Annotated in this window: 52 protein-coding genes (2 of these 52 running past the window's edge); all 52 read right to left on the bottom strand. The window is 53.3% G+C overall.

Features of this window, described 5'->3' with window-relative positions:
• Positions 1-1,075 carry the 5' portion of an EF-P 5-aminopentanol modification-associated protein YfmH gene (gene yfmH, locus AC0YNU_RS08735; RefSeq protein ID WP_475755311.1) on the bottom strand. It extends 212 nt beyond the left edge of the window, so 1,075 of the gene's 1,287 nt are visible here — the first part of the coding sequence; it begins with the start codon at positions 1,073-1,075; its stop codon lies beyond the left edge, outside the window.
• 4 nt (positions 1,076-1,079) lie between these two features.
• A complete protein-coding gene (gene yfmF, locus AC0YNU_RS08740; RefSeq protein ID WP_475755313.1) occupies positions 1,080-2,360 on the bottom strand; it encodes an EF-P 5-aminopentanol modification-associated protein YfmF in 1,281 nt (426 codons plus the stop codon).
• Positions 2,361-2,490: 130 nt separating this feature from the next.
• Positions 2,491-3,285, bottom strand: coding sequence for a spore cortex-lytic enzyme (sleB, locus tag AC0YNU_RS08745; RefSeq protein ID WP_475755315.1), 795 nt, complete (start codon positions 3,283-3,285; stop codon positions 2,491-2,493).
• 97 nt (positions 3,286-3,382) lie between these two features.
• Positions 3,383-5,812, bottom strand: a complete 2,430-nt coding sequence (locus AC0YNU_RS08750) for an FtsK/SpoIIIE family DNA translocase (RefSeq protein WP_475755317.1) — start codon at positions 5,810-5,812, stop codon at positions 3,383-3,385.
• Positions 5,813-6,095: 283 nt separating this feature from the next.
• Positions 6,096-6,320 carry a YlzJ-like family protein gene (locus AC0YNU_RS08755; RefSeq protein WP_475755319.1) on the bottom strand — a complete coding sequence of 75 codons (225 nt, stop codon included), beginning with the start codon at positions 6,318-6,320 and terminating at the stop codon, positions 6,096-6,098.
• On the bottom strand, positions 6,317-7,087 hold the full coding sequence (locus AC0YNU_RS08760; RefSeq protein WP_475755321.1) for a ClpP family protease: 771 nt from the start codon (positions 7,085-7,087) through the stop codon (positions 6,317-6,319). The genes AC0YNU_RS08755 and AC0YNU_RS08760 overlap by 4 nt, the downstream gene beginning before the upstream one ends.
• Positions 7,088-7,288: 201 nt before the next feature.
• Positions 7,289-8,968: a ribonuclease J gene (locus AC0YNU_RS08765; protein ID WP_475755323.1), complete on the bottom strand. Its 1,680-nt coding sequence runs from the start codon at positions 8,966-8,968 to the stop codon at positions 7,289-7,291.
• Between the two features lie 456 nt (positions 8,969-9,424).
• Positions 9,425-10,291: a 4-hydroxy-tetrahydrodipicolinate synthase gene (gene dapA, locus AC0YNU_RS08770; protein ID WP_475755325.1), complete on the bottom strand. Its 867-nt coding sequence runs from the start codon at positions 10,289-10,291 to the stop codon at positions 9,425-9,427.
• A gap of 152 nt (positions 10,292-10,443) precedes the next feature.
• A complete protein-coding gene (gene dapG / locus AC0YNU_RS08775; protein ID WP_475755327.1) occupies positions 10,444-11,658 on the bottom strand; it encodes an aspartate kinase in 1,215 nt (404 codons plus the stop codon).
• Between the two features lie 72 nt (positions 11,659-11,730).
• A complete protein-coding gene (locus AC0YNU_RS08780) occupies positions 11,731-12,771 on the bottom strand; it encodes an aspartate-semialdehyde dehydrogenase (RefSeq protein WP_475755329.1) in 1,041 nt (346 codons plus the stop codon).
• A 72-nt stretch (positions 12,772-12,843) separates the two neighbouring features.
• A complete protein-coding gene (locus AC0YNU_RS08785; RefSeq protein WP_475755331.1) occupies positions 12,844-13,431 on the bottom strand; it encodes a dipicolinate synthase subunit B in 588 nt (195 codons plus the stop codon).
• Positions 13,428-14,327 carry a dipicolinate synthase subunit DpsA gene (gene dpsA, locus AC0YNU_RS08790; RefSeq protein ID WP_475755333.1) on the bottom strand — a complete coding sequence of 300 codons (900 nt, stop codon included), beginning with the start codon at positions 14,325-14,327 and terminating at the stop codon, positions 13,428-13,430. Before dpsA ends, AC0YNU_RS08785 begins: the two co-directional genes overlap by 4 nt.
• Positions 14,328-14,614: 287 nt before the next feature.
• Positions 14,615-15,034 carry a dUTP diphosphatase gene (dut, locus tag AC0YNU_RS08795; protein ID WP_475756230.1) on the bottom strand — a complete coding sequence of 140 codons (420 nt, stop codon included), beginning with the start codon at positions 15,032-15,034 and terminating at the stop codon, positions 14,615-14,617.
• 4 nt (positions 15,035-15,038) lie between these two features.
• Entirely contained in the window at positions 15,039-16,304 is a 1,266-nt protein-coding gene (locus AC0YNU_RS08800) for a M16 family metallopeptidase (protein ID WP_475755335.1), read from the bottom strand.
• A 54-nt stretch (positions 16,305-16,358) separates the two neighbouring features.
• Positions 16,359-17,357 carry a polysaccharide deacetylase family protein gene (locus AC0YNU_RS08805; RefSeq protein ID WP_475755337.1) on the bottom strand — a complete coding sequence of 333 codons (999 nt, stop codon included), beginning with the start codon at positions 17,355-17,357 and terminating at the stop codon, positions 16,359-16,361.
• Positions 17,358-17,478: 121 nt separating this feature from the next.
• Entirely contained in the window at positions 17,479-19,584 is a 2,106-nt protein-coding gene (gene pnp, locus AC0YNU_RS08810; RefSeq protein WP_475755339.1) for a polyribonucleotide nucleotidyltransferase, read from the bottom strand.
• A gap of 216 nt (positions 19,585-19,800) precedes the next feature.
• Entirely contained in the window at positions 19,801-20,070 is a 270-nt protein-coding gene (rpsO, locus tag AC0YNU_RS08815) for a 30S ribosomal protein S15 (protein WP_161696834.1), read from the bottom strand.
• A 163-nt stretch (positions 20,071-20,233) separates the two neighbouring features.
• Positions 20,234-21,190: a bifunctional riboflavin kinase/FAD synthetase gene (locus AC0YNU_RS08820; RefSeq protein WP_475755342.1), complete on the bottom strand. Its 957-nt coding sequence runs from the start codon at positions 21,188-21,190 to the stop codon at positions 20,234-20,236.
• Positions 21,191-21,322: 132 nt separating this feature from the next.
• Complete coding sequence (gene truB / locus AC0YNU_RS08825) at positions 21,323-22,246, bottom strand: tRNA pseudouridine(55) synthase TruB (RefSeq protein WP_475755344.1); 924 nt, start codon at positions 22,244-22,246, stop codon at positions 21,323-21,325.
• Entirely contained in the window at positions 22,243-23,250 is a 1,008-nt protein-coding gene (locus AC0YNU_RS08830; RefSeq protein ID WP_475755346.1) for a DHH family phosphoesterase, read from the bottom strand. Before AC0YNU_RS08830 ends, truB begins: the two co-directional genes overlap by 4 nt.
• A complete protein-coding gene (rbfA, locus tag AC0YNU_RS08835; RefSeq protein WP_475755348.1) occupies positions 23,247-23,609 on the bottom strand; it encodes a 30S ribosome-binding factor RbfA in 363 nt (120 codons plus the stop codon). The genes AC0YNU_RS08830 and rbfA overlap by 4 nt, the downstream gene beginning before the upstream one ends.
• A gap of 7 nt (positions 23,610-23,616) precedes the next feature.
• Positions 23,617-26,610, bottom strand: coding sequence for a translation initiation factor IF-2 (gene infB / locus AC0YNU_RS08840; RefSeq protein WP_475755350.1), 2,994 nt, complete (start codon positions 26,608-26,610; stop codon positions 23,617-23,619).
• Positions 26,603-26,932, bottom strand: coding sequence for a L7Ae/L30e/S12e/Gadd45 family ribosomal protein (locus AC0YNU_RS08845; protein WP_161696824.1), 330 nt, complete (start codon positions 26,930-26,932; stop codon positions 26,603-26,605). The genes infB and AC0YNU_RS08845 overlap by 8 nt, the downstream gene beginning before the upstream one ends.
• The gene (gene rnpM, locus AC0YNU_RS08850) at positions 26,919-27,236 is read right to left on the bottom strand and encodes an RNase P modulator RnpM (protein ID WP_475756231.1); all 318 of its coding nucleotides are present in this window, start codon (positions 27,234-27,236) and stop codon (positions 26,919-26,921) included. The genes AC0YNU_RS08845 and rnpM overlap by 14 nt, the downstream gene beginning before the upstream one ends.
• Before the next feature lie 31 nt (positions 27,237-27,267).
• Positions 27,268-28,365 carry a transcription termination factor NusA gene (gene nusA, locus AC0YNU_RS08855; protein ID WP_475755353.1) on the bottom strand — a complete coding sequence of 366 codons (1,098 nt, stop codon included), beginning with the start codon at positions 28,363-28,365 and terminating at the stop codon, positions 27,268-27,270.
• Between the two features lie 67 nt (positions 28,366-28,432).
• Positions 28,433-28,894, bottom strand: a complete 462-nt coding sequence (gene rimP, locus AC0YNU_RS08860; RefSeq protein WP_475755355.1) for a ribosome maturation factor RimP — start codon at positions 28,892-28,894, stop codon at positions 28,433-28,435.
• A gap of 669 nt (positions 28,895-29,563) precedes the next feature.
• Complete coding sequence (locus AC0YNU_RS08865; RefSeq protein ID WP_475755357.1) at positions 29,564-33,871, bottom strand: PolC-type DNA polymerase III; 4,308 nt, start codon at positions 33,869-33,871, stop codon at positions 29,564-29,566.
• 18 nt (positions 33,872-33,889) lie between these two features.
• On the bottom strand, positions 33,890-35,338 hold the full coding sequence (proS, locus tag AC0YNU_RS08870) for a proline--tRNA ligase (protein ID WP_475755359.1): 1,449 nt from the start codon (positions 35,336-35,338) through the stop codon (positions 33,890-33,892).
• Between the two features lie 6 nt (positions 35,339-35,344).
• Positions 35,345-36,622 carry an RIP metalloprotease RseP gene (gene rseP, locus AC0YNU_RS08875; RefSeq protein WP_475755361.1) on the bottom strand — a complete coding sequence of 426 codons (1,278 nt, stop codon included), beginning with the start codon at positions 36,620-36,622 and terminating at the stop codon, positions 35,345-35,347.
• A gap of 75 nt (positions 36,623-36,697) precedes the next feature.
• A complete protein-coding gene (locus AC0YNU_RS08880; RefSeq protein ID WP_475755363.1) occupies positions 36,698-37,837 on the bottom strand; it encodes a 1-deoxy-D-xylulose-5-phosphate reductoisomerase in 1,140 nt (379 codons plus the stop codon).
• 21 nt (positions 37,838-37,858) lie between these two features.
• Positions 37,859-38,653 (bottom strand): phosphatidate cytidylyltransferase, encoded by a 795-nt coding sequence (locus AC0YNU_RS08885; protein ID WP_475755365.1) that lies wholly within the window; start codon positions 38,651-38,653, stop codon positions 37,859-37,861.
• 27 nt (positions 38,654-38,680) lie between these two features.
• A complete protein-coding gene (locus AC0YNU_RS08890) occupies positions 38,681-39,445 on the bottom strand; it encodes an isoprenyl transferase (RefSeq protein WP_475755367.1) in 765 nt (254 codons plus the stop codon).
• Positions 39,446-39,515: 70 nt separating this feature from the next.
• Positions 39,516-40,070 (bottom strand): ribosome recycling factor, encoded by a 555-nt coding sequence (gene frr / locus AC0YNU_RS08895; protein ID WP_475755369.1) that lies wholly within the window; start codon positions 40,068-40,070, stop codon positions 39,516-39,518.
• Complete coding sequence (pyrH, locus tag AC0YNU_RS08900; RefSeq protein WP_475755371.1) at positions 40,070-40,801, bottom strand: UMP kinase; 732 nt, start codon at positions 40,799-40,801, stop codon at positions 40,070-40,072. The genes frr and pyrH overlap by 1 nt, the downstream gene beginning before the upstream one ends.
• A gap of 143 nt (positions 40,802-40,944) precedes the next feature.
• Entirely contained in the window at positions 40,945-41,595 is a 651-nt protein-coding gene (gene tsf, locus AC0YNU_RS08905) for a translation elongation factor Ts (protein ID WP_475755373.1), read from the bottom strand.
• Between the two features lie 111 nt (positions 41,596-41,706).
• The gene (gene rpsB, locus AC0YNU_RS08910; RefSeq protein ID WP_475755377.1) at positions 41,707-42,405 is read right to left on the bottom strand and encodes a 30S ribosomal protein S2; all 699 of its coding nucleotides are present in this window, start codon (positions 42,403-42,405) and stop codon (positions 41,707-41,709) included.
• 198 nt (positions 42,406-42,603) lie between these two features.
• Positions 42,604-43,278, bottom strand: a complete 675-nt coding sequence (locus tag AC0YNU_RS08915; protein ID WP_475755379.1) for a hypothetical protein — start codon at positions 43,276-43,278, stop codon at positions 42,604-42,606.
• On the bottom strand, positions 43,271-43,873 hold the full coding sequence (locus tag AC0YNU_RS08920; RefSeq protein ID WP_475755381.1) for a hypothetical protein: 603 nt from the start codon (positions 43,871-43,873) through the stop codon (positions 43,271-43,273). Before AC0YNU_RS08920 ends, AC0YNU_RS08915 begins: the two co-directional genes overlap by 8 nt.
• Positions 43,874-43,907: 34 nt before the next feature.
• Positions 43,908-44,240 carry a hypothetical protein gene (locus AC0YNU_RS08925; protein ID WP_475755383.1) on the bottom strand — a complete coding sequence of 111 codons (333 nt, stop codon included), beginning with the start codon at positions 44,238-44,240 and terminating at the stop codon, positions 43,908-43,910.
• A gap of 52 nt (positions 44,241-44,292) precedes the next feature.
• On the bottom strand, positions 44,293-45,681 hold the full coding sequence (locus AC0YNU_RS08930; RefSeq protein ID WP_475756233.1) for a DUF342 domain-containing protein: 1,389 nt from the start codon (positions 45,679-45,681) through the stop codon (positions 44,293-44,295).
• A 38-nt stretch (positions 45,682-45,719) separates the two neighbouring features.
• The gene (locus AC0YNU_RS08935) at positions 45,720-46,505 is read right to left on the bottom strand and encodes a FliA/WhiG family RNA polymerase sigma factor (RefSeq protein WP_475755385.1); all 786 of its coding nucleotides are present in this window, start codon (positions 46,503-46,505) and stop codon (positions 45,720-45,722) included.
• Between the two features lie 4 nt (positions 46,506-46,509).
• The gene (locus AC0YNU_RS08940; protein WP_475755387.1) at positions 46,510-46,941 is read right to left on the bottom strand and encodes a hypothetical protein; all 432 of its coding nucleotides are present in this window, start codon (positions 46,939-46,941) and stop codon (positions 46,510-46,512) included.
• Position 46,942: 1 nt separating this feature from the next.
• Entirely contained in the window at positions 46,943-47,437 is a 495-nt protein-coding gene (locus tag AC0YNU_RS08945; protein ID WP_475755389.1) for a chemotaxis protein CheD, read from the bottom strand.
• Positions 47,434-48,051 carry a chemotaxis protein CheC gene (locus tag AC0YNU_RS08950; protein WP_475755391.1) on the bottom strand — a complete coding sequence of 206 codons (618 nt, stop codon included), beginning with the start codon at positions 48,049-48,051 and terminating at the stop codon, positions 47,434-47,436. Before AC0YNU_RS08950 ends, AC0YNU_RS08945 begins: the two co-directional genes overlap by 4 nt.
• A 5-nt stretch (positions 48,052-48,056) precedes the next feature.
• Complete coding sequence (locus AC0YNU_RS08955) at positions 48,057-48,518, bottom strand: chemotaxis protein CheW (protein WP_475755393.1); 462 nt, start codon at positions 48,516-48,518, stop codon at positions 48,057-48,059.
• Positions 48,519-48,532: 14 nt separating this feature from the next.
• Entirely contained in the window at positions 48,533-50,617 is a 2,085-nt protein-coding gene (locus AC0YNU_RS08960) for a chemotaxis protein CheW (protein ID WP_475755395.1), read from the bottom strand.
• A 46-nt stretch (positions 50,618-50,663) separates the two neighbouring features.
• Positions 50,664-51,986: a protein-glutamate methylesterase/protein-glutamine glutaminase gene (locus AC0YNU_RS08965; protein ID WP_475755397.1), complete on the bottom strand. Its 1,323-nt coding sequence runs from the start codon at positions 51,984-51,986 to the stop codon at positions 50,664-50,666.
• A gap of 27 nt (positions 51,987-52,013) precedes the next feature.
• On the bottom strand, positions 52,014-52,883 hold the full coding sequence (locus AC0YNU_RS08970; RefSeq protein WP_475755399.1) for a MinD/ParA family protein: 870 nt from the start codon (positions 52,881-52,883) through the stop codon (positions 52,014-52,016).
• Complete coding sequence (flhF, locus tag AC0YNU_RS08975) at positions 52,876-54,276, bottom strand: flagellar biosynthesis protein FlhF (RefSeq protein ID WP_475755401.1); 1,401 nt, start codon at positions 54,274-54,276, stop codon at positions 52,876-52,878. The genes AC0YNU_RS08970 and flhF overlap by 8 nt, the downstream gene beginning before the upstream one ends.
• Positions 54,273-56,306, bottom strand: coding sequence for a flagellar biosynthesis protein FlhA (gene flhA / locus AC0YNU_RS08980; protein WP_475755403.1), 2,034 nt, complete (start codon positions 56,304-56,306; stop codon positions 54,273-54,275). Before flhA ends, flhF begins: the two co-directional genes overlap by 4 nt.
• A gap of 29 nt (positions 56,307-56,335) precedes the next feature.
• Entirely contained in the window at positions 56,336-57,427 is a 1,092-nt protein-coding gene (gene flhB / locus AC0YNU_RS08985; RefSeq protein ID WP_475755405.1) for a flagellar biosynthesis protein FlhB, read from the bottom strand.
• Positions 57,428-57,543: 116 nt separating this feature from the next.
• On the bottom strand, positions 57,544-57,671 hold the 3' end of the coding sequence (gene fliR, locus AC0YNU_RS08990; protein WP_475755407.1) for a flagellar biosynthetic protein FliR. The gene runs 661 nt beyond the window's last position; the window shows 128 of its 789 coding nt (coding positions 662-789); the start codon falls outside the window, past its right edge; its stop codon occupies positions 57,544-57,546.

A 57,671-nucleotide genomic window follows, 5' to 3' on the forward strand; every position in this document is an offset into this window, starting at 1 on the left:
TCGTCCGTTCGAAAGCTTCTTGATCCAGCCCTTTCGCTTGAGCGGATTCAATGGCTTCGCGCAGCCTGCGGAGCAATTCATCCGGATCGCGCGTTTCGCCGCCGATAACGGAGAACGCATAGTCCTCGCTGCTGTTGAACTCATGTCCGAATGAATCGGTAATCAAAGTATCATCGTACAGCGCGTGATAAATCGGCGAGCTGGAACCGAGAAGCGCCTCCAACATCAATTTCATGGTCAATTCCGTACGCAGCATTTCTTCCGGATCGTCCGAGCCGCCGCCCTCTTTGAAACCGATCATGCATTTGGGCATCGAGACAGGCAAAGCCGTTTTCTTGATCGGTTCTTTTACGGTGGCCGGTTCCGGTTCGAAGAAACGCTCAATGGCGCCTTGCGCCTCGAATGACTTGCGCGCCTGGTTATCGCGTACAAGCTTCATGACGGCCTCCGGCTCGACTCCGCCGACAACGAACAGGAACATGTTGGACGGGTGATAGAACGTTTCATAACAACGGTAAAGCGTTTCTTTATCGATTTGCCGGATCGATTCCACAGTGCCCGCAATATCGATATGGATCGGATGCTTGTGATAGAGCGCATCGATCAGCCCGAAATAAACGCGCCAATCCGCGTTATCCCGATACATGTTAATTTCCTGCTCGATGATACCCTTCTCTTTCTCTACGTTTTCGTCCGTAAAGTAAGGATTCTGGACAAAATCGATCAAGGTCTCCAAGTTAGCATCGATCTGCTCGGTAGCAGAGAACAGATACACCGTACGGTCAAAACTCGTGAACGCATTAGCAGACGCGCCTTGCGAAGCAAAGGTTGCAAATATATCGCCGGTCGGCTCTTCGAACATTTTATGTTCCAGGAAATGCGCGATACCGTCCGGTACCGAGATCGGCTCCTGATTGCCAACGGCAAAACGATTGTCGACGGATCCGTATTTGGTCGAGAACGTGGCATACGTCTTGCTGAAGCCCTGCTTCGGAAGAACGACCACCTCAAGCCCGTTCGGCATGACTTCGCGGTATAACGTCTCTTGAACGCCTGGGTAAGCTAACGTTTCCATCGGCTCAGCCCTCCTTTCTATCACGCAGGAAGTAGATCGTGTCCAGCTCGGTTTTGTTCGCGATCGCCGCGATTTGCTCGGCCGTAACGGCCTGAACCTCTTCCAGCAGTTGCTGGGCGGTGCGCTCGCGTTTCGAAAGTACCGCATTGAAATCGAAGCCGATCATTTCGTTGGCGGAATCCTGCAGCTCGCGCAAATGATTGGCGATCATCGCCTTCGTCTGGTTCATCTCGAGCTCGCTGTACGAGCCGCTTCGCATCTGCTCCAACTGCTCTTGAATGATGGTCTTCGCTTTATCGTAATTGCCAAATTCGATTCCGGATTGAATCGTGCAAATCCCCTTATGGCCATCCAGGCGCGATGCCGCATAATACGCGAGACTTGCTTTCTCCCGTACGTTGAGGAACAGCTTGGAATGCGGATAACCGCCCAAGATGCCGTTGTACATCAGCGCAGCAGGATAATCGTCATCTCCGTAGGCTGTATGGATACGAAGTCCCAAATTCAACTTGCCCTGGGTGACATCCATGCGCTCAACGACATTCTTCACTTCCTTGACCGGTTTGCCGACCTGCGGCAAGCCGTAAGCTGCAGGCTCGCCTTCATTATTCCGGAAAGCTTCGGCGACAAGCGCTTTAACTTCGTCCAGCGAGGTGTCCCCTACGACATAAAGATCAAACGCGGCACTCTTCAGCCACTCGTGATAGGCTTGCGTGATAGATGCCGGCGTTATGCCGGCGATGTCTTCCAAACGTCCCAACGGATGAAGCCTGTACGGCTCATCCTCGCACATGACCTCCAGGCAGCGTTCGGCTGCATAGCGGATCTTATCGTTAATGATCGCTTCCAGACGCTTGCTCAGCGTTTGCTTCTCCGCCTCTACATACTTGCTGCGGAGCTTGCCATCGTCCATGACCGGGTCCGTAACGACTTCACCGAGCAGCTTCAATGAAGCAGCCAGCAACGGCTGGTCCGATGAAACGAAACGATCATTAATGACGTCCATGCGGAACTGGACGATTTGGGCGTCTCCGCGCTTGTAAACGTCAAAGCCGAACCCCGCGCCGTACAGTTCATCCAATCGTTCGCGGAATGCGATCGTCTCCGGCGTGGAAGCGGTCCCTCTGCGCAGCACGAAAGGAATTAATGCTGCCGCTGTAACGGTCGACTCATGAAGAGGCAGCCCCGCATACAGGGAAATAGAAAAGGTTTTGAAACGTTTGGTCGGCAGCACATGCAGTCGAATGCGATTCAACTGGCCTCGTTGAAATGACGTGTTGCTCACGCGTTCACGTCCCCTTCCGCTCTAATATATAAAGTCAATCTATTCCAATTTCCTTCGATCTATTCACATTCTACCCGATCGGAAATGGAAGAAGCAACCCGCGTCGATTGGCGGGCTGCTTCGGCCGATGCTACATGCAGAAAATATGTTTTCCGATCGTCTTCACCTGCGGCCGCGACCAAATCCATTTGGAAGTTGCCGTCTCAGGGTTGAAGTAGTAAATGCATCCACCAGTCGGGTCCATCCCGTTCAGCGCATCCTGCACCGCTTTTTTGGCATTATCGTTCGGCGTCAGCCAAATTTGTCCGTCGGCCACGGCCGTGAATGCACCCGGCTGAAAAATAACGCCGGATACCGTATTCGGAAAGCTTGGCGACTTCACGCGGTTCAGAATAACGGCCGCGACCGCCACTTGACCTATGTACGGTTCGCCTCGGGATTCGCCATACACGGCATTGGCCATGAGCTTCAGATCGTTGGCGGATAACCCGAGTTTATTGGACTTGGTTACATCCGAGGATGTGCTGCCATCGGATTCCGATCCATTGGATCCTGATCCTCCCCCAGCATTACCCGAACCGGCAGTATCGGCTGCGGACGGCGCCCAGCTCTTGGTCGCCTCCCATAGCTTCACCTTCGTCTTCGCACCGACGACACCATCGGATGTAAGGCCGAATTTCCACTGAAACCAAGTGACGGCTTTCTTGGTATCGGTACCGAACTGACCGTCGATCTTGCCGTCGAAGTAACCCAGGAATTTGAGTCGCCCCTGAAGCTCCGTCACGTCTTTGCCCGAAGAACCGACCTTCAGAATTGCGCTGCTGAACGTCTCGGTCGTTTTGCCGAAATGCGCGTTTTTGAGTGTGAATGCCCCGAACAACAGGAGAACGATGACGATCGTCACCGCGATTAAACGATTTCTCATCTTAGGATCTGCCTTTCTCTTGCAATTGGATTTGCAAAGCAAGCGAAGCATATTCCTATTATGAGAAAACGAGGTAACAACTATGCATGCAATTGGATTATGAACTGATCCTGCCTGCTTCGTATTGGTCCATCGTCAGCAGCACCTCGCGCGGTTTGCTCCCTTCATAAGGCCCGACGATGCTGCGCGCCTCCATCTGGTCGATCAGCCTTGCGGCGCGCGTATAGCCGATGCGCATACGGCGCTGCAGCAGCGATACCGACGCCTGCTTCGCTTCAATCACGATACGGACGGCTTGTTCGTACAGTTCGTCCAATATTTCTTCATTCTCGGTTACCGAGTCATCGATCTCCGGAACGAGATCTTCTTTGTATTCCGCTTCTCCTTGTCCGCGGGCATAGTTCACGATTGCCTCCACTTCCTGGTCGGAGAGGAACGCGCCTTGAACCCGAATCGGCTTGGACATGCCCACAGGCAGGAAGAGCATATCTCCGCGTCCCAGCAGCTTTTCCGCGCCTGCCATATCCAGAATTGTTCGGGAGTCGACCTGCGAGGAGACGCCGAAGGCAATTCGGGAAGGAATGTTCGCTTTGATGACGCCTGTAATAACGTCGACGGAAGGCCGCTGTGTAGCGATGATCAAGTGAATTCCCGAGGCACGGGCCATTTGGGCGAGTCGACAGATGGCGTCCTCGACATCGTTGGCTGCAACCATCATCAGATCGGCGAGTTCATCGACGATGACGACGATATAGGGCAGGACGGCTGAAGGGTTCTCTGCCATTAGCGTATTGTAGCCTTCGATGTTTCGCGTTCCCGATTTCGAGAACAATTCGTACCGTTTCTCCATCTCGACGACGATCTTCTTAAGTGCCAGCGATGCACGCCTAGGATCCGTGACGACCGGCGCCAGCAGATGAGGAATGCCGTTATACATGTTCAGCTCGACCATCTTCGGATCGATCATGAGCAGCTTCACTTCATCCGGTCTTGCTTTGTACAAAATGCTCGTAATAATCCCGTTAATACAAACGGATTTCCCCGAGCCTGTCGCTCCCGCAACGAGCAAATGGGGCATCTTGGCCAAGTTGCCGACGATCGGCTGTCCGGAGATGTCCCGGCCGAACGCGATAGACATCCGCGATGTTGCATTCTGGAATGAAGGCGTCTCCATCACTTCGCGCATCGTGACGATTGACACTTCTGTGTTCGGCACCTCGATGCCGATCGCGGATTTGCCGGGAATCGGCGCCTCCATCCGGATATCCTTCGCGGCAAGCGCAAGTGCGATATCGTCCGTCAGGCCGACGATGCGGCTGACCTTGACGCCGGTTGCCGGCTGTACTTCATAGCGCGTCACCGCCGGACCGCGGACGACATCCAGCACCTTCGCGCGGACGCCGAAGCTTTCCAACGTGGCTTCCAGCTTGCGCCGCGACTCCACGGAATCCGCGCTATCCCCTGACTTTCCGATGCCGCTTGGCTTCTGCAGCAGTGCAAGCGATGGAAGCAGGTACGGCTTCTCCGTCGGAGGTTTGACGATGCTTCCCGGTCCGTCCGCTCCGTCTTCTTCATCAGGAGAAGCGATTGCCGGACTGCGAGGAAGTGATTGAACAGGTGCCTCCTCAGCGAAGTCATCCTGATCGTTATCGACGTCATCCTCTTCATCGCCCAAATCGATCGGCGCATCTCCTTCATTACGAAGAATGTTATCGGGTTCCATCTGCTTCCACTGCGGGCCGGAAGAGGGCAGCTCTTCGACCGCTGTCTCTACGTTAAGAACAGAAGTCTGCCAGGCTTCGGAAGACTGCTCATCTTCCTCGTCATTCTGCCAGGCTGCCGAAGATCGATCGGATTTGCCGTCGAATGCATCGCTGGCGTTAACGTCTACTAGCTGCCATTCATTGTCGCCGTCGCTTTGTTCGTGCTCATTCGGCTTGGAAACGTCATTGAACCAAGATAATATCGGCGAGCGCTTCTTCCGTGTACGATTGCTCATCGTTACTGCGTAATCGTCATCATCATCATCGTCCAAATCATCCATGGCCACGACCGGCTTGACTGCCGCCCTGGACCCCGATGCCGCCAACGCTTGGCGCCTGGAAGCAAATTTCATGCGAAGCAAGGACCAGAACCTGCCGCCACGGACACGTCCGGAACGCAGCAGATCTACGTAAGATTTGCCTGTCATCAACATAACGGAGATCGCGAACATCACGATCATAATGAATTTCGCGCCAAAATAGCCGAACAACCAGTACAGCAGGGTATATTGAATCGCGCCTGCATAGCCTCCGCTCGCCGAATGAACGACTCCGTTCAGCTGATCGTCCGCCGATGGCTCCATGAGCGAGCCTCGAATATCGCTTCCAAGCTGCGATAAGATGAACGAGGCCGTTAATCCCCCCGTCGGCTCCGTCTTCTGATCCATGACAGCCATCGAGCTCCATAGCGTGCAGGCCAGTATAAGCAGCAGCACGCCCGTCTTGCGGCTCGACCAGCCTGAAGGCCAGGTGCGCTTTATCATCACGGCTAATCCAACATAAATTCCGACTAACGCCAATACAAAATAGAACTTGCCTAATACAAGTCCGAATAACTTCGATAATGCACGGCCGACCGTTGCTTCTCCCGACAGCGCGATAACGGAGACCGTAATAAGCAAGATTCCGTACACTTCATATTTAAGGCTCGTCCCGACTGAGCTCTTCCTTCTCTTCTTTTTCTTAGCCAAAATCGTCACCTCTGGTCCTTATTATACCATAGGAGGAAGGTGCGATGTGTTACTATTATCCAGCAGCGGCGCCGGATTACAGCGCCGAAGGCCCGTACGCCACTACGGTTCCAGGCGTCAGCTCCGGCCTCAGGTACGCGTCCAAAGGACCGTCCAATAGTCTGACGATCCGGCCGATTCCAGGCGATACCGCTTCGATCTGCAGGCGTACATCCCCCACTTGAACGGACACATAAGGGCCAGGCTGCTGATGGATGCCCTCGAATACAAGCTCCATGGGCATCGTCGTATAGATGGTCATTGCGTCAGCCCTCCCGAAGTCGCTGATATCGCAGCCGTGCCTGTCGCTTGCCGCCTTGCTTCGATCAGAAGGTTCAACTCGCGCAGCGCTTGGCCGATCCCGCCAACCTTATCGATCAAACCGTGCTTAACCGCATCGGTGCCGATGACCGTCGTGCCGATATCGCGCGTCAGCTCGCCGGTTTTGAACATCAGCTCCTTGAATGTCACCTCGGTCACGTTGGAATGCGACGTCACGAACCGCACGACCCGTTCCTGCATTTTATCCAAATATTCGAACGTCTGCGGAACGCCGATGACGAGGCCGTTCAACCGAATCGGGTGAATGGTCATCGTTGCGGTTTCGGCGATGAACGACGTATTGCCCGCAACCGCGATCGGCACGCCGATGGAATGCCCGCCGCCCAATACGAGCGTCACTGTCGGCTTCGTCAACGATGAAATCATCTCCGCGATGGCAAGGCCCGCTTCCACGTCTCCGCCGACCGTATTGAGGACAATCATAATGCCTTCTATCTTCGCGTTTTGCTCGGCGGCTACCAATTGAGGAATCAAATGCTCGTATTTGGTCGTTTTATTTTGCGGCGGCAGCACGAGATGGCCCTCTACCTGACCGATAATCGTCATGCAAAATATATTCGACTCTGCTGTCGGCGTCTGAGTCGTTCCCAGCTGTTGTATCGCTTCAACGACGGGGTTGCCGATAAGTGGTTTACGATCCCCAGCCGGTGGTTCCGGTTGTTCCGATTTGAATGTTTCCTCCCACATTGCCTGTCCTCCTTCGATCTGCTTGTTATGCATGGCCATGGCTGGCTCTGCATAGTATGGAATCTGTCTAGGGATTTATACAGGGCATAGAAAGAATGGCATGAACTCTCTATTCCACGCGTCAAATGACAAACCAAAAAACGGCCTTCGGCATAAGCTTGCGCTTCGCCAAAGACCGTCTAATTGACTTGAGTCGGAATATTAAACTTCCATGATAATCGGCAAAATCATCGGACGGCGGCGCGTCTGCTCGTACAAGAACCGGCCGAGCGCATCCTTCACGTTCGTTTTGAGCGATGCCCATTCATTGACCTTATCGTTCATCAGTTTATGCAGTGTCGAGGTCACGATCCGGTTCGCTTCTTCGAGCAAGCCTTCCGATTCGCGCACATAGACGAAACCGCGGGAGATGATATCCGGACCGGACAGAATGGCGCCGTCTTGCTTGCTGAGCGTGACAACAACGACAAGAATGCCGTCCTGCGACAACAGCTTACGGTCACGAAGGACGATATTGCCTACGTCACCAACGCCTAAACCATCGATCAGAACATTGCCTGCAGGAACTTTGCTGCCTTTGCGTGCCGCACCGCCTTGGAACTCAACGGTATCGCCATTATCGATGACGAAAATATTTTCACGCTCGATTCCGACTGCTTCACCGAGCAAAGCATGCTGGCGGAGCATCCGGTATTCACCGTGAATCGGAATGAAATATTTCGGACGAATCAGGTTAAGCATCAATTTGAGCTCTTCCTGGCTTCCGTGACCCGAAACGTGAACGCCGGAAACAGATCCTGGACCGTAGATGACTTTCGCGCCTAGTCGGAATAGTTCATCGACCGTACGTCCTACATAGCGCTCGTTGCCCGGGATCGGCGTTGCTGCAATGATAACGGTATCACCCGGCATAATATCGATCTTACGGTGCGTGGAGCGCGCCATACGCGTCAATGCGGACATCGGCTCGCCTTGGCTGCCTGTGCACAGTACGGCTACGCGGTCAGCTGCCATTTTATTAATCTCTTCAGGCTCGATGATCGTGCCTTCCGGAATGTTCAAATAACCTAGCTCGGAAGCAATCGTTACGACGTTGACCATGCTGCGTCCAACGACGGCGATTTTGCGCTTCGTTGCAGTTGCTGCATTCACAACCTGCTGAATACGATGCACGTTGGATGCGAACGTTGCCACTACGACACGCTGCGTCGCTTTGCGGAAAATATCCTCCAGCTCGGAGCCGATATTGCTCTCGGACGGCGTAAAGCCTGCGCGTTCCGCATTGGTGCTGTCCGATAGAAGCGCTAACACCCCGCGGCGGCCGATGTCGGCAATCCGCTGCAAATCTGCGTATTGGTTGTTAACCGGCGTATGATCGAATTTAAAGTCGCCCGTATGTACGACTGTGCCCTCGGGCGTGTCCAAACAAACGCCGACCGAATCCGGAATACTGTGGTTCGTTTTGAAGAAGGAAGCCTTGATCGCGCCGAGCTGTACTTCGCTCTCCGCATTGATCAGAATACGCTTCGTCTCTCCGAGAAGCCCTGCTTCTTTCAATTTACCTTCAATGAGACCAAGCGTCAGCTTCGTCGCATAAAGCGGAACATTAAGATGCTTCAGCACGTAAGGCAATCCGCCGATATGATCCTCGTGGCCGTGCGTAATTAGAATACCTCTTACTTTATCGCGATTCTCTGTCAAATACGTAATGTCTGGGATGACAATATCGATACCGAGCATATCTTCTTCAGGGAATTTAAGGCCTGCATCTACCACAACGATATCATTTGCGTACTGAACAACGTACATGTTCTTTCCGATTTCACCAACGCCGCCTAGTGCAAACACAAGCAGCTTATCCTGGATATTCTTCTTAGACAAGTGAATCCATACCTCCTAATCGTAGTACGAAACAAGATGTACCCCGCCTGCTCAAAAATAGCAGGTAGAGACACTACGTTTCATCTATTTTTTTATAGTCCGAACGCAAATTACATGGCAGCTGTTTCCACCCTCGGGAACGCCGCTGCATGTAATTCATAACTAGTGCATGTCGAACGCCAATCCTAGGCGTTACACTTTTTCAAAAATTTGCCGCACACCGTCACTTGCATCCATTATACATGATTGAAATTAAGAAACACAAGTAACGGTTATGATCCACACCTTGAGTGGACATGCGCCCTGTGAACGCTTTCCTCTCGGGCTTCGAGTAAGGCTTGTCCATATACACTTAAATAAGAGGTTACACGAATATGGAAAAACCCAAACAAAAAACCGATGCAAGCGCACCGGTTTGTGGTAAACGCAGCTGCTATATCCCTGACGCAGTGATAATTATGAGTTCAATAATTGACGAAGAATTGCGATTTCGCTCTCATCTGCGGCTACCAATGGAAGACGTACGCCCCCGACGGGCAATCCTCTGAGCGCTAGTGCCGCTTTTACGAGAACGGGATTCGGCAGGTCAAACAGACCTTTAAAAATCGGAAGATTCTCGCCGTGCAGCTTGGCTGCTTGGGCAACATGACCTTCCAAATAAGCGTGAATCATCGCTTTCATCGGTTTGCCGACGACATGGCTGGCAACGCTCACAATGCCGTAAGCTCCGACGGCCAGAGCCGGCAGTGCTGCACTGTCATCGCCGCTATAAACGCGGAAACCATCAGGTGCGCCTGCCACGATTTCCGTCACTTGGTCCAACGAGGCACATTCTTTGGTTGCAATGATGTTGGGCAGCTGCGCCAAACGAAGCGTAGTCGCCGCCGACAGGCTGACGATCGTCCGGCCCGGCACATTATAAAGCATGACAGGCAAAGCGGTTGCTTCCGCGATCGCTTTGAAATGCTGATAAAGTCCTTCTTGCGTCGGTTTGTTATAGTACGGCGCAACGAGCAGAATCGCATCTACCCCGCATTGTTCGGCGAGTTTCGTCAAATGGACGGAATGCGCCGTATCGTTGCTGCCCGTTCCCGCAATGACCTTGCAACGGCCACCGGCTTGCTTGACCACGAAGGAGAACATGGCTTGCTTCTCCTCGTCATTCAAAGTCGGAGATTCGCCTGTCGTACCGCAAACCACGATGCTATCACTTTGTTGATCCTCGATCAAATAATCCACTAACCGCCCTGTCGTGTCCCAGTCGATTGAACCGTCCGCAGAGAACGGGGTAACCATTGCAGTCACTAAACGTCCGAAATCCAAAACGATTCCTCCTTAGAATTTTGCGAAGCAAAATTCAGCATCGTAAGCATTAGCTCCATTTTGCGAAGCAAAATTCAGCATCGTAAGCATAAGCTCCATTTTGCGAAGCAAAATTCTCTCGTATGCATTAATAATAAAAATAATGCCTGGCATTATTCATGCAGCGAAAACTTGGCATGCAGCGCCTGAAGCGCATTAGCCATATAGCATTCCTGCACCAAGACCCAAATGGTCGTATTCGAATCCGCGGACTGCAGAATCGGTATTCCTTGTTCTGTCAGCGCTTCAACGATTCGTGCCATGATACCGGGAACGCCGTTCATGCCTCCGCCGATCACGGATATTTTGGCGCATCCGTTCACTGCTTTCGGCATATAGCCGATTTCCTGCAAAACCGAAACTGCTTTGTCCGCATCATGGTCGAATACGGTATACACGGCTCCGCCCGGATTGACATTAATAAAGTCAACGCTGATATGATGTTTGGCCATGGCTTGAAATACTTGCAGCTGCACATCAGACGGTCCTTCTTGCGCTTGAACGGTAATTTGAGTCACGCCGCTGACATGCGCGACGCCTGTCACATGCCTGTCTCGCACCGATGACGAGTTCAACGCGTCCACCATATCCGTGACGAGCGTACCTTCATCCTCGGAGAAGGTAGAACGAACACGTATCGGAATACGCGCCTGCTGCGCGATTTCAACAGCCCTCGGATGAATGACTTTCGCGCCTTGCCTTGCCATATTACCAACTTCCGAATAACTGATGACGGATAATGCCCGCGCATCCTTGACAATCCGGGGATCCGCGGTAAGAATCCCGTCCACATCTGTATAGATATCAACTCGCTCCGCATGCAGCGCCGCGCCAAGCGCCGTCGCCGACGTGTCGCTTCCGCCTCTGCCGAGAGTTGTGAAATCTCCCGATTCCGTAACGCCTTGAAAGCCGGTCACGATAACGACATGACCTTCCCGAAGCGCCTGATGCATGCGCTCCGTGCGGATTTCCAATATCCGCGCTTTGCCGAACTGATGGTCCGTTATGATTCCCGCTCCGCCGCCCGTAAGGGCAATGGCCGGTATATCGCCAGCACGCAGCAGGCTGCAAAGAACCGATGCGGATATGATTTCGCCGCAGCCTTGGAGCATATCCTTCTCCTTGGCGGGCAAAGAATCGCCGTGCTGCGCGATGAGCGCCAGCAGCGTGTCCGTTGCGTACGGGTCGCCCTTCCGCCCCATTGCAGAGACGACAACGACTAGTCCATATTGTCGTTGCCGTTCCCGTTGTATATGCTTGATGACCAGTTGCCTGCCTTCATCCGATGACAACGAGGTGCCGCCGAACTTTTGTACGAGGATGCGCATTGTCAAACCTCCGTATCCGACTGTGAAGCCCGCCGAATCGTCACGCTTGACAACCTGCTCATGCTGTGATGTTTAGTGTTTTTCGATTGCGATATATTCTGCGATTTGGACAGCATTCCATGCTGCGCCTTTGAGCAGATTATCCGATACGATCCATAAGTTGAGGCCGCGTGCATGACCCAGGTCACGTCGCAGTCGACCAACGAAAACTTCAGGTTTGCCAGCCGCTTCTGTAGCGAGCGGGTACAATTGTCCTGCAGGGTCGTCGACCAGCACGACACCTGGAGCGTCAGCAACCAGTTTCTTGACGTCTTCCAGTTCGTAATCGTTTTGAAGTTCTACATATACCGATTCCGAGTGACCGTATACGACAGGAATACGAACACAGGTCGCAGTCACGTCAATGGACTCGTCGTCCAAAATTTTCTTCGTTTCGCGAACCATTTTCATCTCTTCCAGCGTATAACCGTTCTCTTGGAATTTATCGATTTGTGGAATGGCATTAAACGCGATTTGGTGCTTGACCGGCAGGGATCCGACCGGCAGAAGTTCAGGATTTACGTCTTTTCCGTCAAGCGCTGCGCGCGTTTGGCGAAGCAGCTCGTCAATTGCGCGGCTGCCTGCACCCGATACGGCTTGATACGTAGAAACGATGATCCGGGAAATGCCATATCGGTCCTTGATCGGCTTCAGTGCTGCAACCAATTGGATCGTGGAGCAGTTCGGATTCGCAATAATGCCTTTATGTTCATTGACCTTGTCGATGTTCACTTCCGGAACGACAAGCGGCGTGTCCGGATCCATGCGGTAGGCGTTCGTATTATCGATACAAACCGCGCCATGCTCCACAGCATGGGGGGCAAGTGCTCGAGTCACATCGCCGCCCGCACTGAACAAAGCGATCTCAACGCCTTTGAAGCTTTCCGGTGTTGCTTCTTCGACTGTATATTCCTTGCCTTTAAACGTGATCTTCTTGCCTGCCGAACGTGCCGAGGAAAGTAATGTAAGCTCTGCGATCGGAAAATCGCGCTTCTCGAGCAACCCGATAATCTGTTCCCCTACTGCGCCTGTCGCACCGACAACGGCGACGTTAAACTTCTTCTGCTGTGACATTGGTTGTCGACTCCCCTCAAAAGCTTATGTCAAGGATAGCTCCATTTGCATACGCGGAAGGATTGGAAGTGATTAAGCGCGTTCGACAAGCAGCGGTTGAAGCTGTTTGCCGCTTAACGCAGCCTCGCAAGCCTCAGGGATGAGATCCATTCTGGCGACAAGCGAATTCGGCTTTTGAATCGGATTATCCTGGCCGAACGGAACAAAATATACGTTTTTGCACACTAGAAGCTTCGCGATATTCGCCGCATTCAAGCCGAGCCCGTCATTCGTCGAGATAGCCAGAACTAGCGGACGTTGATTGCGCATTTGCGATTTAGCTGCCATTAGCACAGGACTGTCCGTCATGGCATTCGCTAGCTTGCTGGTCGTATTGCCCGTGCAAGGGGCGATGACCAGCACGTCGAGCAGTTTCGAAGGCCCCAGGGGCTCTGCGTCGACAATTGTCGAAATGATGTTGTTTCCCGTAATGGATTTTAACTGACGCTGCCATTCTTCTGCCGTTCCAAACCGGGTATCCGTTGTAATGAGCGTCTGAGTCACGATCGGAACCACATTCGCTCCCTCGTCCACAAACCGCTGGATGACCGGCATAACCTCTGCAAACGTACAGTGAGAACCGGAGAGCGCATAGCCCACCGTTTTGCCTTGCCATTTCATTGCTCATTCCCCCGTAACCTGGTATCTTCCATAATCAATCGACTTAAGCAATCCGCTATGATGCGTCCAGCTGTTTTGGGTGCGACGATTCCTGGGAGGCCGGGGGCGAGCAGAGCCTTGATTCCGCGCTTCTCGGCAAAGCGAAAATCCGTTCCGCCGGGCTTGGAAGCTAGGTCGATAATGACCGCTCGCGAGGGCAAATTTGCTATAATTTGCGCTGTGACTATCATAGTCGGAATTGTATTAAAAAGCAAGTCAATATTGCCCACATACTGCAGCAATTGCTTGATGTAGAAGGGCTCGAAGCCCATCTCGAAGGACCTCGCAAAATGCTCTTCGCGACGCACGCCTACCTTCACTTTTGCCCCTAGACCCTGCAGCGTCCGAGCTAAAGTAAGGCCGGTCCGACCGATTCCGAGCACCATGCAGGAAGATCCGTGTATCGTAATATCCGTGTTCTGAATCGCCATCATGACGGCGCCTTCCGCGGTCGGTATCGAGTTATAAATCGCTACGTCATCGCGGTCGAACAGCTCTACCAATCCAATGGCGTGCTTCTGGCAAAGATCGCGGAGGTACGGTTTGGCCATGCCGGCGTAAACCTTGCAATGCTTCGGCAGTTTGGAGACGTATTCGTCGGTTAACACCAGCTCGCGGTCGCTGAAAACGGCAACGATTCGACCTTCGTCGTCCGTTCCGACTGCCGGCAATATAAGCGCATCGGCACTGGCGAACAGTTCATCGCTCATTTCGGCTCTGACCGCGCCGTCCAAGGACGAATGCAGCTGGTCGAATCCCGCTACCGTGACTGTTGCATCGAGCTCGGTCAGCTTCCGGATGACTTCCAGTCCCCGAGCGTCGCCGCCGAGCAGCACGACCTGAACTCCTGTCAGCATAAGGGTATCACTCCTTTTCAACAGCAGACCGATTCACGCCGGTGCATTCCGGCGGTTCGGTCGGCAGTACAAACTGAAACCGTCAGCCTGCGAAGGGCCGCCCGATTGAACAGTGTGCGCTCTTGGTTATAGACCATCTTATGCATCCGCCTAGGCCGTGGTGAAAATGAAATGGCCCTTTTAGGGAAAATGAAAAAGCACCGGAGCATGAGCTCCGGTGCTGCTTGATACGTATGCTTGTTACTTATGGGTTGTCGGTATGCTTCCGATTTCTGTTGAAGCGGAAGCTATACGCCTGTATGCCCGAAGCCGCCGGCTCCGCGCACCGTCTCAGGCAATTCCTCCGTCTCCGAAATCGCGATGTCGGGCACGATTTGGAAGAGCATTTGCGCGATGCGCTCTCCGCGTTCAATAACGAACGGCTGCTGGCCGAGATTGATCAGAAGTACTTTGACCTCGCCGCGATAATCGGCATCGATCGTGCCCGGCGAGTTCAAGCAAGTGACGCCATGCTTGAAAGCCAAACCGCTTCGCGGACGAATCTGCGCCTCGAGCGAAGGGGGCATGGCCATCGCGAAGCCCGTCGGGATCAGCTTGCGTTCGCCGGGTTGAAGCGTCTCGGGTTCGGTCACGGCCGCATGAAGATCGAATCCGGCTGCCAGCTCCGACATTTTGCGCGGAAGCTGAATGTCCTCGTTGCCGGGCATGCGCTTAAACAATACTTGAAACAAGCGAGTCCCTCCCGATGGCCGCTGCCGCTTTATCGTTCGTGCCAACCATCGCAACCGCGAAAGGAACGGCAAGCATGCGTTTGGTCACTTCCCGAATGTCGGCCATTTGAACGGCATCGATCCGCTCCAGCATTTGATCCAGCGTATAGTGACGGCCCAGCATCAGCTCGTTCTTGCCCAAGCGGTTCATTCGGCTGCTCGTGCTCTCCAAGCTCAGAATCAGGCTGCCCTTCAGCTGCTCTTTTCCGCGGCTCAGCTCGACATCCGTCAAGCCCTGCACGGCAAGATCATGCAATTGCTCGAGCGTAAGGTCCAATACCTCTTTCGTTTGCTTCGGCGCTGTTCCTGCATAGACCGTGAACAAGCCGCTGTCCGCGTACGAGGTATGATACGAATAGACGGAATAGGCAAGTCCCCGCTTCTCCCGAATCTCTTGAAATAGCCGTGAGCTCATGCCGCCGCCGATCGCATTGTTCAGTAGAATCATCGCATACTGCAGGGGATCTGCTATAGAGCAGCCCGGGAAGGAAATGCAGATATGATTCTGCTCGGTTTTCTTCTTATGAAACAAATAATTTCCATTGAAGGCAGGGGACGCAAGCGCCGGTTCGGAACCCGTCGTCTTGAAGACGCCGAAATGCTTCTCCAACAGCTCGAGCAGCGGCGCTTCCTCCACATTACCCGCAACTGCGATAACCGTATTGTCGATCCGGTAATGGCCGTTCATATATCCGCGGAGCGTATCGCCATCCATAGCGTTGAGGCGCTCTTCCAAGCCGAGGATGGAGTACGCCAGCGGATGATCGCCATAGGCTGCTCGAGATGCCTCGTCATGCACTTTATCGTCCGGCGTGTCTTCATACATCGAGATTTCTTCCAAAATCACGTTCTTTTCTTTTCCCAGCTCCGTCGGATCCATCTTCGAATTGAAAAACATGTCCGCGAGCGCATCCACCGCGATCGGCAGATGCTGATCCAGTACCTTGGCAAAATAGCACGTATACTCTTTCGCCGTAAAAGCATTCACATTGCCGCCGATGCCGTCGAACAAATCGGCGATATCCTTCGCGCTGTGGCGCTCTGTGCCTTTGAACAGCATATGCTCGATGAAATGCGAGATGCCGTTATTCTCGGGCGTTTCGTTGCGCGAGCCGGTCTTTACCCAAATACCGAAAGACACGGAACGGCAGGTCGGAATGTATTCCACAACTACCCTCAGGCCGTTACTTAGCGTATAGTTATTCAATCCTGACTCCTCCTACAGCAACAGCATGAAATTAATGACTTCACTATAACAAAATTATGGTTGCGCCTCAACTAAGGAGGCTCTGCCGGACGAAAGCGTCTCGCTTACGGTGCCGAGCAAGAGTCCTTTTCCTTTAATTGCCGAGATCATTCCCTTAAGCGCCGAACTGGATGAATCCGTTGGATGCATGAGAATCAGCGAGCCCGGCTCCACGCGCGTGCGCACCTTCTGAATGATGGCATACGCGGGCGGATGTTTCCAATCGACCGTATCGAGCGTCCACAGGACGGTCTTCAGCCCCTGCTCGGCCGCGACGTCAACGGTCATCTGATTAAAGTCGCCCGAAGGGGGCGCGAACCAATGATTCGTGACATGCAGCGTGGACTTCAGCAAGGCCTCCGTCTTGGCAATTTGGTTGAATGCCGCATTGCGGTCAAGCTGACTCATATTCGGATGCGTGTAAGCATGATTCGATATTTCGTGGCCTTCGGCTTGAATCTCTTTGGCGAGCGTCGTGTTTTTCTTCAGCCAGGAACCGTCAAAGAAAAAAGTCGCCTTCACGTTTTCCTTCTTCAGCGTTTGCAGCATGGACGGAATATACTCATTCCCCCATGCGACATTGATCATCAACGCCACCATCGGCTTGTTCGGGTTCCCCTTGTAAATGGGTACACGGCCGAGATCGTCCAAACTGACCCTTGGCGCCACTTCCCGGTACATCCAGCGGATCGGTTCGTTCACCGGAGCATGGAGCATGAGCCGGTAAGTACGATCGACATCGACTTCTAGTCCGTTATAGCCTGGGATGGCCTTCCACACCCTGTCGACGCGCGCATCTACGGGGGCAATGCGTTTCTTCGCCGCCTCGGCTTGAATCATCTCAAGCAGCGACGCTTTCCCTTGTGCGGAGGGCTCCAGCCTCGATAAAGCCAGAACGGCCGCATCCCCCTGCTTCATCGCGAACACATAAGCCGACAGCGGACCGTTAAGCCTGACCGCGATCAGCAGCGCGCTCATGACGAGCAGCATGATGATTCCTTTCTTCAGCTTCATGGCAAGACCCCTCCTTCTCCTTCATCTTATTATGGCTCGGCCCACAATATGAGAAGAAGAAAGAATACGCCCAATAAAAAAAGAGACAGGATTCCCTGCCTCCTTGTTTGACCGTATGCGATTAAGATTGCTGCGCAGGCACTTCTGGAGCCAGTACCGCTTTGCGAGACAAGTTAATCCGGCCTTGCCCATCGATTTCCGTAACCTTAACCGTAATTTGATCGCCGATCTTGAGCACGTCTTCAACCTTCGCAACACGCTCCGTGGAGACTTGCGAAATGTGCACGAGTCCGTCTTTGTTTGGCAGAATCTCAACGAAGCAGCCGAATTTCTCGATGCGCTTCACGGTGCCCAGGTACACTTCGCCGACAACGACTTCGCGGACGATGCCTTCGATGATTTGTTTCGCACGTTCGTTCGCTTCCGCGTTCGAGGAAGCGATGAAGACCGTACCATCCTGCTCGATATCGATTTTCACGCCGGTCTCATCAATGATTTTGTTGATGATTTTACCGCCGGAGCCGATAACGTCGCGGATTTTATCAGGGTTGATTTTCATGATGACGATTTTCGGCGCGTACTTCGACAAGCTTGTACGAGGCGTTTGCATGACTTCGTTCATTTTGCCAAGGATATGCAAACGGCCTTCGCGCGCCTGCTCCAGCGATTGCGACAGAATCGCGCGGTCGATACCGTCGATCTTAATGTCCATTTGGATCGCCGTTACACCTGCAGCCGTACCCGCTACTTTAAAGTCCATGTCGCCGAGGTGATCTTCCATACCTTGAATGTCCGAAAGGATGGAGAAATGATCGCCGTCTTTGATCAAGCCCATTGCGATCCCCGCAACCGGCGCTTTGATCGGTACGCCTGCATCCATCATCGCAAGCGTGCTCGCGCAGATACTTGCTTGGCTCGTAGAGCCGTTGGATTCCAACACCTCGGATACCAAACGGATCGTATACGGGAATTCCGCTTCGCTCGGAATGACTTTCGAAAGCGCCCGCTCGCCAAGTGCGCCATGGCCGATTTCGCGGCGGCCCGGAGGACGCAGCGGTCTCGCTTCGCCGACGCTGAACGGCGGGAAGTTATAATGGTGCATGAAACGTTTCGTTTCCGTCAAGTCGATACCGTCAAGGATTTGCACGTCGCCAAGCGCACCAAGCGTACAGATGCTGAGCGCTTGCGTCTGGCCGCGCGTGAACAAGCCGGAGCCGTGCGTGCGCGGCAGAAGCGCGACATCGCATTCGATCGGACGAATTTCGCCGAGTGCCCGTCCATCAGGACGAACTTTGTCATGCGTAATCAGGCGGCGAACTTCTTCTTTGACAATATCATAAAGTACTTCTTTGACATCGCCAAGCAATTCTGGATTCTCTGCATATTCAATCTCGAAGTGAGCGACGGCGTCGCTGTTGACAGCGTCGATTGCTTCTTGGCGTGCGTGCTTCTCCATCACGCGAACCGCTTCAACCAACCGAGGCTGCGCAAAGGCGCGAACCGCTGCATTAACGGCATCGTTAACGGCATGCAATTTGACTTCGATTTTCGCTTTGCCTGCAAGCCCTTGAAGCTCTTCAATCGAAGCAACGATCCGGCGGATCTCGTCATGACCGAACATGATCGCTTCCAAGATCACTTCTTCCGATACTTCGTCCGCTTCCGCTTCCACCATCATGATGGCTTCTTTCGTGCCCGCGACGACGAGATGGACATCACTCTTCGTTTCCTGCTCAACAGTCGGGTTGATGATGAATTGACCGTCGATGCGACCGACAATAACACCGCCAATCGGTCCGTTAAACGGAATGTCCGAAAGCGTCAGCGCAGCCGACGTACCGATCATAGCCGCGATTTCAGGCGAACAATCCTGATCTACGCTCATGACGATATTGGCGATTTGCACTTCGTTGCGGAATCCTTCAGGGAAAAGCGGACGAATCGGACGGTCAGTCAGACGGCTGGCCAGAATGGCCTTCTCGCTAGGACGTCCTTCGCGTTTGATGAAACCGCCTGGAATTTTACCTACGGCATACAAGCGTTCTTCGTAATTGACCGTAAGCGGGAAGAAATCGAGATTTTTCGGTTCCGTGGACGAAACGACGGTACAGAGCACGACTGTTTCGCCGTATTTGACCGTTACCGCCGCGTTGGCTTGTTTCGCCAAACGCCCTATTTCCATAACAAACGGGCGGCCGCCCAATGTTGTTTCTACGCGTTGCAGCATATAATTCCTCCTCATTGCAATGGCAGCGATTTATGAAAAAGCCCCATCGTCAGCATTCTAACTATCATATGTTGGACAGAAAAGCCCCTAGTTTCCTGGAGCCTTTACTGCAATTATGTATGCAATCGATGCGTATTTATAAAAAGCAACCCAGCGCAGCCAAGCCCGTGATTCCCGGGCGGCGTAACAACCAGGTTGCTTTTATCCCCGCATCTATTATCGGCGAAGGCCGAGTTTTTCGATCAATGCGCTGTAACGTCGTACGTCTTTGTTTTTCAGGTAAGCCAACAATTTACGGCGTTGACCAACCATTTTGAGCAGACCGCGGCGCGAGTGGTGATCTTTCTTGTGCGTCCGAAGATGATCTGTCAAATTGACGATGTTTTGCGTCAGGATAGCGATTTGAACTTCCGGGGATCCCGTATCGTTCGCGTGGGTTTTGTGCTCATCGATCAATTGGTGTTTGCGTTCTTGCGTAAGTGCCATCCGTGTTCACCTCCTTGTATCTTAATCGCCGTTAGCCTCGCCACCGCCCGGTGAATGACGGACAGGCCAAGCTAAGGTTCGAGTTGCGCGTGCTAGATCTAAACGATGACTACGCAACGTCTAAGAGTATAACATACCTGGACGCAAGAAGTAAATGCGGTTCCTATTTCTTGTTATAAGTCGTAAGCAAGGCGCGTGCCTCATCCCCGTCGGAATGAATCTGGGCGACCAACTCATCGATAGAACCGAATTTCTTCTCCATCCGTAAAAATGCAATAAATTGAATGGAGACCGTCTTGCCGTACAAATCGCCGTTAAAATCAAACAGATGCGCTTCCATGACCGGCTCTGGCAAATGATCGTGAAACGTCGGCTTCACGCCGATATTCAACACGCCTGGAATGCGTTGGCCGTCAACCTCTGCCATAATCGCATAAACGCCTTGCCGCGGAATGAAGAAGCCCGCTTCTTGTTGAATATTCGCCGTCGGGTAGCCTAGCTTCCGACCCCTGCCTTCTCCTTGTACCACAATGCCGCGAACCTCATAGGGTTCGCCAAGCAGCTCCGCTGCCTCTTCGGGACGTCCCCCGAGAAGCGCTTCGCGAATTCGCGTGCTGCTCACTTTATCGCCGTCTTGCATGAATGGTTCCACAATTTCCACCCCGATATCCGGTTCGCCGAGTGCCCCTAACGTCTCCGGTTTGCCTGCCCCTCTGGCGCCGAACGTAAAATCAAAGCCGACTATGGCCGATTTCACCTGCAGCGGCCGCAGAACGCGGTCGACAAACTCGGCGGGCGTTACGCCGGCGAAGTCCAAATCAAATTGAACGATATAGACGACTTCAACCCCCAGCTTGCGGAAGCACTCCACCTTGTCGGAAAGCGGAGTCAGACTGGACTGGTATTGTCCGCTTCGTCCGAGCACTTCTTTGGGATGGGGATGAAACGTCATCACAGCCCCTTGGAGACCGGATGCCCGGGCAGTCGCAATCGCTTGCGAAATAACATTTTGATGACCGCGATGAACGCCGTCGAAATGTCCAATAGCCAGCGTCTTGGGCCTTGCCTGATGAACAGCTTCTGAATCCATGATCGGGTACTGTAAAGATATGATTTCCACGCAGCCACACCTGCTTTGTCATCTTGCTTGGATGCATAGGCGAGCAGTACCTTCTCGGGTACGACCAGCCCAGGTTGCTAGGGAGAATAGTAGCCTAGATGCGAGGGAACCCTCGCACCAACTACGTTCAGCCTAGTCTGCCGTCGGCGTAAATACCTTCACGGCTTTAAGCGTGCCGGATTCGTCATCCGGCTGAAACACACCTGCAAATATTCCGTCTTCGCCGAATACGCGAAGCAAGGAATGTTTATCAAACGGATCGTGCGCCACTATATCCGAAAGCGGAATCCGTTTACCTTGAAACGCTCGCTGTACATCCGCCGCACTGATCGTAATCTTCGGAAAGTGATCCAATGCTTCGCTTGCAGCCGTCAACTTGCCCGCAATCGCTCCGGATGCTTTCAACTCCGCAATTTGCTCCAGCGTCAAGCAATCCTCCTGCGTGAATCCACCCGACATGGTTCTAATCAACTTCACCATGACAGCTGGTACGTGGAGAGCTTGGCCGATATCGACGCATAGCGTGCGGATATACGTCCCCTTCGAACAGATCACAGAGAAACGAATGACGGGATGAGGTTGATCCAATTGAACCTCGAGCAGTTCCAGCTCGTAGATTGTTACTTTGCGAGCCTGCCGTTCAATCACTTGCCCTTCCCTCGCCAGCTCGTACAACCGTTTACCGTCGACGCGTACCGCCGAGAACATCGGGGGCACCTGATCGATTTCACCGATGAATGACGCCAACACTTCGCGGATTTGCGACTCGTCAAGCGTGACCGAAGGAAGCTCGTCCGTAATCGTGCCTGTCAAATCCTCGGTATCCGTCGCAAGGCCGAACTGCATAACGGCTTCATACGATTTGGGACGCTCCTGCACATATTCCACAACGCGCGTCGCCCTTCCGATACAGAGCGGGAGAACGCCAGTCACTTGCGGATCAAGCGTGCCGGTATGTCCAATTCGTTTGACCTTCAAGATGCCTCTGACTTTTGCAACCACGTCATGCGAGGTCCAGCCAGCGGGCTTCCAAACTGCCAAAATGCCATCCATCATTTGTCCAGCGCCTCTCTTACGGCTTGAATGACGGACACGGTGCACTCTTGGATGCCTTGCTGCAGCCGGCAGCCTGCGGCACGCACATGCCCGCCACCGCCAAAGGATTGCGCAATCGCCGAAACGTCTGCTTTGCCTGAGGAACGCATGCTGACCTTTACATCGCCATTCTCGGTTTCCTTGAACAGAATCCCGACTTCCACGCCGTCGACGTTAAGCGCATAGTTGACAAGCCCTTCCAAATCATCGCCGACAGCTCCCGTCTCTGCCATATCGGCAAAAGACACGAACAACCAGGCAATTTGATTATCTTCCGAGAAGGTCAACCGGCTTAAAGCCCGCTGCAATAGCAGCAGCTGCGGTTTCGTCATACGCTCTAGCAGTTGGTTGGCAATCCAATGCCCGTTCACGTTCTCTTCCAGCATGCGCGATGCAATTTGCATGACATTAGGACCGGTATTGGAATACCGGAATCCGCCTGTGTCCGTCAGCAAGCCGGTATATATCGCCGTCGCCACTTCGAAATCAAACGGAATGCCTGCGAATGAAATCAAATCATATAAAATTTCGACCGTTGCCGCGGCATCTGGCCGGATAATGTTATGAGTCCCGAAGGCATCATTCGTCGGATGATGGTCAATATTAAGCAGCTGCGCTTGGTCGGCGAAGCTGCTTTGTACAAGACCGATCCGGCGAAAATCCGCGCAATCGACTGCAATAATACGATCATATTTCTCTTCAGGAGGCTGCTTGCCGTAATGGATGACGCGATCCGAGCCTTCCAAGTAGTGAAGTCGGGCAGGAACCGCACCTTCGTTGATCATTACCGGCTCTTTGCCCAACTTACGAAGCAGCCAGCCAACGACAAGCGTCGAACTGATGGCATCTCCGTCTGGTTGGACATGCGAGACGACTAGAAACTTGCTGCCGTCTCGCATGAAGTCCAGTGCTGCCTGTAACTGCTTCTGATAGGAGGCAGATGAGACTTCGTTTGCCGCGATCATTTGACGCCTCTGCCGCTGCCCGTATTAATATCGTTCAGCAGCGATTCGATCCGGCTGCCGTACTCGATGCTGCTGTCGAATTTAAACAGCAGTTCCGGCGTATGGCGGAATCGAATGCGCTTGCCCAGCTCTGAACGGATAAAACCGGTGCCGCGACCCAGCGCTTTGAGCGTTTCTTCCTTCTGTTCATCGCTGCCGAGCACGCTTAGATATACTCGCGCCTGGGACAGGTCGTTCGTGATTTCAACGCCTGTCACCGTAATAAAACCGATGCGCGGATCCTTCAGCTCCGTTTGAATAATCGTGCTGAGCTCTTTCTTGATTTGTTCACCTACACGTCCTACTCGGACTTTGGCCATCGGTCAATCACCTCTCCACGGACTCCATGATGAAGGCTTCGATAACGTCGCCTTCTTTGAGGTCGTTGAACTTATCGAGCGTAATACCGCATTCGTAGCCTTGGGCGACTTCTTTCGCATCGTCCTTGAATCGTTTGAGCGATTCGATCTCGCCTTCGAACACAACGATGCCGCTGCGGATCAAGCGAGCTTTGGCGTTGCGCGCGATTTTTCCGGAAGTAACCATACAGCCGGCGATAACGCCCACTTTGGTAACTTTGAACAGGTTACGGACTTCGGCTTGGCCGAGTACCACTTCCTTGAATACCGGATCCAGCATCCCTTTCATCGCATGTTCGATCTCATCGATGACGTTGTAGATAATGCTGTGGAGACGGATATCGACTTTCTCCTGCTCCGCCGTTGCGAGTGCCTGCGGTTCGGGACGAACGTTAAAGCCGATGACGATCGCACTGGAAGCCGCTGCCAAGTTAATATCCGATTCCGTGATCGCGCCTGCTCCGCTGTGAATGATCTTGACGCGAACGCCTTCGATATCGATCTTCGCCAAGGAGCCTTTAAGCGCCTCGGAAGAGCCTTGAACGTCGGCTTTGATAATGACGTTCAGGTCTTTGATCTCGCCGTCTTTTATATGATTGTACAAATCCTCTAGCGTTACGCGCGAATTCGCGCCAAGCTCGGATTGACGATGCTTGATCGCGCGACGGTCCGCAATTGCGCGGGCTTTGCGCTCGTCTTCGAACACGAGGAACGGATCGCCTGCTTGCGGCACTTCCGTTAAGCCGGTAATTTCGATCGGCGTGCTCGGTCCCGCTTCTTTTAAACGGCGGCCCTTGTCATTTACCATGGCGCGGACGCGGCCGAAACAATTGCCGGCAACGAAGGCGTCGCCAATCTTAAGCGTGCCGTGTTGAACGAGAATACGTGCAACTGGCCCTTTACCTTTATCAAGCTCAGCTTCAATGACGGTACCGCGGGCCCGTTTGTTCGGGTTCGCCTTGTAGTCGTTCATTTCGGCTACGAGCAGAATCATTTCGAGCAGCTCTTCCAAGCCGATGCGTTGCTTGGCGGAAACGTTGACGAAGATCGTGTCGCCGCCCCACTCTTCCGGAACAAGGCCGTATTCCGTCAAGCTTTGCTTGATTTTGTCCGGATCGGAACCTGGTTTATCGATTTTATTGACAGCTACAATGATCGGTACATTTGCCGCTTTCGCATGGTTGATGGCTTCAACCGTTTGCGGCATGACGCCGTCATCCGCAGCCACGACGATGATCGTGATATCCGTTACTTGTGCACCGCGGGCACGCATGAGCGTAAACGCTTCGTGACCTGGCGTATCAAGGAACGTAATTTTCTTATGGTTGATCTCGACTTGATAAGCACCGATATGCTGGGTGATGCCGCCTGCTTCGCCGCTGGTGACGCTCGTTTGGCGAATGGAATCAAGCAGCGTCGTTTTACCGTGATCGACGTGACCCATGATCGTGACAACCGGCGGACGAGCTTCCAGAAGCTCCTCTTCGTCCTTCTCTTCGAAGGTCTCGAATTGATCCTCTTCGACCGGAATCTTCACTTCAACCTCGACTCCATACTCGGAAGCGATCAGTTGAACCGTATCCAAATCCACCTCTTGGTTGATCGTTGCCATCACGCCGAGCGTGATGAGCTTCTTGATCACTTCCGAAGCATCCTTATGCAGCAGCTTAGCCAAATCACCGACGGTTACTGTGCCGCGGACGATGATCTTCTTAGGCGTATTGTCGATTTTCTCGCGACGCTCTTGTTGTTGGCCGCCTTTGCGGTTGTTTTTGCCTCCGCGGTTGTTGTTCCTGAAGTTGCCGGAACGGTTGTTGTCTTCGAAACGTTTGTTGCCGCCGTACGCATTGTTCGATGCTTTCGGATTGTTTCTTCTCCGATCATCGGATGCCGGACGATTGTTATCGAACGTACGTGCCGGAGCAGGACTGCTGCTTCCCCCACGATTGGACGACGGGCTGCCCTGCGCCGGTGCGGACGAACGGAAGCCGCCTTGGCCGCCGCCAGTTCCGCCGCCTGCCGGACGGTTGCCTTGATAACCGCCTTGACCGCCGCCTGCTGGACGATTGCCTTGATAACCGCCGCCTTGGCCTTGCGGACGGCTGCTTTGGCCGCCTTGACCGCCGCCAGTTCCGCCGCCTGCCGGACGATTGCCTTGATAACCGCCTTGACCGGTGCCACTTTGACCTTGCGGACGGTTACCTTGATAACCCGTGCCTTGGCCCTGCGGACGGCTGCCTTGGTAACCGCTGCCTTGACCTTGCGGACGGCTGCTTTGACCGCCTTGGCCTTGACCTTGCGGACGGTTGCCTTGGTAGCCGCTGCCTTGGCCCTGCGGACGGTTGCCTTGGTAGCCGCTGCCTTGACCTTGCGGACGGTTGCCTTGGTAGCCGCCGCCTTGACCTTGCGGACGGTTACCTTGGTAGCCGCTGCCTTGACCTTGCGAAGGCTGATTGGTTCTGTTTTCCGTTCCTTGCGAAGAAGTGCTTGATGCTGGCGTGCTGGAAGCCGGGCTCGCAGCTGGCGCTTGACTGGTCGTTGGATTCGCGGATGAAGCCGCGGTCGTTGTAGACGTATTTGTAGGTGCGTTTGTATGTGTTATGGTCGTATTCCCCTGTTTTTCTATCGGATTTTTGTTTCCTTGTCCTTGCTGCACGGAAGCATTGAGCGTAGTCTGAGGCTTGCGCTCCTGTTGTCCCTGCTGAGGACGGCCTGACGATTGTGCCGCCGAAACTGTCGCGTTCTCCTGCGCGCGTTTGGCTGCTGCATTCGCTTTAATATCTCGGAAGAAGCCTTCCACTTTCGAAACCATTTCATTCTCCATGACGCTCATATGATTGTTAACAGGCAAATTGAGCCGTTTGAGAATGGTAATGATTTCTTTGCTGCTCATACTGAGCGATTTCGCGTACTCGTAGACGCGCAATTTATCTTTGTTGTCCTTGTCTTGTTGTTTAGTCAATATACTCCACCTCCGAAGGTTCAGTTAAGCTATGAACGATGCTCTTGGCGAAGCCCGCATCCGTTAAAGCCAAGATGACGCGTTCCGATTTGCCGATCGCCTCTCCCAGCGCGATCCGGTCAAATACCTCCAAGCAATTCACGTTATACGTCGCGCACTTGTCACGAAACTTCTTCTTCGTATTATCTGATGCATCCGCCGCAACTATGACGAGTTTCGCCTTTCCTTGCCTGACGGCCTTCAGCACGGTTTCGTCCCCGGTCACCAGTTTGCCCGCGCGCATGGACATCCCGAGCATGGAGAGCGCTTTATGCTTCTTCATCGTCATCCATCTCATCCTTGCCTGCGTTGAACTCGTCCTCGACTGCAATGAAGTCCTGCGCGAGCTGATCGTATATTTCCGTGCCCACTGTTTGTTTCAGTGCCCGGTCCAACGCTCTGCTTTTCTTTGCCAGCCTGAAGCATTCTACTTTGCCGCAAAGATAAGCGCCCCGGCCGGCTTTCTTGCCCGTTAAGTCGATAAGGACGGCCTCGTCCGGCGTTCGGACGACACGGATCAATTCCTTCTTGGGCTTCATTTCCTGACAAGCCACGCATTTGCGCAGCGGAATTTTTCTCGGTCTCACCATTCATCCCTCCCTGAACGCTTCCCCGCTCTTAGTCGATGGAGACGGAATCCTGATGCATGGTGCTCATTGGCGATTTCGGTCGGCCGTACTCCTGCTCCGCCTGCGTCTCGCTCTTAATATCGATTTTCCAGCCCGTCAGCTTGGCAGCCAAACGCGCGTTCTGTCCTTTAATGCCGATTGCGAGCGAGAGTTGATAGTCCGGCACGATAACACGTGCCATTTTCTCTTGCTCATAAACGATGACCTCGATAACTTTGGAAGGACTCAGCGCATTCGCCACGTACTCTTCCACGCTCTCTGACCAACGGACGATATCGATCTTCTCGCCCTTCAGCTCGGTCACGATTGTTTGGACGCGCATGCCCTTCTGGCCTACGCAAGATCCAACCGGATCCACTTCCGCATTACGCGAGTGAACGGCGATTTTGGAACGGAAGCCCGCTTCGCGCGCCACCGAGCGAATCTCGACGACGCCGTCGTAGATCTCAGGCACTTCGAGCTCGAACAGCCGCTTCAGCAAGCCCGGATGCGTACGGGACAAGAAAATTTGCGGACCTTTCGTCGTGTTCTCCACTTTCGTGATGAACGATTTGACACGGTCGCCATGCTTGAATTTATCTGTCGGCATCAGCTCCGTTAACGGCAATACCGCTTCCACCTTGCCGAGGTCGATGAACAGGTTGCGAACATCCTGCCGCTGCACGATGCCGTTCACGATATCCTCTTCCTTATCGATGAACGCATTGTAGATCAGACCGCGCTCCGCTTCGCGAATACGCTGCGTCACGACCTGCTTCGCCGTTTGCGCCGCAATTCGGCCGAAGTCGCGAGGCGTTACTTCGATTTCCGCGATGTCTTCCAAGTGATAATGCGGATTGATTTCGCGAGATGCCTCCACCGAAATTTCAAGGCGCGGGTCCAGCACTTCTTCAACGACGGTTTTGCGTGCATAAACTTTGATCACGCCCGTGAACCGATTGATATCCACGCGAACGTTTTGTGCCGTATTAAAATTCCGTTTATAGCTTGAAATCAGGGCAGCCTCAATCGCTTCCAGCAAAATGTCTTTGCTGATCCCTTTCTCTTTCTCGATTTCATTTAAAGCTTCGATAAATTCCGTGCTCATTGGAAATGAGTTCCCCCTTTCGACTGTTTCCCTAACGTTATAATGAAGCCGGCTCTCCTGCGTTTCTTTAGAAGAGAATGGCTAAACGGGCGCTTGCTACTTTGGCGTACGGAATAACATGCTTCTTTTTGCCGATCTCGATGGTGATCTCTTCACCCTCGAACGACCGAAGCGTGCCTTCGAATTCCTTCAAGCCGCCGATCGGCTCATACGTCGTCACGAAAACGTGCTTGCCCACCGCTTTGGTGACATCCTCGGGCTTCTTCAGCGGACGTTCCGCCCCCGGTGATGATACTTCCAGGAAATATGCGTCGGATACCGGATCGTTTTCGTCGAGCTTCTCGCTCAAATATTCGCTGATCCGGCCGCATTCGTCGATGTCGATGTTGCCTTCTTTGTCGACGTATACTCGAAGAAACCAGTTGCTTCCTTCTTTGACATACTCTACGTCCACGAGTTCAAATCCATTTTCGTCGAGAAACGGCTTGACCATATCCTCTACGGCGGTTTTGATTTTAGGGTTGCTCAAAAACGATGTACCTCCCACTGCAGGCGTTCTTTGAAGGCGCGCTGTCAGTAAATTTTCAGCTGAAATCGACTCTGTACGATAAATCCGTCGCCATCCGTAAACGTAAAAAGGTGCAGACAAAACGTAAAGAGTGGGTTTCCCCACTCTTCTGCGAAAAAGTCGTATCATCAGCATTACCAGAAAGATTATACCATAACCATGAAGTGGTGACAAGAAGATGGCGCCGGAGGGTGCGCTCGGGGCGGTCGGTCGCTCCGTGCGGGAGTGCGCCTGCGGCCGCTGTTGAACGCATGATGCCGGATCAGAACCGGCAAGGTTGCATCACGCGTTCAAAGGCGGCACGTAAACTCTCCGGCTGCACCCCCGCCCTCCGCTCCTCCTTCCCCTCGCTTACCGGCGCTGAGAGACAGGGCAGCGGTTGCCGAGATCACCGGCTACCGCTGCGGAACCCGTGAACCGCCAAGGGCTTCTTCGCTCCTGTGTCGCTTGTTCGCCTGCGGCAAACCAACCTAGACCGAGACCAAGACCAAACCAAGTCCTAGATCAGACCTAGACCGGGACCAAGATGAGACCTTAAACCCCTATCGCTCCTCCGTCGCTTGTTCACCTGCGGCAAACCATACCTACACCAAGAAAACATTAGCTATCGCCTGTGGCGATCCTCAAAACTTAAAAAAGCGATAACTGATTCGATTCCGGCAATCCCCGGAAACAGCCCATGCCCGTCAGCACCTCGACGATCGTCTTAGTAGCCTTTGACTTCTGCTGGAAGTCTTCAATGGACAAGAACTCGCCGAAGTCCCTGGCCGCCGCGATATTGCGCGCCGCATTCTCGCCAATGCCGCTAATGGCGCCGAACGGCGGGATTAGCGACTTATCTTCAACGATGAAGCGCGTCGCTTCGGAACGATAGAGATCGACCGGCTTGAACGAGAATCCCCGTGCGGTCATTTCGAGCGCCATTTCCAGCAACGATACGCTGTTCTTCTCTTTCGGCGTCGCGCTGAAACCCTTTTGCTCGATTTCGATCAGCTTGCGCATGATCGCTTCATAACCTTGGCACAACAGCTCCAGGTCGAAGTCTTCCGCGCGGATCGAGAAGTACGTCGCATAATAATGAATCGGATAATAGAGCTTGAAGAACGCCGTCCGCACCGCCGATATAACATAGGCCGCGGCATGGGCTTTCGGGAACATATACTCGATTTTAAGACAAGAATCAATGTACCATTGCGGTACTTTGCACTGCTTCATCTCGTCGATCCATTCCGGAGTAAGTCCGCGCCCTTTACGTACGCTTTCCGTGATTTTAAACGCGAGCCCCGCGTCCATGCCGGCTTTATAAATTAAGAAGAGCATGATATCGTCACGACAGCCGATAACCGTCTTGATGGTACACGTCCGATTTTTAATCAATTCCTGTGCATTGCCCAGCCAAACGCCCGTTCCATGAGACAGACCCGATATTTGCAGTAAATCCGCAAACGTCGACGGTTTCGTCTCTTCCAGCATCTGACGGACGAATTTGGTCCCCATCTCCGGCACGCCGTACGTGGCGACACTGGAGCGGATTTTCTCGGGCATGACGCCAAGCGCCTCCGTCGAACTGAACATGCTCATGACCTTCTGGTCGTTCATCGGAATCGTCGTCGGATCGACGCCCGTCAAATCCTGCAGCATCCGCATCATCGTCGGATCGTCATGGCCGAGAATATCGAGCTTGAGCAAGTTTTCCTCGAACGCGTGATAATCGAAATGCGTCGTTTGCCACTCGGCATTTTGATCGTCCGCCGGATATTGCACAGGCGTAACGTCTTCCACGTCGATATAGTCGGGCACGACGACGATGCCGCCGGGATGCTGGCCGGTACTTCGCTTCACGCCCGTACAACCTCCGGCTAGGCGGGACAGTTCGGCGCCGCGCCATTTCTTGCCTTTGTCTTCCTCGTATTTCTTCGCGAATCCGTAGGCTGTTTTCTCCGCGACCGTGCCGATCGTGCCCGCGCGGTATACGGCTTTTTCGCCGAACATTTCTTTGGTGAAGTTATGCGCCGTCGCCTGATACTCGCCGGAGAAGTTCAAATCGATATCGGGAACTTTATCGCCTTTGAAGCCCAGGAACGTCTCGAACGGAATATCCTGCCCTTCGCCCTTAAGCGGCTTCCCGCAATTCGGGCATACCTTGTCCGGCAAGTCGAAGCCGCTCGGATAACTTCCGTCAAGGAACCACTCGCTGTACTTGCATGCCTCGTTCAGGCACGTATAGTGCGCCGGAAGCGGATTAACCTCGGAGATGCCAAGGAACGTTGCCACCACGGATGAGCCTACTGAACCACGGGAACCGACGAGATAGCCGTCCTTGTTAGACTTCTTCACGAGCCGCTCGGAAATCAAATAGTTCGCGGAGAACCCTGCTTTCGTGATCGGAATCAGTTCCTTCTCCAGCCGCTGTACGACTACGTCCGGAATCGGTTCGCCGTACAGGCGCTTCGCGGTTTCGTAGCAAGTTTCGCGCATTTCTTCGTCGGCGCCTTCCATGATCGGAACGAACAGCTTCGTCGGGAACAAATCGAATTTCTCAAAGCGGTCCGCGAGCTCGTTCGTGTTCTTTACGACCACTTCGTAAGCGCGCGCTTCGCCAAGGAAGCTGAACTCGGCGAGCATCTCTTTCGTCGTCCGAAAATGCGCGTCCGGCTTCGTAATGTCCTTCAATGGACTGAAGCCCGTAATGCCGTGGATCGTAATGTCCCGGAACATCTTGTCCCGCTCCAGCAGATAATGCACGTTGCCCGTCGCGATGACCGGTTTGCCAAGTTTATCACCGATCTCGCAAACGCGTCGCAGCGCCTGCTCGATCTCGGCACGGCTCGCGACGAAGCCTTTCTCCACCAAATGCATGTAGAAGGTAACCGGTTGAACTTCCAAGACATCATAATAGCGCGCTGTTTCCTCGGCTTCTTCCATCGACTTGTTCAGTACCGCTTCAAAAAATTCGCCTTTCTCGCAGCCGGAGATAATCAGAAGACCTTCTCGCAGTTCCGTCAGCTTGCTCTTCGGAATCGTCGCGACACGCTTGAAATGCTGTGTATGGGATAAGGAGATTAATTTAAATAAGTTCTTCTTGCCGACTGCGTTCAGCGCGTAGATGCAGCAGTGAAACGGCCGCATATTGGATAAATCGAGACCGACATAATCATTCAACATTTGAAGACCTGTAATATTGCGGTTTGCGGCTTCCCCGATGAGAGCAAACAATACGCCGCCCAGGGCGATGGAATCGTCGATCGCTCGGTGAGCGTTCTCGAGGCTGACTTTGAACTTGTCCGCCAAGGTGCCCAGTCTGTGGTTTTTCATCGTCGGATAAAGAAACCGCGCCAATTCCAGCGTGTCTAAGACGGGATTCTTGACCTCGGGCATGCCGAACTGCTTGCAAGAGGCTTGGATAAAGCCCATATCAAAGCGCGCGTTATGCGCGACAAGCACGGCATCATCAATAAATTCGACGAATTCGCGCAGCTTCGGTTCCAATTCCGGCGCATCCACGACCATCTCATTCGTGATGTTCGTCAATTGCTGGATATTGTACGGAATATTCTCGTGCGGGTTAATGAAGGTCGAGAACCGGCCGATCTCCTTGCCCTCCTGCAGCTTGACGCCTGCCAGCTCGATGATCTTGTTATTCACGACCGACAAACCGGTCGTCTCGATATCGAATACGACATAGACGGCGGAGGCCATCGGCTCCTCGCGGGAATTCAAAACCATCGGCACCGAGTCGTTGACGACATTCGCTTCCAGGCCATACAGCACCTGAATGCCGTTCTTCTTCGCCGCCTTCGCTGCCTCGGGATAACATTGCACATTGCCGTGGTCCGTAATCGCAATGGCTTTATGTCCCCATTTGGCTGCTTGTTTAATGTAGACATCAGCCGACGTGACGGCATCCATCGTGCTCATCGTCGTGTGCAGATGGAACTCGACGCGTTTCTCTTCCGCGTCATCCTTCGATTCTCGCGGCGCCATGACTTCATGCAGGTCGGACGGCATCATGACGAGCTCCGGCTCCATCATGAACCGATCGTACTCTACGCGTCCGCGCGCCTTGACCCATTTGCCATTGGCCAGCTGCTTGAGAACTTTGACGTCATCCTTCGTTTTTGCGAACATTTTCATCGCTATGGAGTCGGTGAAGTCCGTAACGTTGAACGTGAAGAGCGTGCTGCCGTTGCGCAGCTCCTTCTCTTCCAGACCAAACACCGCGCCCTGCACCGAAATCTTCTTCTCTTCTTCGAGAATATTCATGATCGGCACGGCTTCTTCGCGAATATCGTAGCCGACGACCAAACGAACGTCGCCTTCTTCGACCGTCGGCGCTTCCGGAATGGATGCGGTCATCATTTGCTCGATAACGTCGCGTTCTTCCTGGGCACGCTTCTGTTCGAATGCTTCGTAGATCTCGTGTTTCGACTCCGCCACTTTCAGCTTGACGCGGCAGGAAAGCGCGAATTGGTCTTGGAAGAAGCTCACGGCCAACTCATCGATCTGCTTCTTCTTCGCCATCTGAAGTCCCATCTCGTCCATCATATGGAGGGTGATGGTTTCTCCGTCCGTCTCCATCTTGGCTTTGCTGATCCAGCCATTAATGGAAGCATTGCTATGCTGCAGCCACTCTACGAAAGCCGGCCAATATTCACTGATCAGTTCTTCTCTAGAGACGTCTTCACCGTATTGAAACTGAAACGATATCGTCGCGATATGCGCGAACTTCCCTTGAATAGCCCTGCAAAAAACACCAAAAGCCGGTAAAGGAACCAAGGACGTTTTGCTGATGCAAAACGTCCATTCCCGGTTACTCCGGCTCACGATCACTTTGTCTATATATCCATCGCCAAAATGCTCATCCGTTAATTGCTGCGGCAGATCCGCCTGCTTCATCAGCAGTTCGAACCGCTGCCGTTTATCCCCGGTTTGGTTCATGTTGCCCTCCCCCAAAAATCAATACGCCCGGGCGAATACGACGGAATGCGCCGATTTCTCCCCGCATACCAAGCAAGTCGATTTATGCTCTGCAGGCTCGAATGGAATGTTCCGGCTCGTTGCTCCGGTTTCTTCTTTCACCTGACGTTCGCAGGCATCGGAACCGCACCAGCCGGCCAAAGCGAATCCGCGCTGTTCTTCGAACAAGGCTTTCATCTCGTCCAGCGTCTCGACCGAATACGAATGCTCCGTACGGAATTGCTTTGCACGCTCCAGCATATCATGATGAATGTCTATGAGCATACGTTCAATTTCTTCCTTCAGATTGCTTTGCTGCACGATGCGTTTCTCGCCCGTAATGCGCGATACGAGAACGACTTGTCCATTCTCCATGTCACGCGGTCCGAGTTCAAGACGAACAGGTACGCCGCGCATCTCGTATTCGTTGAATTTCCAGCCTGGGCTCACGTCCGTACGATCGTCGACCTTGACGCGAATGCCTGCTTTCTTCAGTTCCGCATATAGCTCGTCCACGCGTCCGACCACTTGCTCGCGCGTCTTCGGCGGGCCGATCGGAATCATCACGACTTGCGTCGGAGCAACCTTCGGCGGAAGCACCAAGCCGCGATCATCGCCATGCACCATGATTAGCGCGCCCAGCAACCGAGTCGATACGCCCCAGGACGTCGTATGTACGAACTGCTGCGTATTCTCGCGGTCCAGGTATTTAATATCGAACGCGATGGCGAATTTGTTGCCCAGGTAATGGGAGGTTCCCGCCTGAACGGCACGTCCGTCTTTCATCATCGCTTCAATGGAGTACGTATCTACTGCGCCCGCAAACCGTTCGGACGGCGTCTTCTGCCCCATGATTACCGGAATCGCTAAGAAATTCTCGCAAAAGTCGCGGTAAATATCGAGCATGCGGCTTGTCTCTTCTCTTGCCTCGGATTCCAATTCATGAGCCGTATGGCCTTCCTGCCAGAGGAATTCCGTCGTACGCAGGAACGGCAAGGTCCGTTTCTCCCAGCGGACGACGTTCGCCCACTGATTGATCAAGACCGGCAGGTCCCGGTAGGATTGAATCCATTTCGAATACATATGACCGATAATCGTCTCCGAGGTGGGACGGATGGCAAGACGCTCTTCAAGCTTCTCGCCGCCCGCTTCCGTTACCCATGGCAGCTCCGGATTGAAACCTTCCACGTGCTCCTTCTCTTTCAAGAAGAAGCTCTCCGGAATGAACATCGGGAAATACGCATTGCGATGTCCCGTTTCCTTGAACCGACGGTCCAACTCGTCGCGCATATGCTCCCAAATTTCAAAGCCCTCCGGACGAAATACGATGCATCCGCGAACCGGCGAGTAATCCATCAGCTCCGCTTTCTTGATGACATCGATGTACCAGCGGGAAAAATCTTCGCTCTGCGGCGTTATTTCGGTTACAAATTGTTTATCCTTCGACATGTCCGACTAGTGCTCCCCTCTTACCAAGCGCAATATATCATTGTACGTAACGGCCAGCATCAGCAGCATTAGCATTGCGAAGCCTATAAAATGCACCATGCTTTCGCGGTTCGGATCTACCGGTCTTCCGCGGACCGCTTCCAGGCCAAGGAACAGCAATCGGCTCCCATCGAGCGCCGGAATCGGCAGCAGGTTGAATATCCCCAAATACAAACTAAGTATGGCGACCCAAGAAGTCAACTGGGTAAACCCTTGCTCGGCAATTTGACTCGTCACTTGAGCCGTACGCACGGGTCCGCCTAGATCATCCAGTTTGAAGTTACCGATAATCAAGTTTTTGAAGCCCTCGAAGATCATGATCGTCATGTTCTTCATCGCTTTCGCCGCGTACGTCAACGTCTGGCCAAAATTAACGGACTCCGACGGATATGCGGCCGAAATGCCGAGTTTTCCAACGCCGGCATCGTCTGGTTTCGGCGTGATTTTGGACGTAATCACCTTGCCGTCGCGAACAACGGTAAACGTTAACGGCACGTTGACGGATTTGCTAATCAGCGCGATCATTTTCTCCGAGTCGGTTCCGATCTTGACGCCATTCACGGAATCGATCACGTCGCCGACTTTAATATCGGCCTTCGAAGCCGGCATGCCATCGACAACATCGCCGATCAGCAGACGGTCCGGTTTCTCCATCGGCACGCCTGCCATTTGGAAGTATGCTGCAAACAGCACGAAGGCGAGAATGAAGTTCATGACAGGACCGGCAACGATCGCCAGCGCGCGCTGACCGACGGTCTTGCTGCCGAATTGGCGGTCAAACGGCGCGATCTGCGTCTCTTTCCCTTTCGAAATCATAAGCGCCTGCGGGTGAATAGCGAAGGATTCCATTAATCCGTCCGCATTCAAAGTAAGCTTCAGCTTATGCTCGATATCGATGGTTTCGACTTCGCCCCTGACAACGTTGCTCCGGTCGTCAAGGCGATCCAAATAAATACGAGTCACCTTGTTTTCCTTCACGCGAACGGCAATCGTCTGCCCTGGCTGAATCTCGACTAATTCCGGATCCTCGCCGGCCATGCGCACGAATCCGCCTGCAGGCACAAGCCGGAGCGTATAGCGCGTCTCGCCGCGCTTGATGGAAAACAGTTTCGGGCCGAATCCGATCGCAAACTCTCTAACCAAAATCCCGGCGCGCTTCGCAAAATAAAAGTGACCCCATTCATGTATGGTCACGATGACGAAGAAGACCATTACCGTCATAAAGACGACTTGAATCATATGCATCTCTCGAGCCTCCTGTTCGTAACGGCCTGTACTTAGATTATCATTATTCTCCCGTTCGATACAAGAGAACCCAGTTTAGATGCCTGCCGCCGTCCTGCGTGCCCAAGCATCCACGTCCGCGATAGCCGACGTATCAGGAACCTCGACGATGTCATGCTGTTCTAGGACTGCAGAAATGACGGATTCAATCTCCAAGAAGGCGATTTCGCCGGCTAAGAACCGCGCGACTGCCGTTTCGTTGGCTGCATTGAAAACCGTCGGCGCGGATTTGCCCGCTCTTCCGCACTCATAAGCAAATCGAAGGCAAGGGAATCGTTCGAAGTCCATCTCCTTGAAATGCAAAGCGGACAGCTTCGCGAAATCCAAGGAATCTGTTGGCGTCACTCGCCGTTCAGGGTATGTAAGCGCGTATTGAATCGGCACTCGCATATCCGGCATGCCAAGCTGCGCTATGATGCTGTGATCCACGAATTCGACATACGAATGGATGATGCTCTCCGGATGGATAAGTACGTTGATCTGATCATAAGGCAAACCAAACAGCCAGTGGGCTTCGATAACCTCCAAGCCTTTATTCGCCATGGTGGCCGAATCGATCGTCACTTTCGCGCCCATCGACCAGTTCGGATGATTCAGCGCTTCGGCAACGGTTACCCCAGCCAATTCTTCGCGGGTTCGATCTCGAAACGAACCTCCGGAAGCAGTCAGCGTAATCTGCTTGACGTCGACGCTCCGCTCACCGTTCAAGCATTGGAATATAGCGGAATGCTCGCTGTCCACCGGCAGGATCGAGACGCCGCGCTCGGCCGCTCGCCGCATGACGATATGGCCTGCCGTGACGAGCGTTTCCTTATTGGCCAGCGCAATCGATTTGCCGGCATCAATGGCGGCAAGCGTCGCAGGCAAGCCCCTGCTCCCCACGATAGCGGTCACGACCGTATCCGCTTCCGTTCCTGCCGCAACTTCGATCAAGCCTTCATCGCCATAAACCAATTTAGTGCCCGCAGGCAAATGAGGCCTTGCTTCGTCCGCCAGCGCCTTGGAAGCCAAACAAACCGTACGCGGTTTGAATTGTTTGGCTTGTTGAATAAGCAGATCAACATTACTCCCGGCAGCCAGTCCTTCAACCGAATAACGGTCAGGCTCGCGGCTAATGATGTCCAACGTTTGCGTACCGATGGAGCCCGTCGAGCCAAGAATCGAAATCTTCTTCAATGATAGGCCTCCTAACCTGCATTACAGCGGCAGCAGATTCGTCATGATGAGCAGCGGAAACACGATCAGCCAGCTGTCGCAACGGTCAAGTACCCCGCCATGTCCGGGCATGATCGAGCCCGAATCTTTGATTCCCCGAACCCGCTTATAAGCGGATTGAACCAAATCGCCGAGTTGCCCGGCCACAGCCGCGACCAAGCCGATCATAATAGCCCGCTCGTAACTGATGACATCGGGATAGATCACGGCAAAGGCAAGCGCAAAGACAAGCGCCAGCACCACGCCGCCGAGCGACCCTTCGATGGTTTTATTCGGACTGATGGCGGGCCAAAGCTTGTTCTTCCCAAACGCTTTCCCCGTAAAATACGCACCGATATCCGATGCCCATATCGCGAAAAACGCCATGATCGTCGTCATTAGCCCATGCGCATCGCCCATGCGGATTTCATACATGGCATGGAATCCGTAGCCGATATAAAGCACGCCCAGCAGCATCAGCGCCGCGCCGTCGATCGTCACTTCATTCTTCGTAAGGACCGTTACGCTAAGCAAAATAAACATTAAAATCCAAATCATATGTAAGGCAGCCGGCTGATGCATGCCAAAATCAACCCATGGCAGAAATAACAGCAGCGTTCCAGCCATGCCGATCCAAGCCAGCGGATGTTTCATCGAAACGCCGTTCATCCGAACGTATTCCATCATGCCGACGATCGTCAAGAAAAGAAGTAGTGCAAAGAAAAACCATCCGCCCAGCACGGTCAACACGATAAATGCGATCGCTGCAAGGATACCTGATATTATGCGTTGTTTCACGCGAATGACACGCTCCAGTTCAACTCGTTACAGTCCGCCATAACGGCGAGCCCTTCGTTGGTACTCCCGGACTGCCTCGTAAAAGTGCTCATCTGAAAATTCAGGCCAATAGACGTCCGTGAACCACATCTCACTATAGGCCAGCTGCCAAAGCATAAAATTGCTAAGACGAAGCTCTCCGCTCGTGCGAATGAGCAAGTCCGGATCGGGTAAATCCGCTGACAGCAAATGACTTTCCAAATGCGAAACGTCGATTTCCTCGGGAACAAGCTTCCCGTCTCGCACGTCTTGTCCGATGCATTTGACCGCTTCGATCATTTCTTTCCGGCTGCCATAATTCAAAGCAAACGTAAGTACAAGTCCATCGTTGCCGGACGTACGGACGACCGCCTCTTCCACAGCCCTCAAGGTATGGCTCGGTAAATCTTCTTTATAACCCATCATTCGGATTTGGACGTTCTTCTCCATCAAATCCTTGATCTCCATGGTCAGAAACTCTTGTGGAAGCTTCATGAGAAATTCCACTTCCGCTTTTGGGCGTTTCCAATTCTCCGTCGAAAAGGCATAGAGCGTCAAGTACTTGACGCCTAGCTCGTTCGCTGCCATCGTAATCCGCTTAACTGCCTTCATCCCGGAATGATGCCCGGCCATTCGCGGCAATCCACGGCTTTTAGCCCACCTGCCGTTGCCATCCATGATGATTGCGATATGCTGCGGTATGTTATCAGTTTCAAGCATCGGCATCGGTTTTGCGGACGCTTTGCCAAATAAGGCTTTCAATCGCTGTAACATGTTTGTCCTCCCGCCGCTTACGTCGATTTATGCAACAAACCCCACCATTCGGAGGGGCCGGTGAGCACTATTATACTTCCATGATGTCTTTCTCTTTAGCGGCAAGCACCTTCTCGACTTCTGCGACAAACTTATCTGTCGTCTTCTGAATGTCTTCTTGGTGGCGACGGGATTCATCTTCCGAGATCTCCGTTTTTTCGAGCTTCTTGATATCGTCGTTCGCATCGCGACGGATATTACGAATCGCTACCTTCGCTTCTTCACCGAACTTCTTCGTCATCTTGACGAGGTCGGAACGGCGCTCTTCCGTCAGCATCGGAATGCCGATTCGGATCGTAATCCCGTCATTGGAAGGCGTCAAGCCGAGATCGGATTTCAGAATCGCTTTCTCGATGGCACCCAGCGAGGATTTATCCCAAGGTTGGATGAGCAGCGTGCGGGAATCCGGCGTATTGATGTTCGCCAGTTGATTGACTGGCGTCATGGAGCCGTAGTATTCGACTTGAAGGCGATCCAGCAGTGCCGGCGTCGCCCGTCCTGCGCGTAGCGTCGACAAATCGCGTTTCAGCGCGCCGATCGCTTTATCCATCCGTTCTTCCGCGTTCTTTTTAATGGATTGTGGCACTAGGTGGCACTTCCTTTCATCACGATTGTTCCGATTTTCTCCCCAAGCACGACGCGCTTAATATTCCCCGACTCCGTAATGGAGAATACAACCAGCGGAATGTCGTTATCCATGCACAGCGAGGATGCCGTGGAATCCATTACGCCAAGATTGCGGTTCAATACTTCGAGGTAAGTCAGTGTTTCGAATTTCTCGGCAGTAGCATCTTTGAACGGATCGGCAGAGTATACGCCGTCCACTTTGTTTTTGGCCATCAAGATGACTTCTGCTTCTATTTCAGCTGCACGCAAGGCGGCAGTAGTGTCCGTCGAGAAGAATGGGTTCCCCGTACCCGCTGCGAAGATCACGACACGTCCTTTTTCCAAATGACGAATCGCGCGGCGGCGAATGTAAGGTTCCGCGATTTGCTGCATCGCGATCGAAGTTTGCACGCGCGTCGGCACTTCGATTTGCTCGAGTGCGTCTTGCAGCGCCAAGGAATTCATCACAGTGGCAAGCATTCCCATGTAATCCGCTGTTGCACGGTCGATTCCTTTGGCAGAGCCAGCGATTCCGCGCCAAATGTTGCCGCCGCCAACGACGATAGCAACCTCTACGTTTAATTCCACGACTTCTTTAACTTGCTCGGCAATCGATGTGATTACGGCCGAATCGATTCCATATCCGTTGTTGCCGGAAAGCGATTCTCCGCTTACTTTAAGCACAATACGTTTGTACACGGGACTTTGCAACGTGGTTTACCTCCATCTTGGACCTTGTTTAAAGGCCGCATACTTTAAAACATGCTGCCTGAGTTCTTACGTCTCACTTACTATTGTATCCTTGTAGAAAAAAACGGCGGGGCGAACGCCCCGCCTCGCTAATGCGTTCGGAATTACAATTTTGCTTGGGACATAACTTCAGCGACGAAGTTGTCTTCTTTTTTCTCCATGCCTTCGCCAAGCTCATAACGAACGAAGCGGCGGATCGAGATGTTTTCACCGATCGTGCTGATTTTTTCTTTCAGCAGCGTGTGGATCGTTTTGTCCGGATCTTTGATGAACGCTTGCTCAAGCAAGCAGAATTCTTCGTAGTATTTGCTGATGCGGCCTTCGACCATTTTCTCAACGATCTTCTCAGGCTTGCCTTCGTTCAGCGCTTGTGCGCGCAAAATTTCGCGTTCTTTGTCCAGCTCGTCGCTCGACACTTCTTCGCGGCTGACAAACTTAGGGTTTGCAGCAGCGATTTGCATCGCGATGTCGCGTGCGAATTCGCGGAATTGTTCCGTTTTGCCTACGAAGTCCGTCTCGCAGTTGATTTCAACAAGCACGCCGATACGGCCGCCTGCGTGGATATAGGATTCAACCGTACCTTCTGTCGCTACGCGGCCAGCCTTGTTCGCTGCTGCGGAAAGGCCTTTCTCGCGAAGCAAGTCGATTGCTTTTGCGATATCGCCGTTTGTTTCGTCAAGCGCCTTTTTACAATCCAACATGCCTGCGCCTGTTCTTTCACGCAATTCTTTAACCGCACTTGCACTAACTGCCATTGTACGTAACCTCCTGAAATGGATAAGTATTCAAACCTTCTCTTTAAAAAAAGGGCGGTGAGAGGTTATACACCTTCTGACCACCCTTTCCTGTTGGTTCGTTATTCGCTATTAAGCAGTTGTTTGCTCGCCTTGGCGCGATTCAACGATTGCATCGGCCATTTTTGCTGTCAGCAATTTAACTGCACGGATTGCATCATCGTTACCTGGGATAACGTAGTCGATTTCGTCCGGATCGCAGTTGGTATCAACGATACCTACGATTGGAATACCAAGTTTGCGTGCTTCAGCAACCGCGATACGCTCTTTGCGTGGGTCGATGATGAACAGTGCGCTTGGCAGCTGTCTCATGCCTTTGATGCCGCCGAGGAATTTCTCAAGACGATCTCTCTCTTTGCGGAGAAGGATAACTTCTTTCTTAGGAAGAACGTTGAACGTGCCGTCCTCTTCCCATTTATCAATCGTTTTCAGGCGATCGATACGTTTTTGAATCGTAGAGAAGTTAGTCAGCGTACCGCCGAGCCAACGTTGATTGATGTAGAAGTTGCCGCAACGTTCTGCTTCTTCTTTCACCGAATCTTGTGCTTGTTTTTTCGTGCCTACGAAGAGAATCGTGCCGCCTTCTTCGCCGATCGAGCGAACGAAGTTGTAAGCTTCTTCGACTTTCTTAACTGTTTTCTGCAAGTCAATGATGTAAATCCCGTTACGTTCTGTGAAGATATAACGATCCATCTTAGGGTTCCAACGACGAGTTTGGTGACCGAAGTGTACCCCAGCTTCTAGAAGCTGTTTCATGGAAATTACCGCCATCTCTTACACACCTCCTGTTAAATGGTTTTATTGGTTACCTCCGCCAATATCATTTTTCGTCATCACTTCGACCGGGTCGAAGCACCAATAACGAAATTAATCGGCGTGTGTTTTTAACACCGTCAATTACTATACCACATCTATATGCTGGCATGCAACCGCAATTGACTGCTGTCATTCTTGTTTTTCATGAAGCGTTTAGTTCGTGCCTGCAGCCATTTCTCGTTTGGCTGCCTCAGGATCTAGCGGCTTGCTCGTGATAATGCTCCGCACCTGATTCAAACTCAACTTGCCCTGAAAAGCAAAATAACCCGCGCGTATGGTCCGCTTACGCATAAGGTCAATAAACGCCCCTTTATCGGGAATGATGCCTTTCTCTGCAAGCAGACCCGCCGTATCCACAACGCTCGTGTTCGGCGGAATGCGTACGATCAACCGCGCCGGCTTGGACTCAGCAGCCGCAACAGCAGAATTCTGGCCCGTTTGGGAATTAGAATCAGAATCGCTTTGGGCCGATGAATTTTCAACTGGCTCATCCGATGTTGGCTTATCTGATGCTGGTTTGTCGGACGCGGGCTTATCCGTTGCCGGCTTGTTAGCAGCGGGCTGCCCTGCTTCTGTTTTATCCGTTGACTTCCCAGCTTGATTGTTGACTGCCGAGTCCGTCTCCGGCTGCTTCTTTACTTCGGCTTGAACGCGCTCACGCTCGTCGGAAACGGCTTTATCCAGCTCGGCCTGCGAATATGTCTTCACTCTATTGTTGTCTTCGCTCAGCGCATCCGCTTGTTTCTCGCCTATTAGCATGAGCTGCAGCAAACCCGCTCCGACGATGATGCCGACGCCGAGTCCGAACAGAAAGATCCGTCTATTCATGTCGGACTGCCTCCTCCTGCTTGGACAATTGAAGAATGAGCTGGATTTCTCCTTTATTGCGGCCGAGCTTCTTCGCTATGGTATCGATGGACTTGCCGGCTTGGTACAGCTCGAACAATTCCGCATATCGGCTGCGTATCGACGGTAGTTCCAACACCTCTTCGGTTACGACTGCCGCATCGGCAGTTTCAATCTCGACCAAATCAGGAACGGCTTGAAAATCCGGCTTTCGGATCGGCTTGCGAACCCTTTCGCTAACGATCTCATGGTTAGGATGACCGTAGACAGCGTCAAGACTGGTCGTGCGCTCGGCTAACGTTAGCTCCAACGCTGCGACTTGCTTTTCCAACTGCCCAATACGTTCATCCCGCTTGACTGCTTGCGAAAGCGTCTCTTCGTTCGACTTTGCGACCAAGCCGGCGATATCCCGATTATCCGCCTCCATGTTCTCCATGAACTGCTCGAGCGCGGTTTCCATGTTCCGGACCGTTTGATTATCGAAACTTTGCGTGCTCTTGCCGGCCCTTCTCGGTAGAACGGCTGCACAGACGACCACGATCCCGCCGACGAGCATTATGGTTTGCCATGATTCCATTACATTTCACCTGCAATTATGTTTAAAATCTGCCTTAGAGCGTAAAATCAATATGCTTGCCTTTATACGGATGAACGGCTTGGCTTAGTCCATCCGCAGCAGACTGTTCCGCGGGTTCCCGGTCCGGATCACCATGCCGCTTGCGCTTGAGTTGCCGCGATTCCCGGCTGCGATTTTGCGTGATCCCATGATTACCGCCTTGCTCCACCGCCGAATTGCGCGTGCGCTGAAGATCCGTTTGCTTCACGGTTGCCTGCTCGAGCATCGTTTGTTCCGCCATTGGACGGTGGTTTAATTGACTTTGATGCGCCGCGTTTTCCGGCGTCCTCGGAATCGAGATTTGAAAATCGAGCGGTTTATACGGCAAACCTCTCACCTCCCCTTGGAATCAGCGGGCACACCCGAATTCACGCGGTTCGTCAGACATAGGGGGCCATTACGATGTCGCCTTCGGCATAACGGAAGGATACGCGCTGCGCTGCGTCTTTAATGAAGCGCGTGTAACGGCCGATGACGATTTTGGTCCCGCCGTAGATGACGTTTACCGCATCCACTTTGGCGCGCTCGGTATCTTCCAACGACTTCTCGATCTCTAATATGCGATCCTTGTTGTCGGCAATCTCCGAAACCGCAGCGCGCTTCGTCGACCCGAGCTTTACGCGCATCGCCATCCGATCGGGCTGCAGCTGTCCGGCAGCTGCCAATTGATCGAGCAGTGCGAGCGCTTTCTCCGTCTTGTCCAAATTCGCGGCTAACAGCCTTAGCTGGCTCCGTCGCTCCATTAATTCGCTTCTCAGCTCGGGACGAACGCCAACCTCAAGCACGGTAGCGGTAGACATCGTATTCCCGATCGTTCTGGCAAGCACCCGATCCCCGGCTTGGACGGTACCGCCCACGATAAGACCTTTTGCTCCGGTACAAATCACGTTGCGGCCCGCTCTTACCTGAGAATGCATGATGCTTTGGGAGATCAACACGTCTTCCGTCGCCGAGACGTTGCCGTCCTGGATAAACGAGCATTTAATGTTCTTCCCCGCTTTGAGAAAACCCTTGCCGCTCGCCAGTACGCCGCCGGTGACTTCGATCGACCCGTCCGCTTCAAGTACAGCGCCTTCGACGCCGCCCACGACGCGAATGTCGCCCGATGCTTTCACTTTGAAGCCGGTCAGCACATTGCCCCGGATGACGACCGTACCGACGAAATCGATATTGCCGATTTTATAATCAACATCGCCGTTGACTTCATAGATGGGAAAGACATTGATTTTGGACTTGTCCGTAATGGAGATGAGTCCGTCGATCGCGGCGTAGAGCGCCGTTTGCTCCTGGTTCTGGACCACGTTCTTGCCGATCTTAAAATAAGCTTCCTTCCCGTTACGGCACGGAATCACTTCTCCCGTGACAGCCATGCCTTCTTTGCCGGGCGTCGATTTGACTTTCTCGGCAATAAGCTGGCCGCGCTTTACGTTCTTCAGCTGCGACACTTCTTTAAAGTCGATCTTGCCGCCTTCGAGCTCCACGGGACGATAAGCTTCTTCATTCATGTCGTAAGCGAAACGGATCATGCCATCTTCGCCATGGATCGGGGCTTCGCCTTGCGCTACAACAGTTTGACGATAAAAGTAGCGGCTTGGCAGCTTCGCGATGCCGTCTATTTCAGCTCGCAAGAAGCCATGTTTGATGCCATGGCTCCGCAAAAATTCTTCAAGCTGCTCCCGCGTGCAGGCGAAGTTTTCGTCCGCGATGCTAAATTGAATATAGGCAGTCAGTTTGTCCTGCGACTGCTGTACAATTAAATAGGTTTGCATATACTCGGCCGTTGTCAAATCTGCCCCCCCTTAAAGCATTAACGCTGCATCAATTGATCCTTTTGTTTCTCCAATGCCCCGCGCAGCCTCAGAATCGCCTTGGAATGCAACTGAGAAATTCGCGAAGGCGACAGCGACATGACTTCGGCGATCTCGCTCAGCGAAAGCTCTTCGTAATAAAACAAGGATACGACGGTTCTCTCTTTCTCTGTTAGACGATCGATGCCGCGCACAAGAGATTCCTTTAGGTAAAACTCATGCACCTTGTAATCCGGATTTTTGGCTTTCTCGTCGACGAGAAGCGAAAGCCTTGTTTCCGTTTCTTCGTCCCGAATGGGGTCCTCCAGCGAGCAGATCGTCGTCACGGCGATTTCTTGCAGCATAACGCCGAATTCTTTCTCCGTAACGTCCAAATAATGGCTGATTTCCGTATCGGATACGGTGCGCAAATATTGCTGTTCTAATATTTGATAAGCTTCTTCAATTCGCTTCGCCTTCTCGCGCACGGAACGCGGAACCCAGTCTCCCTGCCGCAGGCCGTCAATGATCGCCCCGCGAATACGCCAGGAAGCGTACGTCTCAAATTGAAGACCTCTTCTGTAATCGAATTTTTCGATAGCATCAATCAATCCCATGACGCCATTGCTCGCCAAATCATCTTTGGAGACATTCTTAGGCAAACCAATGGCCATCCGGTTGCTGACGTAATCCACCAACGTCAAGTACTGCTCTATCAGCCGTTTCTTGGCTTCAATGTCTCCGTCTTCCTTCCATTTCCGCCAAATCTCGATGTTAGACAAATGAGGCGCTTTCGACTCAATCATCATCTCACCCTCCTGTTAGGTGACGTATTGCTTTGGCCAGTTCTTCAGGCTCTTTATTCTGCGTGGATACGAGTTTGGGCGGCGATAACGGTGTGAACTCCGATTGTAGGCCTGGCTCCAGCAGTACGTTTCCATCCAATTGTTGTTTAAGCAGGTCGTTCAATTCTTCGCCCTGTTCAGGCGTCGAATAGTCGATTGCGTGACCTTTGATTTGTTCGTCATCCATATCCGCGCGATGCATCGCCGCGGCCGGAGTCGGCCGTAAAATAAAAGCCATCAGTGCCCGAAAGAGAAACCCGACTATGAAAAAAGCGAGAAAAGCATATAAACACCGGAGACTCGTAATTGCCAGCCCATTGCTGTTCAGCGATGAAAGCAATGTCAACAAGCTTCCGCCAATGCCAAGCGTAACGTTCCAGCGCCATGAACCAACCATGTTAAATCTCCTTTACTCCTTGCTGAACGCTCCGAATGGTCAATATTCCGCTCATACTGTTGAATTCAACCGTACGGCCGTAATTCAAACCCGTATCCTCCGACAAAAGCGGAATGTTAAACTGTTTGAGCCATTGCTTGCAGGACTCTACATTGCGCGGACCGATCCGCATCGTGTCACTGCCCGTGTTGAAAGCGAACATTTGCGCACCGCCCGCCATCTTGGCGACGAACCTTCTGGGCTCGGCACCTTCCTGCCTCATCAATTCAATGAGGTGAGGGATGGAGGTGTCCGCGTATTTCGCGATATTAAATGAAGCTTCCCTCGCGATTTCCGAAGAAGGCAGCATGACGTGCACCATTCCCGCTACCTTGCAGCGCTCATCGAACAAGGTTAATCCGACACAGGAACCGAGCCCGGTCGTTTTGAGAATGGCGCCGCCGGCTGCAACCTTCAAGTCCGCCATGCCCACTTTCACAACGTTGTCCACGATCATCCGTTAGGCACTCCCAAAGCGCTGAAAATTTTATCAAACGATTCCGGATCCGGAATGAGAAAGAAATGTCCCGCCATTTCTTCTTTGCCTTCCAGAAACGTCGTGTCGATCAACACCGCGGAATCCCCCATCTCCCCGTACTGAACCAGTCCATACGTGAGAATGGCTCCAGCCATGTCGACGGCAATGGCAGGCACGGTCGGCGATAAATACAGCTGCGTGAAATCTGCCAGCGACGATAAATACGAGCCGGCTAAAATATTGCCGATTTCGCCAAGAGCGGAATATTCCATCTCGGAATACCCTTCCTCTTGAACATCCATAGATAGGAGATTGCGCAGCAGCTTCTTGGCCGAATCCTCATGGATGATGAAAAACAAGTTGCCTGGCGCATCGCCTTCCACCCGGAGAAATACCGCAATAACGACTTGTTCGTTGCCGCCGACCTTATCGGCGATTTGTTCGAACGGGATTAAGCTGACGGTCGGCACGTTCATGTCGACAGGCTTGTCCAACAGCCGGGATAGCGCGGTGGCTGCGTTGCCAGCGCCGATATTCCCGACTTCCCTCAGAACGTCCATCTTGAAGGCTTCCAAGTTGCCCAGCGGATTCATGTTCATTACGCCTCTATATGTTCTAACTGGATGATTTCGCTCTTGTTCAGCACTTCGGACAAATTGAGCATGATCAGCAGGCGATCTTCCCCAACCTTAGCCACGCCGCGCAAATATTTCGCTTTGATGCCGCCCACGACTTCAGGAGGCGTATCGATCGTATCCGAATCGATATCAATGACGTCGTTCGCGGAATCGACGATAAAGCCAACTTCCAAATCGCCTGCCGCCACAATGACGATCCGGGAGCTTTCAGTCGCCTCGGTCTCCGGCAGCCCGAAGCGGCCGCGCAAGTCGATGACGGGAATAACGACGCCGCGCAAGTTGATGACGCCTTTGACAAAGGTCAGTGTTTTCGGTACGCGCGTGATCGGCACCATCCGCTCGATCGTGCGCACTTTCTCTACTTCGATACCGTATTCCTCGTTTGCTAGTCCGAATACGATTACTTTCGTTTCCTCACCCATTCGTAATCCCTCCTTTATTTAATAAGCGCGTTCGGATCGACGATCAATGCGACTTGTCCGTCGCCGAGAATCGTTGCACCCGATATCGCTTCGATATTGGTCAAGTATTTACCCAGCGTCTTCAATACGATTTCGCTTTGTCCGAGGAATTCGTCAACCGTTACCGCGCAGAGCTTGGTACCTTTGCGGATGACGAGGATTTCCGTTTCTTGTTCTTCTTCTTCCGGGAAAGACGTGCATCCGAGCACCTGTGCCAGCGAGACCAGCGGAATGACGGAGCCTCTGTAATCGATCATGCGATTGCCATGAATTTTACGAATCTGCTCTCTTGGAATAATGGCCGTTTCCACGATGGACGACAACGGAATCGCATATTTCTCCGTTCCAAGCTTGATAAGCATCGCCGAGATAATCGACAGCGTGAGCGGCAGCTGGATCGAAAATTTCGTTCCGCGGCCTTGCGCCGATTCAACGCTGACATGTCCGCCAAGCGATTCAATCTTCGTCTTGACGACATCCAGTCCGACGCCGCGTCCGGAAATATCTGATATTTTGTCTGCCGTGCTGAACCCGGCGGCAAAAATCAGCATGTTGATCTCGCTGTCGGTCAACCGCTTAGCGGATTCCGCATCGACGACGCCGTTCTTGATCGCCGTCTGTTTCACCTTATCCGCATTGATGCCGCGGCCGTCCTCTTCCACTTCGATAAAGACGTGGTTACCGCTGTGGTAAGCGCGAAGGTGAACCGTGCCTGTCTCCGGCTTGCCCGCAGCGATGCGATCAGCGACCGACTCGATGCCATGGTCCAACGAATTGCGGAGCAGATGGACGAGCGGATCGCCGATTTCGTCGATAACCGTGCGGTCTAGCTCCGTGTCCGCGCCGGAGATGACAAGGTCGATCTTCTTGTCTAACGATTTGGCCAAGTCGCGAACCATGCGAGGGAAACGATTAAACACGGATTCTACCGGAACCATGCGAAGCTTCAGCACGATATTTTGCAAATCGCTGCTGACGCGGGACATATGCTCGACGGTCTCGGTCAACTCGTTGCGGCGAATCTCGCTTGCCAGCTGCTCCAGACGAACTCTGTCGATGAGCAGCTCGCTGAACAGGTTCATCAGCGAATCCAACCGCTCGATATCGACGCGGATGGTACGGGAGGCACCTCCGCCTGTCGGAGCAGGAGCAGCCGGAGCTGAAGCCGCAGGCGCTGCTGCGAGCTTAACGGCCGGAGCCGCTGCAGCAGCTGCCTGCGCATTCGCGGCCGCGACCGTGTCCATGGCGATCGAGGCGGAAGCGGTCGGCGTGCCTTGCATAGCCGAGACGCCAAGCTGCTGCAGCGATTCTTTATCCAGCTGCGTAACGACTGCGCTCTCGATTTCGGAGACGGACTCGATTCCACTGCGAAGCTCCGCTTCCGGAATGCTGGCTATCGTAAAGACGGTAAAGCTGCGGTCGAACTTCTCCTGTTCGATGTCCTGCGAGCTCGGTGTCGATTTGACGATCTCGCCGCTGCGTTCCAGGAAATCGAACACCATGTATGCGCGGGCCGCTTTCAACACGCAATCATCCCTGAGCGTCACCACGATATGGAATACGGTCATGCCCGCATCGATGGACTGGAGCAAAATCGAGCTTTGGAACTGGTCCAGCGCGCTGCTGTCGTCTCCCGAGACTGCTGCCGTCGGCTTGGCCCCAGCGCTGTCATCCTTGTAGTCGCCCTTCACGATGGACTTCAAGGAAGCGACGATCGACGTAACGTCGGCTTTGCCCGTTCCGCCGCCCATAATATCCTGAACCATGGATTCCAGCGCATCCAAACTTTTGAACAAGGTATCGAATATAAAGCTGTCCATGCGCAGCTTGTGGTTGCGAACGAGATCCAGCACGTTCTCCATTTCATGGGTCAAGGATGCGAGGTCCTCGAAGCCCATCGTTGCCGACATGCCTTTCAGCGTATGCGCCGAGCGGAAAATGACTTGTACGATGCTAATGTCATCCGGTGCATTTTCCAGCTTCAGCAAGTTTTCGTTAAGCGACTGCAGGTGATCGTTCGATTCGTCTATAAACATTGAAAGATAGGCGTTCATATCCATTTCCATGCACCTCCTGTACGAATGGTTGCCAAACGAAAATCGCGCTTTATTTTCTCACCGCTTCCGTCAACGCGGAGGCAATGGCCTTCAGCGGCAGTACCGACTTCGCCGCCCCCGCCTCAACGGCCGAGCGAGGCATGCCGTATACGACGCAGGTTTCCTCGGATTCGGCGATCGCGCTCTCCCCGCCGCTTTCATTCAGCTTCAGCATGCCTTGGACACCATCGTTGCCCATTCCGGTCATCAGTACGGCATGCCGCCGCAATTCCGGGAACGCAGCACACGATTCGAACATCGTATCGACGGACGGGCGATGGCCGTTCCGCGGCGCTCCTTCCGTGAGTTTGACGCAATAGCCCTCGCTGTCCTTCGCAAGCTCTAAATGATGACCTCCGGGCGCGATATAGACGACGCCGGCGCAGATGCGTTCGCCCTGCTCGGCTTCCGTCACGCGCAGCCTGCTGAAGCTGTCCAAACGCTGGGCGAGCGAGGCTGTAAACTTCGGCGGCATATGCTGAACGACCAATACCGGGGCCGGAAAATCATCCGGGAGCGCCGATATGACTTCATGCAGCGCGCGCGGCCCCCCTGTCGACGTACCGATGGCAACCAAATGGCGAAACGTCTTCGACGTCCTCGATTTTTGCTGCAACGGCATACCCGGTATTGAGGCTCCTTCGGTCAGCGGCTTCGATTTCGCTGACGCTGCGGCTGGGTGGTTCATGTTCTCTGCCGGCTGATTAGGAGCAAGGGAACCTTCCAAGCGCTGCGCTTGCTTATTTCGCTTATTGGTCTGCGAAACCGCTGGTTCGGCCTTCACCTTATCGGCTGCCGGATTTGCCGTGGTAGCGCGCTGCTTAGGCGGCTTTTGCTTCGATGCACTATTGACTACAGTCGGCTTCGGTCTTCCTGAGACTAGTGTGTCTAGCTCTGTTTGCCGTGCGGCATAGACGCTCGAGAACCGTGTGGTCAGCACCGCAATGCGCAGCTTTTCAAGCAAATGCTCTCCGACTTGTCGGATGTCCGGCGACAGCGGCCCCGAAGGCTTGCGGATAAAATCGAAGGCGCCGTTCTGCAGTGCCTTAATCGTCTCCCGTGTTCCGTCGTCGCTGAGGCTGGACATCATAATGATGGGTACCGGGTGTAGTCGCATAATGTGTTCGACCGCATCGAGTCCGTTCATCTCGGGCATTTCCAAATCCATCGTGATGACATCCGGCTTATGCAAGCGCACCGCCTCTATGGCATCACAGCCGTTGTTAGCCGTCGCGACGATCGTGAATTGAGAATCAACCGCGATAAGGTCGCATATGATCTGCCGCATAAACGCGGAATCATCCACGACAAGTACGCGTGAAGTTGCGCTCATACGCAAGCCCCCTCTAACTCAAAGGTTTTAAGATCGTTTAAACATGCGCTGTAGGAACCCTTTGACTCCGCTGTTTGCGGATACGGTAGAGCTGGGAACTTCCGCGAATCGATAAGCGATTTCGTTTATGGATCGGGCAGCCTCCGTGGCAGGAAAAGCGATCGCGAACGGAATTTGCCGCTTGACGGCTTTCGAGACGTTGGGATCGTCCGGCAGGATGCCGAGTACCGGCAGGTCGAGTTCCAGAAACCGCCGGGCGACAAGACCGATTTTCTCGGCCGTCGCCTTGCCCTCCCTGTCGTCCGTTGCGCGATTGACAACGAGCTTGAAGTTCACGTCCTGCTCCATTGCCGTGACCATTTTGATCAGCGCGTACGCATCCGTGATGGAGGTCGGCTCCGGCGTCGTAACGACGATCGTTTCCTGCGCGGCGGCGATGAACTTTACCGTTTCCTTGGATAACCCTGCACCGGTGTCGAACAAGATGACGTCGTATTGTCCGTGCAGCCTGCCGATTTGCTCCGCAAAGAAGTTAAGCTGAGACGGTGACAGATCTAGAAGGTCCTTGAATCCGGAGCCTCCGGCGATAAAATGCACCCCCTGCGGCCCCTCCTGGATAATCTCCCAGATGGTCTTCTCTTGTTTTAAGAGATGATAGAGATTATAAGTAGACGTAATGCCCATCAGCACGTCGATGTTGGCCATGCTCATATCCGCGTCGAACAGCAATACCTTCTTGCCGAGCCGGGATAAAGCAAGCGCAAAGTTCAAGCTGAAATTCGATTTGCCTACGCCGCCTTTACCGCTCGTTACGGCAATGATGCGGGTCGTGCGGCCCTCGCCTCTCAGCTCTTGATTACGGACCAAATGCCGAAGCGCCTCTGCCTGATCATTCATGGCCATCCCCCAGAAGCTGCGAGACATACGCGGATGCCTGGAACGCAGAGATGTCATCGGGAACGGTTTGGCCATTCGCGATGAAGGTCGGCTTCAAGCCATGCTCCAACGCCAGGTTCAGAACGGCGCCGACAGCACTCGTCTCGTCTTGCTTCGTATACAGGACGCGATCGATGCCGAATTTGGCAAAATTGTCCGCAACCGCGGACATGTCGCTGAACTTGCCCGTCAAGCTGAGAACGAGGAAGGTCTCGGATTGACTCCCCGTCTGAAGCAAGCTGTTAACTTCCGATACATACAGCTCATTGCGGAAGTTGCGCCCTGCCGTATCCATGAAGATCAGCTCTCTATCTTCCAAAGCCTTGAACGCCCGCGCTACTTCCGAAGGCGAGAACACAACCTCGAGCGGCACGTTCAAAATCGTGGCATAAGTGCGGAGCTGATCGACTGCCGCGATCCGGTACGTATCCGACGTGATTAAGCCGACCTTTCGCCCAGCCTTCAAGGTTTGTTCGGCAGCCAGCTTCGCAATGGACGTCGTCTTGCCGACGCCGGTCGGACCTACGAAGTGAATGACTCTCGTGTCCCTCGCGATCGTGAAGCCTTCAAAGTCTCGAAGCCATTCAATGAGCGTCTGTTCGGCCAGCTTCCATACCTCTGCCCGGCTCGGAACATGCTGTTCAGCCTCGGCATGAATCATCTCCAGCTCCGTCAACACCGTATCGATTAGCCGCTCGATCCATGGAAGGCTGACCTCCTGCTCCTCTAACCGTTCAGCAAGCGATTGAAGGGCTTCGGGCCTGGAATCCAGCTGCTGCTGCTTGGACATGCGCATAATCCATTGTTTCATGTCTCGTATTTCTTCCATTAAAGCATCTTCGGCAATGCGCGGCTTGCGCTGCTCCATACTTGCACCCGCCGAAGAAGCGGCTTGTCGTGTCTTGGTCTCGGCGACCTCGGCCGATGAGCCTGCAGCGGTTTGCGCGGTGGCCGTACGCGCGGCGTACACGGCAGCAGGGGCTGCGCTGCCGGTAAAATTCGGCTCAGGAGCGAGTACAGCTGACGCTGCCTGCCTGGCAGCCGGGGTTGGCGCAGGAGCCTTCTCCCGGCCGGCGACAGCCGCGGACAACGTCGCAGCCATCGTTGCCGCTGCCTCAGGCGATATTGCCGGCTTCGAAGACGGAGACGCCGGTCTAGCCGACGGTGTCGCGCGTTCATTGCCGTTTGTCTCCACGGCCGCGATGACTTCCGTCTTCTTCTTGCCGAACATGCCAAGAAATCCGCCGATGCGAATTTCTTTCGTATTTAATATGACGGCATCAACTCCGAGTTCGCTTCGAATCATGGGCAGTGCCTCAGGCAGCGCATTGACGACGTATCGCTTTACCTTCATAAATTCACCACTCCAATGCTCTGAACTTCGACGCTTGGTTCAAGCTCGCTGTAAGACAGGACCGGAATATCCTGCATCGTCCGTTCCACGATTTGACGGAGATACATGCGGATCGTCGGAGATGCCAGTACAATCGGCTGGTTGCCGGATTGCAGCTGCTTGTTCACCTGCTCGTTCAGCTTCTGATAGATCGTCTGCGACGAAACCGGATCGAGCGCCAGATAGCTGCCCTGCTCGGAGCTTTGGACGGATTCCGCGATCTTCTTCTCAAGGGATGGCCCCACCGTGATGACGCGAAGCGTATCTCCCTGATTCGAAAATTGCTGCGTAATTTGCCTGGATAGCGCTTGACGAACATATTCTGTCAAAATATCGGGATCTTTCGTGTAGGTACCATGGTCGGCCAGCGCCTCGAAGATCGTCACCATATCGCGGATCGAAATCTTCTCCCGAAGCAGCTTGGACAACACCTTCTGAACATCGCCGACATTCAGTATGGACGGAATTAGTTCATCCACGAGCGCAGGATAGGATTCTCTAACATTATCGATCAGCGCTTTCGTCTCCTGACGTCCGATGAGCTCATGCGCATGACGCTTAACAAGCTCTGTCAGATGCGTCGCGACGACGGAAGGCGGATCCACGACCGTATACCCCGTCAATTCGGCGCGCTCTTTCGTCGACTCGTCGATCCACATGGCCGGGAGTCCGAAGGCCGGTTCAACCGTTTCGATACCGACGATGCTGTCGTCATCGAAGCCCGGGCTCATCGCCAAGTAGTGGTTGAGCAGAAGCTCGCCGCGGGCGACGGTGTTGCCTTTGATTTTGATGACGTATTCGTTCGGCCGCAGCTGTATGTTGTCCCGAATGCGGATAACCGGAACGACCAGCCCCAGCTCTAGCGCGCATTGCCTGCGAATCATGATGATTCGATCGAGCAGATCGCCGCCTTGCTGCTGGTCTGCCAACGGAATGAGGCCATAACCGAATTCGAATTCGATCGGATCCACCTGCAGGAGGCTGATGACGCTCTCCGGACTCCGGACCTCCTCGATCTCCTGTTCCTCCACGAGAAGCTCCTCGGCATGCAGCTGTTTATTGAGGTTCACTTGCATCCGGTAGCCGGAGAAAACCATCAAGGCAGCGAAAGGCCAAGTGGCGAATATGCCGATCGGCGTCATGATTCCGAGCAAACCAACCGTTCCTGCTACGATGTACAGCAATTTCGGATAGCGGAACAGCTGCGCGGTGAGATCCTCCGCCAGATTGCCGTCGGACGCGGCGCGCGTCACGATAAGCCCTGTAGCGGTCGAGATCAGAAGCGCCGGAATTTGGCTGACCAGCCCGTCGCCGATGGTCAAGATCGAGTACGTGGTCAACGATTCCGAGAATGACATGCCATGCACCGACATGCCGATGATGAAACCGCCGATGAGGTTAATGAACAGAATGATGATGGAGGCGATGGCATCCCCTTTTACGAATTTGCTCGCACCATCCATGGAGCCGTAGAAATCGGCTTCCCGTTCGATTTTTTGCCGACGTTCCTTCGCCTGCTGTTCGTTGATCAGACCGGCATTCAAGTCGGCGTCGATACTCATCTGCTTACCTGGCATAGCGTCGAGCGTAAAGCGGGCAGCAACCTCGGCAACGCGCTCGGAGCCCTTCGTAATGACGATAAACTGCACGACGACGAGGATGAGGAAGACGACGAAGCCGATGGCGATCTGCCCGCCCGCTATCCAGTTGCCGAACGTTTCAACGACGGATCCGCCTTCTGCTTTCTGCAAAATATTCCGAGTGGTCGACAGGTTAAGCGCCAGCCGGAATAAGGTCGTGATGAGCAGCAACGCTGGAAAGATCGAGAATTGCAGCGCATCCTTCGTATTCATCGAGATGAGCAAAATCATCAGCGCGGCGGAGATGTTAATGATGAGCAGCACGCTCAACAGCGGAGTCGGAATCGGAATCACCATCATCAGCACGATGCCGATAATTCCAATCAGTATGGTTAAATCTCTTGGCTTCATGACGTTCCTCCTCCACCTAGCATGGGACGTTATTTCACTTTGTTTTTAAGCTTATATACATATGCCAGTACTTCAGCCACAGCTTGGAACAAATCGGCCGGAACTGTATCGCCAATCTCCGTCCGTTCGTACAAGGCTCTGGCCAGCGGCCTGTTTTCCATCATTATGACTCCGTGCTCCTTCGCCATGTCTTTGATCCGAAGAGCTACGAAGTCCATCCCCTTGGCAATGATCGTCGGCGCTTCCATCGTTTTGCCGTCGTACTGCAGCGCGATTGCAAAGTGCGTCGGGTTCGTAATGACCACGTCCGCCTTGGGCACCTGCTGCATCATGCGCTGGAGTGCCATTCTGCGCTGCCGTTCGCGAATCTTGCCTTTGATCAGCGGATCACCTTCGGATTTCTTATATTCGTCCTTGATGTCCTGCTTCGACATCCGCAGGCTTTTCTCGTGTTCATACCGTTTGTAGAAGTAATCGAATACGGCGAGCGCGACGAGAATGGCGCCGATCTCCAGGCCAAGCTTGACGGTCACGCTGGCAATGAAGGGAAAGATCTCTTCGACGGGCACGGAGGCAAGCCCTAGTATGCGGTCTCGTTCCTTCATGATCGTCACATAGACGATCAAACCGATCAGGAGCAGCTTCAGGATGTTTTTCACGAATTCGACGACGGAATGCATGGAGAAAATGTTTTTGAAGCCTTTGACCGGATTGATTTTATCGAATTTCATTTTGAGCGGCTCGCCCGTAAACAAAAGGCCGATTTGCAAATAGTTGCCCAGCAGCGCGATAAGCATGGCGATGAAGAAGATAGGCAATAAGAGCATGAAGCCCTGCATCATAAGATCGGAGAACAACGTGATGATGTTCGCCGTCGTCACTTCCATCAGCAGCTTTTGTTCGAAAAGCAGGCCGAACATTCGAAGAAGACGTACTTTATAGTAACCGCCCAGCATAATGAAACTGAAGAAGACAACCAAGAGGATTAATGCGGCCGGAAGCTCCTGACTCTTCGCTAGCTGCCCTTTCTTACGCGCCTCCTGCCGTTTCTTTGGCGTTGCACGCTCCGTTTTTTCCTGCGAGAACATCTGAAGATCGAGCGTCCAACGGTAGTTCGTCATCACGTGAGCCTCCTACTCAAGGTGAAACGGCTGTCGCGTCCAATAAGCGGCGCGGCGCGTTTCATTCCGAAGAAATATAAGATGAAGGATAAGCGGCGCTTAACCTTTCTCATATTTTAAGTTGCAGGACCTTGCAGGATCGATAATAGTTTCTGCATTGCACTGAACATCTGTTCGAAAATATGTTCGTACAGCGTCACGAGTCCCGGCATCAAAATCGCCAGGATCAGAAAGCCGACGAGAA

The sequence above is a fragment of the Paenibacillus sp. J31P316 genome, from assembly GCF_056269105.1.

Bases quoted from the DNA above. Each gene is read 5' to 3' on its own strand.
- sleB (WP_475755315.1), bottom strand. From the start codon at position 3,285: ATGAGAAATCGTTTAATCGCGGTGACGATCGTCATCGTTCTCCTGTTG.
- AC0YNU_RS08750 (WP_475755317.1), bottom strand. From the start codon at position 5,812: ATGATAAAGCGCACCTGGCCTTCAGGCTGGTCGAGCCGCAAGACGGGC.
- AC0YNU_RS08755 (WP_475755319.1), bottom strand. From the start codon at position 6,320: ATGACCATCTATACGACGATGCCCATGGAGCTTGTATTCGAGGGCATC.
- AC0YNU_RS08760 (WP_475755321.1), bottom strand. From the start codon at position 7,087: ATGTGGGAGGAAACATTCAAATCGGAACAACCGGAACCACCGGCTGGG.
- dapG (WP_475755327.1), bottom strand. From the start codon at position 11,658: ATGCGCATCCTCGTACAAAAGTTCGGCGGCACCTCGTTGTCATCGGAT.
- AC0YNU_RS08780 (WP_475755329.1), bottom strand. From the start codon at position 12,771: ATGTCACAGCAGAAGAAGTTTAACGTCGCCGTTGTCGGTGCGACAGGC.
- AC0YNU_RS08785 (WP_475755331.1), bottom strand. From the start codon at position 13,431: ATGAAATGGCAAGGCAAAACGGTGGGCTATGCGCTCTCCGGTTCTCAC.
- dpsA (WP_475755333.1), bottom strand. From the start codon at position 14,327: ATGCTGACAGGAGTTCAGGTCGTGCTGCTCGGCGGCGACGCTCGGGGA.
- dut (WP_475756230.1), bottom strand. From the start codon at position 15,034: ATGCCCGGCAACGAGGACATTCAGCTTCCGCGCAAAATGTCGGAGCTG.
- AC0YNU_RS08805 (WP_475755337.1), bottom strand. From the start codon at position 17,357: ATGAAGCTGAAGAAAGGAATCATCATGCTGCTCGTCATGAGCGCGCTG.
- pnp (WP_475755339.1), bottom strand. From the start codon at position 19,584: ATGCTGCAACGCGTAGAAACAACATTGGGCGGCCGCCCGTTTGTTATG.
- rpsO (WP_161696834.1), bottom strand. From the start codon at position 20,070: ATGGCACTTACGCAAGAACGCAAACACCAATTGATCGATGAGCACAAA.
- truB (WP_475755344.1), bottom strand. From the start codon at position 22,246: ATGATGGATGGCATTTTGGCAGTTTGGAAGCCCGCTGGCTGGACCTCG.
- AC0YNU_RS08830 (WP_475755346.1), bottom strand. From the start codon at position 23,250: ATGATCGCGGCAAACGAAGTCTCATCTGCCTCCTATCAGAAGCAGTTA.
- rbfA (WP_475755348.1), bottom strand. From the start codon at position 23,609: ATGGCCAAAGTCCGAGTAGGACGTGTAGGTGAACAAATCAAGAAAGAG.
- AC0YNU_RS08845 (WP_161696824.1), bottom strand. From the start codon at position 26,932: ATGAAGAAGCATAAAGCGCTCTCCATGCTCGGGATGTCCATGCGCGCG.
- nusA (WP_475755353.1), bottom strand. From the start codon at position 28,365: ATGAGCACGGAATTTATCGAAGCTTTAAATGAAATCGAGAAAGAGAAA.
- AC0YNU_RS08865 (WP_475755357.1), bottom strand. From the start codon at position 33,871: ATGAACCAAACCGGGGATAAACGGCAGCGGTTCGAACTGCTGATGAAG.
- proS (WP_475755359.1), bottom strand. From the start codon at position 35,338: ATGTCGAAGGATAAACAATTTGTAACCGAAATAACGCCGCAGAGCGAA.
- rseP (WP_475755361.1), bottom strand. From the start codon at position 36,622: ATGCATATGATTCAAGTCGTCTTTATGACGGTAATGGTCTTCTTCGTC.
- AC0YNU_RS08890 (WP_475755367.1), bottom strand. From the start codon at position 39,445: ATGTTACAGCGATTGAAAGCCTTATTTGGCAAAGCGTCCGCAAAACCG.
- tsf (WP_475755373.1), bottom strand. From the start codon at position 41,595: ATGGCAGTTAGTGCAAGTGCGGTTAAAGAATTGCGTGAAAGAACAGGC.
- rpsB (WP_475755377.1), bottom strand. From the start codon at position 42,405: ATGGCGGTAATTTCCATGAAACAGCTTCTAGAAGCTGGGGTACACTTC.
- AC0YNU_RS08915 (WP_475755379.1), bottom strand. From the start codon at position 43,278: ATGAATAGACGGATCTTTCTGTTCGGACTCGGCGTCGGCATCATCGTC.
- AC0YNU_RS08920 (WP_475755381.1), bottom strand. From the start codon at position 43,873: ATGGAATCATGGCAAACCATAATGCTCGTCGGCGGGATCGTGGTCGTC.
- AC0YNU_RS08930 (WP_475756233.1), bottom strand. From the start codon at position 45,681: ATGCAAACCTATTTAATTGTACAGCAGTCGCAGGACAAACTGACTGCC.
- AC0YNU_RS08935 (WP_475755385.1), bottom strand. From the start codon at position 46,505: ATGATTGAGTCGAAAGCGCCTCATTTGTCTAACATCGAGATTTGGCGG.
- AC0YNU_RS08940 (WP_475755387.1), bottom strand. From the start codon at position 46,941: ATGGTTGGTTCATGGCGCTGGAACGTTACGCTTGGCATTGGCGGAAGC.
- AC0YNU_RS08945 (WP_475755389.1), bottom strand. From the start codon at position 47,437: ATGATCGTGGACAACGTTGTGAAAGTGGGCATGGCGGACTTGAAGGTT.
- AC0YNU_RS08950 (WP_475755391.1), bottom strand. From the start codon at position 48,051: ATGAATCCGCTGGGCAACTTGGAAGCCTTCAAGATGGACGTTCTGAGG.
- AC0YNU_RS08955 (WP_475755393.1), bottom strand. From the start codon at position 48,518: ATGGGTGAGGAAACGAAAGTAATCGTATTCGGACTAGCAAACGAGGAA.
- AC0YNU_RS08960 (WP_475755395.1), bottom strand. From the start codon at position 50,617: ATGGATATGAACGCCTATCTTTCAATGTTTATAGACGAATCGAACGAT.
- AC0YNU_RS08965 (WP_475755397.1), bottom strand. From the start codon at position 51,986: ATGAGCGCAACTTCACGCGTACTTGTCGTGGATGATTCCGCGTTTATG.
- AC0YNU_RS08970 (WP_475755399.1), bottom strand. From the start codon at position 52,883: ATGAATGATCAGGCAGAGGCGCTTCGGCATTTGGTCCGTAATCAAGAG.
- flhF (WP_475755401.1), bottom strand. From the start codon at position 54,276: ATGAAGGTAAAGCGATACGTCGTCAATGCGCTGCCTGAGGCACTGCCC.
- flhA (WP_475755403.1), bottom strand. From the start codon at position 56,306: ATGAAGCCAAGAGATTTAACCATACTGATTGGAATTATCGGCATCGTG.
- flhB (WP_475755405.1), bottom strand. From the start codon at position 57,427: ATGACGAACTACCGTTGGACGCTCGATCTTCAGATGTTCTCGCAGGAA.